Source organism: Exiguobacterium sp. RIT594 (genome assembly GCF_003339585.1).
Lineage (GTDB): Bacteria > Bacillota > Bacilli > Exiguobacteriales > Exiguobacteriaceae > Exiguobacterium_A.
The window spans coordinates 115,343-173,013 of record NZ_QPKF01000003.1; the positions used below are offsets into that span (position 1 = coordinate 115,343).

Genomic DNA, 57,671 nt, shown 5'->3' on the forward strand with positions numbered 1-57,671 from the left:
AGACGCCTTGCCTTCATTTACATGTTCCATTGCTAAGTGAACGAGCGACGATACATGATGATCGTCCAGCGAATAGTAGACGACTTTACCTTCTTTTCTGTATTTCACCAGTCCTTGTTTCAACAAGGTACGGAGATGGTGAGAAGCTGTTGCAATCGAACAATCCACAGAAGCCGAAACATCACAGACACAAAGTTCCTCTTCCACCGTCAAGGCGTAAGCAATCCGTAACCGTGTGGCATCTGACAAGACTTTGAACAACTTTCCAATGTCTGTCGTTGGAATCGTATCGACGACTTGTCCAATCTCTTCTGCACGTACTTGATCAATGGCAATCGTTTCACAACGTGGTGCATCCACCGTCATCACCTCTTTCCCTTTCATTCCACCATCGTTTCAAATGAATTGCAAGAAAATCACTTCAGGACTCAACTAGTGCCTACTGTTCCAAAAATCGGAAACTCAAAAAAGTCTGTTTCCCGTCGCTTAGAACGGAAAGCAGACTTTTTCATTGGACATTCCTGTTTGAATCATCTTTTCATTTCTCACGGTTTCGTCTTGAGATTGCGTAAAAGAACCAGCCACCTAAAAAGTTTCCGATATCCCAGACAATCCGGTTTGAATCGACGGCACGCACACCGATATCAATCACGCCTGTACTTTTCAAACGTTCTTTATAGCGGTTCCGTAAAAAGCGGGGTAACGGGAGAGGTAACATCATCCGGTAAAAAATATCCAGATGTGTGTGTCCCCAGATTTCCGTTGCGATCGAGCTCGTTTGGATGAGTAAGGAACGTTTATACTGTTGTCGGTATTTATTCTTTAATAACACAGCTAATTGATACGAATAACGATTCGGGAAAGGAAATAGAGCTGCACCTAAATGATATTTCCCGCGATTATCGATTCGAATGATTTGCGGTTCGATTTTATAGCGAATCCAGCGTCCTCGAAATCGAACAGACTGCCATTTCACGACTATCACCTCTACGTGAATTATACCCTGCTTGAGGCGCTCTGACGCACTTGTTTCACGGTCGTCTTAAATTTTTTCGTCGTTCGTTCAATGTCTTCATTTGCAAATAAAGCTGAAATAACGGCATATCCGTCCACTAGAGAACCAAGTTCCGGAACGTTTGTCTCAGTAATACCACCGATTCCCACCAACGGGATACGAACGGCTTTCCGAATCTGTTCCAACGTCGCCCGTGCCATGCATGTCGCATCTTGTTTCGTTGCTGTCGGAAAGAGTGAACCGACCCCTAAATAATCTGCACCTTCCCGTTCTGCCACCACAGCTTGTTCGACCGTTGAAACGGAAACCCCGATCGTCGCCGTCGGTAACAATCGACGTGCTTCCGTTAAAGGAATATCATCTTGACCGATATGCAAACCGGCACCGACCAGTAAAGCGATATCAATCCGATCATTGATAATGAACGGAATATCGTAACGTGCAGTCAGATCTTTTAAGGCAATAGCTGATTCCAGAAAAGTTTTACCGGAACTGTCTTTTTCCCGTAATTGAACAACCGTTACGCCGCCTTTAATCGATGCTTCGACAGCGTCCACCAGAGAAAGATGCGGGTGCAGACGTCGATCGGTCACGGCATAAATCAAGTATTCACTGTCCATTCATCTGCACCTCCGGCAAACTTTCTTCCGTCATCAGACTGACCGCGTCAAACAATCCGGTCCGAAAACTTCCGATACCAGGACAATCTCCGGCTGCTTCTCCTGCCTTCCCCATGACATGCGTACCAAATACAGCTGCATCGAAACGATCGTATCCTGCTCCTAAAAAGGTCGCAATCAAAGAAGCGGTCATACATCCAGTTCCCGTCACTTGGCCGAGTCGTTTCGTCCCGACATCCAGATGATGTTGACGGACTCCATCCGTCACAAAATCAACCGGTCCGGTGACGACGATGACTTGTTTCGTTTCACCTGCAAAGGTATGGACACTTTGAAGATCCAGTGATTCTCCTTCTGCAACGTCCACTCCTTTCGTACGAGCGGCCTGTCCGAGTAATGTCTTGATTTCCGATGCATTTCCTTTAATGACCGTAAAGCTGATTTCATCCATTAACTGCTTCATAAAAGCTGTTCTTAATGTCGTCGCTCCTGCGCCTACCGGATCCAAGATGACCGGTTTCCCCAAGCGGTTAGCCGTTTTCCCTGCTAAAAGTTGGGCTTGGCGCATGTCCGGATTAATCGTCCCTGTATTGATTACGACGGCATCTGCGTGCCCGACCATCTCCTCCACTTCCAGCAGGTCATCTGCCATCACAGGAGAGCCACCAAGTGCCAGTGTCATATTGGCGCAGTCATTAATGGTTACAGTATTCGTTAAATGATGAATCAACGGTTTTTTATCATGAATGCGTCGTAACATGTGTATCCCTCCAAAGTTCATGAAAATGATGTGTTGGTCCAATTCCGTGTCCAAGAGCAAAACCGTGACGAATGGCTTCCGTCACATAACGTTTTGCATAACGGATACTGTTTTCCAGTGAATGACCGAGTGCAAGATAGGAAGCGATCGCAGCAGATAATGTACAGCCTGTACCATGGGTATGACGGGACTCGATCCGCTCTTGTTCAAAGACGACATATCGCCCGGCTGTATATAAAAGGTCACTGGCATTCTGGCCCTCCAAATGTCCGCCCTTGAGCAAAATAGCACCTGTCCGTTTTTCAGCCAGTTTTTCCGTCGCTTGTTTCATATCGGCAAGCGAATGAACTGTTCCGCCAATCATCCGCTCAATTTCAGGAATATTCGGAGTCACAAGGGTCGCAAGCGGTAAAAGCTGTTCGAGCAATGCCTGTTCCGCATCCGGTTGTAGCAAACTATGGCCCCCTTTTGCGACCATGACCGGGTCAAGAACAATCGGCAGATGATACTTTTCCAGTTGTCGGGCAATCACTTGAATCGTGTCCTGATTGGAAACCATTCCAATCTTGACGGCATCGACACGGATATCGGAAAAGATTGACGTCAACTGTGCTTCCACAAGCTCGGGCGATACGTCTTCAACCGCTTGAACACCCAGTGTATTTTGTGCCGTAATCGCCGTGATGACACTCATTCCGTATACACCGAGTGCCGAAAACGTTTTTAAATCTGCTTGAATTCCAGCTCCGCCTCCGGAGTCGGATCCAGCAATCGTCAATACGTGTTTCATTCCAATTCCTCACTTTCCTGTGAGCAAATAAGGAGAAAACGGACAACAAAAAGCGCCGTCCGCTGTAAAAAAGCAGACGACGCCATGAACAACCAGTTCCACTGATTGAAGTCTTCATGTCTTCGATCTCAACTTTCCTACGCTGGTATTATCCAGTTCAGGTGACAGGGTCGAAAACAGAATGGTTTTCCTCTCAGCCGGACTCCTCCAGCTCCCCTAGTTGCTCGTAATTTAAATTCTTTTTCACTGTATCACAGCACCATAAAAAAAACGAGCCGAAGCTCGTTTTTAGAGGTATCCAAGTGGATTGACCGTGTTAGCCGGTCCTGTCGCACTGTATTGGTATCCACCGATGTGCAGTTCAAAGTGGAGATGCGGTCCTGTCGAATTCCCGGTACTGCCAAGAGTACCAAGCGTTTGACCTTGAGTGACCGTCTGACCTGCTGAAACCGATAACGAATTCATATGACCGTACACTGTTGTATACACCTGACCGTCAAGGAAATGTGAAATCATGACGTGATTCCCATAAGGTCCGCCGCTTCCAGCCGTAATGACTGTTCCGGAAGCCGCAGCTCGAATCGGTGAGCCGACGGGGCCACTGAAGTCAACACCATTATGGAACGTATAGCCGTTCGCTCCACTAGCCGGTCCAAAACCTTGTGAAACACCGCCTGAAGCCGGACGAACGAACTTCGCGGATCCCGTCGGCACACTGCTGACAGGAGTCGGAAGAACCGTCGCTTCGCTTGACTCGCGCGTTGATTTTGCTGCCTCTTTTGCAGCACGTTCAGCTGCTTTTTTTTCAGCAGCCGCTTTTTCTGCTGCTGCTTTCGCTGCTGCTTTTGCTGCCGCAATCGCTCTTTCTTGAGCCTCTAGAGTTGCTTGTAATTCTTTTGCGTTCAACAGTTTGGTCGTGAACTTTGTTTTCCCTTTACGTAATTTCTTTAGGGTTGCACTCCGTTCTTTCATCTGTTGTTTTAACTGTTTCTTTTGGACGAGCAGTGATTCTTTTTCTTGAACACGTTCTGTCTTTTTCGCAATAAGATTTTTTTTCATGTCTGCCAGCTTTTCTTGTGTTTCCAAATAAGCAGAAATCATTTTATCATCTTGCTCTGCAATTTTTTTCCCGGCCATGACACGGCTAAACAAATCACCCAAGTTTTTCGAACCAAAAATGACCTCTTCCCATTTGATGGAATTCCCATCATTTTCTTGAAGGACACGTAAGCGGTCACCAAGCAACTCTTCCTGTCGGGTGAGCATGATTTCATAACGGGCGATTTCTGCCTCAAGATCTTCAATTTGGAGATTCAATTGTTTTATCTGCTTGTTTTTTTCCGAAATCCGGAAAATATTTTCGTTGATGGCCGCATCAATTTTATTAATTTCGCGTTGCTCTACTGATATTTTAGCTTCTTGTTTTTTGATGGCTTTTTCCAAGCGACGTTGCTCTGTCGCATTTTGAGATTTCTTTTCTTTAATCGTTGCAGCTTGACCAGAGGTCGGCACAGTGGATACAAGTAACGCCCCTAACAATACCGTTGCGAACAATTTTTTTAGCATGTTTGGTTTCCTCGCTTATGTATGATTTCTTATTTGAAAAGTATTTAATTCAAAGTATTTCTGTCTGAGATTGATTATAGCACCGTAATAGTTTCAGTAAAATTTCATTTGTGTTTCAACTGAAAGCGTTTTATCGTAATATAACATTTTTAGTTTTTATAAAAACATAAAAAAAGACGACTGCCGTAGCAATCGTCTTTTTTCGTTATTATAACATCGACATTGGATTTACAGAATTCGCTGGTCCTGAAGCACTGTAGCTGTAACCACCTACATGAATTTCAAAGTGCAAGTGTGGGCCTGTTGAGTTCCCAGTGCTACCAAGGGCTCCGATTTGTTGTCCTTGACTGACACGCTGTCCGGCATGTGCCTTTAACGAACTCATATGCGCATAAACCGTTGTATATGTTTTTCCATTTAATTGGTGTGCAATCATGACATGATTACCGTACGGACCGCCACTTGATGCAGTGATGACCGTCCCTGTTGCTGCTGCAACAATCGGGGTACCGACTGGAGCGCCGAAATCAATTCCATTGTGGAAAGAGTAACCATTCGAACCGCTTGCTGAACCATATCCTTGTGTGATTGATCCACTTGTTGGATGAATAAACATAGAAGAAGATGATGGTGCAGGCGTTGGTGCCGCTGGTTCTGGTGTTGGTGCAGGTGCTGCAGGTGCTGCTTTTGGCACAGTCACAGATGGTGTAGATTGTTTTGTTGAAGTCGCAGGTGCCGAAGACTTTTGTTCTGCTTGTGCTGCTGCTTTAGCAGCGGCCGCTTCTGCCGCCTGTTGTTCAGCTGCTGCTTTTTGAGCTGCTGCTGCCTGTGCCGCTTGTGCTTCTGCACGCGCTTTTGCTTCACGTGCCGCCTGTGCTTGACGCTCTTTTTCGATTCTCGCTTCACGTTCGCGTGCTGCTTTTTCAGCGGCGATCGCTTGTTCTTGTGCAATCAAAATCTGTTGTACTTCTTTTGCATCCATCAACTGCGTTTCAAATTTCTTTTTTTGTTTCCGGAGTTCTTTTAAGCGTTTGTTTCGTTCTTTCAGTTGTTGTTCAAGTTCGGCTTGTTGACGTTTTAATTCTTGTTTCTCCGTCACAAGTTTGGCTTTTTTATCTTTTAATTCCTGTTGAGCAGCTGCTAATTTCTTTTGTGTGTTTTGATAGTCGGTAATCATTTTATCGTCTTGTTGCGAGATCGATTTCCCCGCTAATACACGGCTGACAAGATCTCCGACATCCTTTGAACCAAAGATGACTTCTTCCCATTTAATGGAGTTCCCATCATTTTCTTGCATGACACGAAGGCGGTCACCAAGCAGCTTTTCCTGACGCTTTAATTTCGCTTTATACTTTTTAATCTGTTTCCCAAGTTCAACGATTTCAGCTTCAGTTGCTTTGATTTGACGATCTTTTGTTTCAACTGCGAACATTTTTTCGTTTAATGCTTCGTCTAGACGATTCACTTCTTGCTGAGTCTTCGAGATTTTTTGTCCTTCTTGATTCACAGACGATTCTAAGTTTTTTTGAGTATTAGCATTTTCTTGTTGTTTTTGTTCATTTTTAGCTTTTTGTTCACTTAAGTCATCTGCTGCTACAAAGTGAGGAGTCGATGAAAGAATAAGTGCGGAAACGATGAGCGACGCGAACGTTTTTTTCATGTAGTATTCCCTCTTTTTCTGTTTGGTTTATATAAGTAATCGAATGATTTTATTTAAATTTAATAATACTTTTTAAAAATTATAAGAACGTTTTTGATTATAGCATTCATTTTCCCTCTATTATATTTCAGTGAGATGTCATTTTTGATAAGTTCTCTTTTCGCCTTTGTGTAGATGCCTTAATTAAACCTTCTACATTGCGTGTTGGGGAAGAGTTTGCCACACTATGACTATCGAAGTAAAGGAGGAACTGTTTTATGTATTTGGATCATACCGGCATCGCTGTTCGGGATATGCAGGAAGCGATCACATTTTATACAACTATTTTGGGTGGAACATTAATCCGTGAGTATAGCAATCCGACACCTGGAGTTGCTTCCAATATTGCTGTCATCGAATTTGAAGATGCGCATATTGAATTATTGACTCCTACCAGCCCGGAAAGTCCGATTGCCCGTTTTTTAAAACAACGTGGAAAAGGCGTTCATCATATTGCTTATCGTGTCGATGATTTGGATCAAGCCATTTTGGAAGCAAAAGAACGAGGCATTACATTTTTAGAAGATACGTACCGTCAAACGCCGCTCGGCCGGCGACTGATCTATATGGATCCCCGTCATTCGCATGGTGTCATTACCGAACTTTGCGATTATCCAGAGAACTAAAAATGAGCGTTCGCTGACTTAAGTCAACGAACGCTCATTTTCACTTGAAGCGGTTATCCTAATTTTGCTAGCATTTCGCGATTAAATGCCGGGATATCATCCGGTTGACGGCTTGACACGAAGTTGTCATCGACGACCACTTCATTGTCTTCATACGTCACACCCGCATTTTCTAAATCAACTCGAATTGATTTATATCCTGTCATTTTACGTCCCTTGACGATTTTCGCGTTAATCATCAATTGTGGACCATGACAGATGGAGAAAATCGGTTTTTTAGATGAATCAAACTCTTCCGTAAATGTGACGAAACGATCATCTTCGCGGAGTAAGTCCGGTGAAAAACCGCCTGGAATCAATAATGCATCAAAGTCCGAAGAAGACGTTTCATCGATTGTTACATCGACTTTCACTTTCGCTTCTTCCTGTTTCCCGACTAATTCTGCACCTTTTTCTGTTCCGATGACTGTTACTTCATGACCTGCTTCTTTCAATGCATCGACAGGTCCGGTAAATTCGACATCTTCGAAATGATCTGCAAGTACAACAGCTACTTTTTTACTCATTTCATTCATCCCCCAAATAAAAAATTATGTTACTTATCTAGTCCTCGATCTCTTGGCGACACCGGATCATCCGGCATCTGATCTTTACCTTTTAAAACTTCTTTTTGCTGTTCGGGTGAAAGTTCAAGTTCCTTGTCTGTCAAACGTTTTCGTTCATCTTCAAACTTTTCGTTTGGTCGATCCGTTTCTTTTGGAGACATCTTACTTCCCTCCCTCTTCAGAACAAATCAGTTTTCTAAGGATTCTACTACTTTGACCGATAAATCAACATCAATGTTACCGCGTGTTGCTTTTGAATACGGGCAGAATTGATGTGTTTTTTCGAGTAAGTCTTTTGCTTCTTCTTCTGTTACGCCAACTACTTCAACAACAAGCTTAGCAGCGATTTTGACGCCGCCTGCTTCTTCGTCTTCAAGTAAGCTGACTTCGGAATTCGTACGTGTCTCGACACGTTTTTTATCTTGGCGGGCCATCAAGTTGAATGCCCCGTCAAAGCATGCAGCGTATCCTGCTGCGAATAATTGTTCTGGATTTGAAGTAGGAATATTTTCTTTGCCTTTCGTACCCGGCATCACAAGGTCTAAATTGATTACGTTATCGTCAGAGGCGACCTTTCCATCGCGTCCCCCTACTGCAGTTGCACGTGAAGTAAGAATTGTTTTCGTCATGAATAAGAACCCCTTTATCCGCTAATTTTGGTAGCTTGTTTTGGCCACATAAACTGTATTACCACTGTATGGAGAAGAATAAACAATCAAAGGTATTTTTTCTAACAAAAAAAGACCACACCGAAGTGTAGTCCTGTTCCTTACATTCAAACGATTTCTTCTGTAACGGGTTCTTTTTCCGGTAACTGCAAGTAAATGGATTTCACTTGATGGTTGTCGACTTCCATGACTTTGACCGTATGGTTTTTGTAACGGAATTCCTGACCACTCGATACTTCCGTATCCTGCGCCATGACCCAGCCACCAATCGTATCAATATCTTCTTCTTCAATTCCAAGGTTAAAGCGTTCGTTTAAATCATCAATCAGGACACGACCTGAAATCCGGTACAGGCGCTCATGAATCTGTTCAATATCTGCTTTTTCGTCTTTATCAAACTCGTCCCGGATTTCACCAACAATCTCTTCCAGGATGTCTTCCATCGTGATGACACCGGCCGTTCCGCCATATTCATCGATGACAAGCGCCATCGGTGTGCGTTCGACCTGCATCTTCAACATCGCATCCTGTAAGGGCGAGTATTCCGAGACAATCGGAAGGTTGTGTACATAATAACTCAAGGCTTTCCCTTTGTTCGCCATATGATCCGTAAACAACTGCTTCGCGTTGATGAAACCTAAGATTTTATCTTTGTCGCCTTCTTCTGCAACCGGATATCGCGTGAATTGATACTCTTCGACAAGGGCGATGATATCTTCCATCGACGCATCGTTCGAAATCGTAATCAAGTCCGTTCGCGGAAGCATGATATCTTTCGCAATCCGCTCATCAAACGAAAAAATATTCTGCATATACGAAAGTTCCGTCTGATTGATTTCACCGCTCTTGTAGCTTTGCGTCATGATGATTTTGATTTCTTCTTCCGAGTGGGCATCTTCATGACCAACCGGTTCGACTCCAAACAAACGCAAGAACACACGGGCAGATCCGTTCAGCAACCAAATGACGGGTTTCATGACTTTCCCGAACCAGTAAAGCGGCGGGGCAAGCAACATCGTAATGGCTTCTGTTTTTTGAATCGCCAGCGATTTCGGGGCAAGTTCTCCGAGGACGACGTGTAAAAACGTCACGACGGAAAAAGCTAACGTAAAGGAAACAACCGTCGAGACCGATTCCGGAAGCGCAATCTCCTTGAATACCATTGCAAGAATCGCACCGACCGTTGACTCCCCTAACCATCCCAGTCCAAGGGCTGTCACGGTAATTCCAAGCTGACAGGCAGATAAATAATAATCCAGGTTGTCTAATAATTTCTTAGCCGTCTTCGCGGTTTTACTGCCTTCTGTGATCAATTGATCGATTCGGGACATTCTCATTTTGACAACTGAAAATTCTGCTGCGACAAAAAAAGCGGTCAACACAATTAATAGTGCAATAATCAAAAGCCGAATGATAATCGTTGTTGTATCGAATGTCTCCACTGCGTGTGTACTGTCCAATCGTTTCCCCAAACTAAGGGGATTCACCTCCATTTAAATTAAGCCGACAATCCTCTTATCGGTCTTCTCCATCAAAAAGAAGCTTGTTTTTAATGAACAAGCTTCTCTACTTTTTCATATTCATACTATAACGGAACTCTCGGAAAATGTGTACTTGCAGATAATCTTTCTTTTTCGTCACACGACGTACATGATGAATACGACAATCATTAATAACATCGCGATTCCTTTTAACAAGGCACTCGACAGGATTCCCAGTACGGTCCCGATTCCGATTGAAACAGAATCCCTCCATGTTTTCTTGCTGATGATTTTTTCCGTTAAAATCGCAAAGACGAACGGGAAAATCAACAATCCAATCCCCGGCAGAATAAAGGGACCGGCAATCAAGCCGACGGTCGTCGCGATTTTTGCAGCCTGTGAACCGCCACGACGGTCAACGGTATAAGAGCTGACCAAATAATCCAACGTAAATAACAGGACAACGAAGATAGCTTGAATGACCCAGAAACTGACGGTCAACTCGGTAAAACCGAATCCAAATCCATAAATCAAAAATCCAATGATGAGCAAAGGTGCACTTGGAATGACAGGATAGACAAGTCCTGCGAACGCAGCCAAAAAACAAGCTGCAATCAAACTCCATAATATGATGGTCATGCCAATCTCCTACTTTCTGCTGTTCTTTCTCTTCTTGATTACGTTAAAAAGCTTCGACTGGTTTCATGAAAGTGCCCTTTTTTGAGCCTGTTCCAAATGTTGACGGTCCCAGTCGTTTAATGCCGGCCAGTCGACCTGCGAGCAGACAAACGGAATGAACCGGTCAATGCTCGCTCTGTGTTCCGGTAAAGCATTCCGTTTCATGATTTCAAGTGCCTCAAGCATCGTCGAAAGGACTGAAATATCTTCTTCGCCGTAATGCCGCAGTTGATAAAACGTCAAGTACAACAGTTCAGAAAACGCGAGCCGCTTGACTGTCACCTTCCCTTCCCCGTTGACCAGGAGGTCGCCGTCCGGAAGCATGGTATATCGTCTGAATAAATCACCGATTTGCCGCATCGCATGGCGTGCTGTATTCGGATCATTGATACCGGGTGAAATCGCCCGAAGCGCCACCTCAGACAGCTTTTGAATCACAAACGCAAAATCTTGTTCGGCCGAACGCGTCGGCCCGATAAGAACTCCTTGCTCCACGTGTTCTTTTTCGGCACTACCGATTCGTTGTCCTTGCGTGACGTAACTTCCGATCGTCACCTCAATTGCGACGTGCTCACCTGACTTCATCAGCAATTCATAATCGACCGCCTGTAAATAACCGGTTTGCGGAGCGTTAAGTGCGAATGAATACGTTGACTGGTTTGCCGGTACCAATTGATACTGACCTCCGTCTATCGCTTCCACATGATCGTCAATCAGCGTACAGCCTTCTTCATGTAAACGATCGAGTAACGTCGTGACCCGAATCGATTGACTGACGATATGCACGAATGCGACAAAGGCAATGACCGCGATCAATACAACGATGACGGCGACGGCAGAAGCGACGACACTGTCTTTCAGCGACGGTCGCATGAAGAACAGCATAGTAATCGAATATGTGACGGTTCCGATAAAAATCCCGAAAATATGTTGAACTTGTCGATTTTCAATAAAGTTCGGTAAGGTGCGGGGAGAAAATTGTGAAGAATAGGTTGTCAGGACGACCAAAATCGTCGAGAACGTAAATGTCATCATCGTCAATAATCCGGTAAAGACTGCACTGTGAATGGTCTGAGCCAAACCGAGTGTTGTTTTCCAGTCATTCGGAAACAGTTCTTTTGCATACAAATCCACCATCAGAACAACCGCCGTCAATACGGCTCCCCCTACTCCATAAAGGAGCGGCCACCACCAATTCGTTTCCCGGTACACCAGTTTCAGCTTCTGCACATTTCATCCACTCCACTCTAATATATCGATATATTTTTTAATTCCTGTTTCCTCATCTAGTAAAACGTCTTCGCCTCATCTTTTTAAAAATCCGCCGAGTCGATTCACTTTGTGAAAGTGTCGGTTTGTGTTTTACTTCTTCACATAACGTGAATAACTTAAGTGTTATCAAAACGAATTGGAGATGAAAACTATGCAACAACATACAAAATCATCACTCAATACAGACTTCACTAAAATTTTCATTAACGGTCAGTGGCGCAAAGGCGCAAGTGACAGCAATATGACGAATACGAACCCTTTCACGGGCGAAACGCTGTTTGAGATTTCAGCAGCTAACAACGATGACTTGGATGATGCTTACCAATCTGCCAAAGTCGCACAAAAAGAGTGGGCAAAAGTGCCGGCACTTAAACGCCAAGCCTTAATCGAAGAATTCCTAAAAGTCATGTATGAAGAGAAAGAAACGATTGTTGATTGGCTGATCAAAGAATCAGGCAGTACACGGATTAAAGCAGAAGGTGAATTTCTTGCTTCGGTCTTAATCGTTAAAGAAGCGGCTACTTTCCCACTGCGGATGCATGGCGAAATCCGTCCGTCTGTCGTACCGGGTAAAGAAAACCGGATTTACCGGAAAGCACTCGGTGTCATCGGTGTCATCAGTCCTTGGAATTTCCCGTTCCACCTTGCCGTCCGTTCCATCGCCACAGCCATCGCTATCGGGAACGCTGTCGTCGTTAAACCGGCAACCGATACACCGGTTTCAGGCGGCTTGATTTTCGCCAGTCTCTTTGAAAAAGCCGGTTTACCGAAAGGTGTCTTAAACGTCATCGTCGGTCGCGGGTCAGAAATTGGCGATTCGATCGTCGAGCACCCGGTCCCACGCTTGATTTCGTTTACTGGTTCTACCGAAGTCGGTCGTCACATCGGCGAACTCGCAGGGAAACATTTGAAAAAGACAGCACTCGAACTCGGTGGAAACAACGTCTTCGTCGTACTTGATGACGCTGATCTTGATCGTGCCGTTGAATCAGCAGTTTACAGCAAGTTCTACCACCAAGGTCAAATTTGTATGTCAACCAACCGTATTTTGGTCGCTCAATCGATTCACGATGAATTCGTTGAAAAATACGTCGCCCGTGTCAAAGAACTTCAATTTGGTGATCCATCGAATGGCCGTACGCAAGTCGGTCCATTGATTAACCAATCGCAAGTCGACCGCATCATGGAAGAGATTGAAAAAACAAAAGCAGCGGGTGCAACAGTCCGCGTCGGCGGTGAAGCAGACGGAAACGTCATCGCACCTACGGTCGTCACAGGTGTTACAAATGATATGCCGCTTGCTAAAAACGAAATCTTCGGACCGGTCGCTGTCATCATTCCGTTTAAAGATGATGCAGAAGCACTTGAACTCGCCAACTCACTTCCTTACGGATTAAGTGGTGCTGTTCACGGTTCTTCAATCGAACGGGCAACAGAATTTGCACTTCAGGTTGAAACGGGCATGATCCACATCAATGACCAGTCCGTCAACGATGAGCCGCATATGCCGTTTGGCGGCGAAAAAGATTCAGGTCTCGGCCGCTTCAACGGCGAATGGGTACTTGAAGAATTCTCAACTGTGCAGTGGTTGTCTGTCATGCACGAACGCCGTCAGTACAAACCATTCTTTGAATAAGCTAAGCTTAAATATGAAGTACGGGGTTTCCCGTACTTCTACATATTAGAGAGGACGATGAATATGCCATTACTGCGTTTTGATGTCATTGAAGGACGCTCGGATGAAGAACTGAAACTTTTACTCGATACTGCCCATGAGGCGATGCTTGAAGCTTTTGACGTACCGGAACGGGATCGTTATCAAATCGTTCATACACATAAAGCGAACGAAATGATCATTGAGGATACCGGACTCGGGTTGACACGTTCCAATCAAGTCGTCGTTATCAGTGTGACAAGTAAAACACGGACAGAAGAGAAAAAGCAGGCACTCTATCGTTTACTGGCTGAACGGTTGCAAGCTGTATGCGGACTCTCGCCTGCTGATCTGATGGTCTCAATCGTCGAGAATGATGCAGCTGACTGGAGTTTCGGTTTAGGAAAAGCACAATTTTTAACCGGTGATTTGTAACATTCAAAAAAGAGTCTGAACTCGTTTAACGAGCTCAGACTCTTTTTGAATTACTTTTGATGTTCTGCCGGGTTTTCCCGTTGTAACGGCGCCTTCCAGTCAAATGTCTCCGGTACAAAGTCGAGTCCGCCCGGATGAAACGGTTGACAACGTAACAAACGACGGGTCGTTAAATAACCGCCTCTTAAGGCACCGTGCTTCTCGATTGCTTCTTTTCCGTAATGCGAGCAGGTCGGATAAAATCGGCAGGTCGCCGGTTTCATCGGCGAAATCACTTTTTGATAAAAATGAATCCCACCGAGTAGGACTTGTTTCAATGTGGTCTCACCTTCTTTTCCCTTACTCTAACGCATATGAAGAGGATTTTCTGCTTAAGTGAATTATACTACCTTTGACAACTACTAAAAAGGACGTGTATTTACCATGCGAGCTCTTACATTTCGTACCTTCGGAGATTCAAGTGTACTGCATTACGAAGAATATCCGACTCCTGAAATCAAGTCGAATGAAGTATTAATTGAAATGAAGGCCATCGGATTAAACTTTGCCGACATCTACCGCCGGAAAGGCAATTATCATTTGGAAGGCACGCCGCCTTACCTGCTCGGTTACGAGGGTTCAGGCATCATTACACAAATCGGTGCTGCTGTGACTGATCTTCAAGTCGGGCAACGTGTCGCCTTTGCCGATGTCCCAAACGCGAATGCCGAATTCGTTGCCGCACCCGTTGATAAAGTGATTCCCTTACCGGATTTTGTTTCATATGAAACAGCAGCTTCCCTTCTATTACAAGGTTTGACTGCGCACTACCTGACACGGGACAGTTATCCGATCCGGCCGAAAGATTTGGTGTTGGTCCATGCAGCAGCCGGTGGCGTCGGTCAATTGTTGACACAGATTGTCCGATTACACGGAGCCATCCCGATTGGTTTGACGTCATCGATGGAAAAGGCGGATATCGCTAAACAAGCCGGTTCCGAACATGTCTTTTTGTATTCGGATAACTGGGTCGAACAGATTTTAACACTGACGGATCAGCGTGGCGTCGATGTCGTCTACGAATCGGTCGGCTCGACATTGATGAACAGTTTTCAAGTGACGAAAATCCATGGAACAGTCGTCTTTTACGGCATGGCCGGCGGTGATCCGGTTTCTGTCGACCCACGCTTCCTGATGGATACTTCGAAAACACTGACCGGTGGTGACCTATGGAACGTTCTGACGACTCGTGAAGAACGTATCCGTCGGGCCGGAGAATTGTTCAGTTGGTTGGAATCCGGTCAACTGCAAATCGCTTCTCCGACTACCTTCTCCCTCTCGGACGGACAACGGGCTCATGATTACTTGGAAAGCCGTCAGAGCACCGGAAAAATCTTATTACTCCCTTAATCTGAAATGCACTCTTCCTTCATTAGGTTGGGTGTTTTTTCGTCTGGAATGATTACAAAAGAGAAACAATTCTTTTTCTCAGCAATTCATCGACTTAAGTAGTTGCTTTCCTTCATAAAAAGGCGTAAAGTAAATTTCATCAAAACCAGAAACTTAAATTAGTTTTTAGTTTCAAGAAGGAGATTTGATTTATGTTTCGTTCAGAATGGAAAAAATTAAAAAGCCCGATGATGATCATCGTGATTCTTGCACTTATCCTCGTCCCGTTTCTTTATAACTCGATCTTTTTATCTGCTTTTTGGGATCCGTATGGTAAGACAGAAAACATTAAGGTCGCAGTCGTCAATGAAGACAAGGCGACGAAGTTCGAAGGAGAAAAAATTGATATCGGAAATCAGTTCGTCAAAAAACTGAAAAAAAATGATGACTTTGACTGGCAGTATCTCTCACGTAAAGATGCGGCTAAAAAGCTTCGCGCCGGTGATATTTACATGACAGTCGTCATCCCAAAGAAGTTTTCTCATAATGCGACTACTTTACTCGATGATCATCCGAAAAAAATTGAGTTGGAATATTATCTGAATCCAGCCAAAAACTACTCCGGTACGCAGATTTCCAGCGCTGCTGCCAAACAATTAAACGAAAAGATCCGTAAATCCGTCACGAAACAATACAGCAGTGCGATTTTCGGATCCCTTAAAAAAATCGCCAAAGGACTCGAAGATGCATCCGAAGGTTCGGCGAAACTGGAGGACGGCGCGAAGAAAACGACAGATGGCGCCAAAACACTGACAACAAATCTCAGTAAATTAACGAGCGGGACAAATGAGTTGTCCACGAATTTAACAAAAGCCGCGGACGGTTCCGTCCAGCTTACAAGCGGTCTCAACACGTTAAGCGGTGGAACAAAAACACTGGCAGAGAAGTCCGGTGAATTATCGAGCGGCCTCAATCAACTCGATGACAACAGCGGAAAGTTAATGAAAGGTTCAGCCGATCTACAGGCCGGATCGACAAAACTCCGCCAAGGTCTCGAAAGTTCAGCTGCCGGATCGACGAAACTTCGTCAAGGTCTCGAAAGTTCAGCTGCCGGATCGACGGAACTCCGTCAAGGTCTCGAAACAGCCTCGGCCGGTGCGTCGAAGCTCGACAACGACCTGCCGGAGTTCACAGCCGGTCTCGATCAACTGAACGCCCGGGCTCAAGAAGCCAATGCCTCGCTGGTAGCAGTCAACGATGCGGCGGATACGTTAAAACAAGAGTTAAGTACTCGTCGTGAAGCACTTGAAGAAAATGTCGCGAGTATCAAGGCAGTCATTGCTTCATCTGAAACTTTAACGGAAGAAGAAAAAGGTGCTTTGCTTCAATCCATCGCAACGATGGAACAAAACGTTCAAAATTTAGCACAGCAAGAATCGACACTTGATGCAAGCCTTGCTAAAGCGAATGATGCAACAGAAAAAATCAATCAGCTTGCGGTTGGTGGTCAAAGTATTGCTTCTGCTGTCTCGCAACTCGATGGTGGGCTCGCACAACTGCTTGACGGTTCAAAACGATTGGAACAAGGACAAACCCAACTACTTGCTGGTTCAAAACAATTAGAGCAAGGACAAACTCAACTACTTGCCGGTGCAAAAAGTCTCGAACAAGGACAAGGCACGCTCACGCAAGGTTTGACGGCCTATACAGACGGCGTGCATAAAGCAGCTGTCGGAAGCACCCAATTAACGGCTGGTGCCCAGCAACTGGCAACCGGTGCGAACGATGCCAGTACAGCATCCGGTCAATTGACTTCTGGTCTCGGTCAGCTGTCAGACGGTGCCGTCGCCATTTCTTCCGGTGCCGGTCAACTGACGGATGGCGCTTCACGCTTGGCAGATGGAAACTCGAAACTTGCCGATGGTGCCAACACATTGAAAACCGAACTCGGTAAAGGCGCGAAAGATGCGACTGTCAAACCATCCAACGCCCGGGACAACATGCTCGCTGAACCGGTTGTCTTAAAAGAACATGATTATTCGACCGTCAACAACTACGGATCAGGTCTTGCGGCTTACATCCTCAGCATCGCCTTGTTTGCCGGTGCCTTGATGTTCTCTTCTGTTTACCAGATCCGTCCTGAACATGGTGAGACATTAACGTGGCGGTTCCTCGTCGGAAAACTGTCGATCATCTTACCGATTGGTGCGTTACAAGGGATTGCGGCTTCCGTCGCCATTATTTATGTACTTGATGCCGATGTTGCAAGCACCCCTGCACTGTATGGTTTCGCTGCTTTGACAGGGATGACGTTCATCACACTACTCTTTACGTTAACCATGCTCTTCGGTCGTGTCGGACAGTTCAGTGCCTTCTTACTTCTGCTGCTTCAAATCGGCGGCAGCGGCGGTACGTTCCCGGTCGAAATGACTCCAAGCTTCTTCCAAACGATTCACCGCTTCCTGCCGATGACTTACTCGGTCACAGGTTTCCGTGAGGCACTTGGAATCGGAGTTACCGATACACTCATCACAAACGGTCAGATTCTTGGTTTGATTCTGTTTTCTGCTCTCGCTATCAGCTTCGCTGGTGCATTAGGTGGAAAACGCATCTTACTCTCAACGAAAGCGAGAAAACGCCATGACACTGTCTGATAAAGAACATCTCATTTTAGATGCGGCGCTGGCCTGCTTTTCAGAACTCGGATATAAAGGAACGACTATCGAACGGGTTGCCAAACGGGCTCATGTCGGAAAACCAACCGTCTATCAATTGTTTGAAAGTAAACTTGATTTGTTTGAATCCCTCGTCACACGGGTGTTGCAGGAGATGAAGGCAGAAGCGGAAAATGCCTATACGACGACAGCTTCGGTCGAAGAAAATAAACAGGCGATGATTGATGCCATTGTCAATCATCAACAGCAGCATCTGTTTATCTTACAAATCACACAAGAAACCCAGACACTGAAACTTCAGGAGATGTCGGAGCTACGGATTCGAATCGAGCAGCATATCGTCGAATATATAAAGAATCTGCTGGAAACACGGTTGGAACTTGAAAAACGTTCTCCGGCCGTTCCGGTCGAAGTAACTGCGTTCTTACTGTTCAAGACGTATATTGCCTTGATTTCTGAATGGCCGCTGATCGGGAAACCGCTTGATTTAAAAACAATCAGTCAAGCAATGTTAAAATTGTTATAATGAAAACAGCCTCTCGATGAATGGAGAGGCTGTTTTTGTGTGATCGATCCTTACTCGTACTTGAATGGAGTGTTTTATTTGTCCCAGCTTTTACTGTCCAATTTTCTGTTCACGTTAGCTTTGCTGGTCTACGTCATTGTATCACTCGTTGATATGTGGAAATCGTACACCCGCACCAGCTCCAAAACAGATTTTCTGTTTTTCATTTTAACATTGATCACCTTATTTATCGGATTTCTTGTATCCCCTTTCCTTGCGCTTGCCTTTCAATGGAAACGAAGCCGGACGAAACGGATCATCGGGATTTTACTTATCGCCGTCCCTTTAATGCTCGTTCTTGTAAGCCGTTTTTTATAATCACATGTGTCATCCATCGAACGATCCGTGCTTATTCAAGCGGATCGTTTTTTCATGTTCTTCCGCCTAAAAACAGTTTACGCAACAGTTCTTTTTCCGGCATCGGTGCCGCATTAAACGCTTCAAGGTACGGTCGGTCATCGTACTTCACTTCAATGACATTCACGTTCCACTCTCCGCTGTTCAGTTCGACTACCGCAAATGGTGCTACAGCTTCCGGCTGACAGCCTAGCGCCCCCGGATTCAGGTAAGTTATCCCCATCGCCCGGACCAACTGTTTCGGATGATGATGCCCAAAGCAAATCAGACTCGCTTGCTCGCCTTTAAAGAGCTCGGGCAGGGATTGTTCTGTTCCGTCCACCGTATCTGCCAACGGTTCCTCTCCAATCGCTTTTGTTTCATCCAGATACGCATAATGTGTAAACAATGCTTCCTGTTCCGAAAATGTTTTTCGGACGGTTCTTGGGAGCTGCTCCAAAAAACGTTGATTGTCCGGTGTTAACTGATCGGCAATCCATTGATGATGGTTTTTCGCATGACGGTAACTATCCGGATATTTTTGACCATGGATCAACGCAAGGACATTTTCGTCATGATTTCCGCTGATGGTCGTCATGTGTGGTGTCGATCGCACAATTTCGATGACTTCATTCGTTTGTGGTCCGATGCCAATCAAATCTCCGAGACAGAAAATTTCTGAGACATCTGCTTCTTCCGTTATTCTTTTTAAAACTGCTTCTAATGCCGTTGCATTGCCGTGAATATCCGTAATGACTGCAAATTTCATGAAACCGCCTCCAATGTTCATCTTATGCCATTCTTATCTTTCCCCTGATTTTAAGTTCAAAAATCACGAAAAATAAATTGTCAGAAAATATTGATTATTCATCTTACCCGTGTTAGGCTTAGAAAAATTCACGGAGAGGGGAATACACTTTATGTATGTAAACCACATTGCTGGCCGACTGATTATTCTATGCTCGAGGGACTGAAACCTTTTCCGCTGATTTTCGGAATTGATTTTGGGCCCTCCTTTCGATGCATCGAATGAGGCGCCCGCAGGAATACTGGCGCCTATCCGATACCGGATAGGTTTTTTTCATGGCAAAGCGAAATAGAGAGAGGATGAGTGAGTTGAAAGAATATGCGATGGATCGAATGGTGAAAGTATCTGCCGGGATGGCAAATGCCGTGTTAGTGACGTTAGGGGTAGGATTATTGATTGAGACGTTCGGAAATCTCTTACATATTGAAATGTTACTGACAATCGGCGGCGTCGCCAAAGTCTTACTCGCCCCCGCACTCGGAGCCGGAATTGCTTATCAGCTTGGCGGAAACACCTTAGTCTTATTCAGTGCGATGATTGCCGCGACGATTGGCGGAGCCGCACTTCAACCGACGGATGCCGGTCTTGTCCTCGTACCGGGGCAACCAATCAGTGCGTTACTCGCAGCTGCTGTGGCCGTCTTCGTCGGAAAACGGATGACAGGGAAAACAAAATTCGACATGATGGTCATCCCGGTCAGTGCTGTTCTCGCCGGCGGTTTTACCGGCCTTGGTGCCGCTGCCGTCACAACACCTCTCCTCACACGATTCAGCGCAATGGTTACTGCGTCCGTCGAGTCTTCACCGATTGCAACATCACTTGTTATTGCTCTTATCTTTAGTGTCTTATTGATGTCACCCGCTTCATCGGCTGCACTCGCAATCGCCCTTCAACTCGACCCGGTCGCCAGTGCCGCTGCTTTAATCGGTTGTTCAGCTCAGTTTGTCGGATTTACATTGATGGCATATCGTCAAACAGATCCCGGCGGTTTGATCGCTTCGTTCTTCGTCACACCAAAGGTTCAGTTTCCGAACATCGTTAAGAATCCAAGACTTGTCGTCGCTCCGTTCCTGGCCGCGATGATCTCGGCACCCATCGCCACACTTGTTCTTTCACTTGAAGTCCCTTATGAACTTGCGGGTCTCGGATTAAATTCAATGATTGCCCCACTCAACATCTTCGTTAATCAGGGTTTTAATGCGTTCCTGATCTTTTTTGCAACCGGCGTCGTCCTTCCCGGTGTCTTGACACTCGTCTTTTACCGCATGACGACGATGGCCGGTTGGACAAAGATGGGCGACCTTCGATTAGAAATTCAATAGGTGCTCACGTTGCTGTTCCCTCATATAATGAAGGAACAGCTTTTTTACATGAAAAAACTCCCGTTCATCGTGTGATGAACGGGAGTTCGGTATGATTCTGACTGGGCTCGAACCAGCGACCTCTACCCTGTCAAGGTAGCGCTCTCCCAGCTGAGCTACAGAATCATGATCGTGTGTCCTGGGTATATGTTTATTATAGCAACATATTGAAAACTGTAAAGACTTTTCTCTGATTTTTTTTATTATATTTTTTCTTTCTGCTCTACAGTTCAAAGTTGCAGGGTTTCGTTTCGTCCTCTACTATGTAAATAAGCACATATAAAATAAAGGAGGGGTAACTGTTGAATTTTTTAACAAGGTTTAGTTTAAAGAACTCTGTCGCTGTATTTATTATTGCTATTTTATTAGTTTTAGGCGGCGTATATTCGTTTTCTCAGCTTAAAGTGGATCAGTTTCCTGAAATTGAATTTCCTCAAATTTCAGTAGAAGCTGTGTATCCAGGCGCATCTCCGGATGATGTCGATAAACAGGTCGTCTCAAAACTCGAGACAGCACTGAAAGGGATCGAGGGCTCGACAAAAATCACGAGCTCTGCTTATGAAAGTATCGGGATCATCAATATCGAATTCCCATTTGATACCGATATGGACAAGGTCGAACAACAAATCGATGCTGCGATCCAGGATGCTAACCTTCCGGAAGAAGCGACAACGAAGTTAAACCGGTTCTCATTCGGATCGTTCCCAATCTACAACATTTCCTTCTTTAGTAAAGACGGAAAAGAGATTGAGTCCCTTTTAAAGGATGAGATTGAACCGGAACTGAATAAAATTCCGGGCATCAACAGTGTTTCTGTTGGTGGTTACAAAGATGATTTAGTCCAGATTACGGTCGACAATAAAAAAGCGACAGCTGCCGGCTTATCGTTATCAAGCATCAAAGAACAAATCAATGCCAAGTATGTTTCCTTCCCGTCTGGTCAGCTCGCAGAAGGTGATTCGAAGATTCCGATCCGGGTCGAAGAAAAACTGGAAAACTTGGATAAATTAAAAAATCTCCAATTGACGTCAAGCGTTGCTTCCGGTGCTCCTTCCGGCAGCCAGGGCCAACCTGCTCAAGCAGGACCTCCCGCTGGCGAAACGGGTGCTCCGGCAGAACAAGCGGAACCGGCTGAACCGGTTCGTCTTTCAGACATCGCTACCATCGAAGCAGTCTCGAAGCAAAGTGAAAAAACACGTTATGATTTAAAAGATTCTCTCTCGATGGCGATTACCAAAAAACAAGACGCTAATACGGTTGAAATTGCTGACGGCGTCACAAAAATCTTAAACAAATATGATGACCAAATCGATTATACGATTGGTATTGATTCTGCGAAAGACATCGAAGAATCCGTCGCTACGCTTGTCAAAGAAGGATTACTCGGGGCCTTGTTCGCTTCACTGGCTGTCCTTTTGTTCCTACGGAATATTCGGGCGACGATCATTGCAATCGTCTCAATTCCGCTGTCGCTCTTGATTGCGGCCATCTTCTTGAACTGGCAGGATATTTCATTAAATATCATGACACTCGGTGGTATGGCAGTTGCTGTCGGCCGGGTCGTCGATGACAGTATCGTCGTCATTGAAAACATTTTCCGACGGGTCCGAAAATCAGATGGCGGTATGACAGATGAAGTCATCGAACAATCAACAAAAGAGATTTTAAAAGCCATCACGTCTTCGACGCTTACGACCGTCGTCGTCTTCTTGCCGATCGGCTTTGTCGGCGGTATCACAGGTAAATTCTTCTTACCGTTCGCCTTAACCATCATCTTCTCGTTACTCGCTTCCCTGCTTGTCGCGATTACAATTGTACCGATCTTAGCGAAGTTCGCCTTTAAAAAGGTACCGGCGGAAGAAAAAGAAGGCGTCTTACAACGGTGGTACGGCACACTGATTGAAAAATCATTGTCGCATAAAGCGATCATCTTAGTTGTTTCCTTCTTGTTACTCGGTGGTTCGCTTGCCATCGTACCGCAACTCGGCTTTACGTTCATTCCGAATGAAGCTTCAAAAACATTGACTGCTTCACTGGAGCTTCCTGCTGCAACGTCGCTTGAGAAAACAAGTGATGTTTCGCTGAACATGGAAAAAATGTTTGATCAGGAAAACGCCATTGCTGATGTCACGACATCCGTCGGAGCACGTGACTTCACGACCGGATTGCGACTTGACAACAAAGCCAGCTACTTCTTGAATTTAAAAGACGGGGCTGATGTCGAAAAAACGATCAAATCCCTCGAAACCAAAATGGATGATATCGCAAAAGAAGATGGTGTCGACGTCAAAATCAGCGTTGCTGAACTGTCGACAGGTGGTCCCCCATCCAATAATAATGTAGATGTTGATTTGTTCTCGACTGATTTAGAAGCGCTCCAAAAAGCAGCTAAACTGGTGGAAGACAATATGAACAAAAACAATGATTTGAAATATGTTACGAATAACTTTAGCGAGAAACAAAAACAATTCCTTGTCGAAATTGATTCTGAAAAAGCCAGTGATCGTGGTTTATCCGGCTTCCAGATTCTTGGTACGGTCAACGACCAGACTAAACCTGTCACGGTCGGTACACTGAACCTTGATGACAAAGATCAGGACGTCCAATTGTCTTACAAGGAAGACTTGACGTCGAAAGAAGATCTTGAAAATGTCCAGCTCTTCTCGGCTGCCGGTCCTGTCGCCTTAAAAGATGTCGCAACCGTCAATGAAGTCGATACCTTCACATCGATTCAAAAACTGGACGGTAAAGTCTATGCCCGCGTTTCGGGTCAAGTCAAAGGCGATAACGTCCAAACGGTCTCCAGTGACGTCAAAGCTGCTGTCGAAAAAATTGACTTGCCGGACGGCGTTTCCTTAACAAGTGGCGGCGGAAATGATGATACGGTTGAAATCTTCCAGTCTCTCGGAATTGCCATCGTCGTTGCCATCGGTCTCGTTTACTTGACGATGTTAATCACGTTCGGAAAAGCACGGATTCCGTTCATCATCTTGTCATCGCTCATTTTCGTTCCGATCGGTTCGCTCGTTACACTGTTCCTAGCTAACGAACCATTGTCTGTCAGTGTCATGATCGGATTCCTCATGCTGATCGGAATCGTCACGACCAACGCGATTGTGCTTGTTGACCGGATTGGTCAGAACATCACACGTGGACTTCCGGTTCGGGAATCCTTGATTGAGGCCGGTAAGACACGACTTCGTCCCATCCTGATGACGGCATTCGCTACTATCATGGCGCTTGTCCCGCTCGCGCTGACAACGTCATCCGGTACCCTGATTTCAAAAGGTCTCGCCTTGACTGTCATCGGCGGATTGACGACGTCAACACTCTTGACGCTCATCATCGTCCCGGTCGTCTACGAGCTCTTCTTCTTCAAAAAAGTAAAAAAAGAACGTCAATCTTAATCTAAAAAAATCCTCCCCTCTTGATGAGGGAAGGATTTTTTTGATTATTTTTCGAGCAATTCATCTGTCCGATCAATCGTTCCATTATGTTTCGCGACCAGTCCATCCAGTACGGATGGTTCGAATTCTTCCCCGATTGCAATGATTCCTGTCTTACCGGGTGGAATCACACCAAGTGTCCGTTTGAATGTTTCTTGAACAGCTTGATTCTCTTTTAAGTCTTTTGATCCGCCAATCAGCATCCCGGTCATCGAACCTAATAAAATACCGAACGGTCCCCCGAGAATCCCGACTGCCATACCGATTAAAGAACCTTTAAAAGCTTTGTTGGAGCCGCTCAAGTCGACAGCATCTTCAAAGGAAAAAGCTCCGCTTTCACTTCGTTTAATGACAGCGATTTGTTCAAAATCGACTTGGCTATTCGCATGATATTTCTTTAATTCACTGAATACCTGATACGAGGTCGCTTCTTCTTCAAATGTAAAGGTCATGATATGGTGCTTTTCTTCTTTTTTCGCCACAACTTTCCACCTCTTTCGAAAAAAGACAGACCGCTGCTGCTGACGATGAGGAATACACCATCTCTTTACCATTTAAAGCTTGAAGTGAAACCTGTTACGGTGTACTTGGTTTACCCGGTGCCAATTGATAGTATTCTTCCATTGTCAATCCGGTCATTTTCAGCTGCGCCGCAAGCGTTGCTCCGACATAACGGTAATGCCAACTTTCATATGTGTAGCCTGTCCATGATTCTTTTCCGAGCGGGTAACGGAGATGGAATCCAAAACGGTGGGCATTGGCAGCCAGCCATTTTGCTTCTTTTGTACTTGAGAAGCTGAACTTGGCATATTTTGATGAATCGGCGCCTCCGATATCAAAACCCAGTCCTGTTTGATGTTCACTTTTTCCCGGCTGGGCACTGTACGTGCTGGCTTTCTCAAAACCATCCCGTGCCACATATTTTTCAAATAAGGCTTTTTGATACGCATATGAACGGTATGTACTGAATGCGACCAGCGTAATCTTTTCCGCTTTGGCAGCCCGTTTCATTTTTTCAAATGCGGCCCGTGCAACTGTACTTTCTCCCGGCGCATACGTCGAACGTAACGGAAGATTTGGATTAACGATTAATGTCTTGCCGATGCGTAACCCACCGATTTGTTGATCGGTCAGTAAATATTTTGTACTGGCATACCCTGTCTGTGTTCCATAACGAACTTTTGACCATGTCCCGAGTCGGCTGATTTCATTGACATAGACAGTAGTCGGAATCACTGCGACGACTGCTTTTGTTGTCGAAGCCCCGCTTCGAAGATTGAGCGGTGTTTTCGCCTGGCGGTAACTGGATGCTTCTGCGGCCAGTGAAAAACTGACGAGTGAGAGGAGAATCGCCAGTAACCCGATCACCGTTTGCTTTAATTTTTTCATATCTCTTAAAACTCCTTTTTTCCAAAACAGGGTAATTAGTCTTTAATTTTAGAATAACATTCATTTCAAAACGCCACCATTTTTTGTACAGGTGTAATCAAAATGAATTAATTCTCAGTTTGCCAAAAGAAGCTGAATTGTCCGACACAAGGATTGAATCTTCAGCCTTTCGGGTAAAGATTTCTTGTATGCGTTTTCTTTAAATAATGATTAGTATCAGTCAGGGGCGAATCTTATGACCATTTTAGATAAAGTGTTCATTGCCGTCTCTCTTCTTTGGTTATTCGAATTGTTTCTGTTCCGAAACCGTAAGAAGGAACCTTCTCCACTGGAAGAACGGCAAAGTTTTTATTGGATTTTAGCTACGTTAATCACCACGATCCTTTTTTCCGTTCTGTTCAGTGATTCAATTCGACTTCCCTTGTCACGTGAAATCGGATTGCTCCTTTTGACTTCCGGTGTCGTTCTGCGCTATTGGGGGATTTATCATCTCAAGCATCAGTTTACCCGCCATGTTGCTGTCAATCCGGGCGACCGGCTTGTCAGCACGGGTCCTTATCGGGCATTACGCCACCCCCTCTATTCCGGTCTGTTTTTTATCACGTTAGGTTTCCCGTTATACTTCGGGAATTTGTTTGTCGCGTTATGTGCCGGAATCCTGATGTTCATCGCTTTGCTTCACCGCATTCGAATCGAGGAACAGATGTTAACCAAAGGATTTGGTCCTGCTTACACGGACTGGGCCCGCAAAAGAAAACGTTTGATTCCGTTTATTTACTAAAACATAAGGAGATGTGATTTTTTTGAAGAAACAGGCAGTCGTTATTGGAGCAGGTTTAGCAGGTATGTCAGCAGCAATCCGCCTTGCGGGAGACGGTTATGAAGTCACGATGCTAGAACAAAATGGAAATGTTGGCGGGAAATTAAACCAACGCAGCGGCCAAGGATTTACGTTCGATACCGGTCCTTCAATCTTGACGATGCCTTGGGTACTCGAACAATTGTTTACGAGCGTCCACCGTCGACTCGACGACTATTTGGAAATCGAACGCATCGAACCGCAATGGCGGACTTTCTTTGAAGATGGTACACAACTTGACGTCAAAGGCGATCTCCCGGGAATGCTTGAGGAATTTAAAAAAGTTTCCGATCAAGCGGATTTCGTCGAATTGTTCAGTTATTCTAAAAAGATGTATGACCTGTGTTTAGACAGTTTCTACAAATACAGTCTCGAAGATTTAAAAGACTTAAAAAAATACCATACGATGTCTGAATTACTTAAGATGGATCCACTCAATACAGTAGCAAGCGGTACAAAAAAACATTTGAACAACAAATACCTGGAGCAGCTGTTTAATTATATGGTCATGTACGTCGGATCCAACCCTTATGAAGCTCCTGCTGTCTTCAATCAAATGATTTATGTTCAGATGGGTCTCGGTATCTATTATGTCAAAGGTGGTATGTACAATATCGCCCGTGCCATGAAGACAGTTCTTGACGAACTTCGGGTGACCATTCACGTCAACACACCCGTCGCACGTGTCGTCACAGAAGGCAAACGTGCCGTCGGCGTGGAATCGACAGACGGTACATTTTATCCAGCTGATGTCGTCGTCTCGAACCTCGAGGTCATTCCGACCTATCAACATCTCATTTCAGAGAAAAAAGGACCAAAACAGGCTAAAAAGTTAAATCAGTCATTCCTGCCGTCCGTTTCCGGTCTTGTCCTGTTGCTTGGGGTTAACCGTGAATATAAAGACTTGAAACACCATAACTTCTTCTTCTCTGATGATCCGGAACGGGAATTTGCCCAAATGTTTAAGGATGGGGTTCCACCGGAAGATCCAACGATTTATGTCGGTGTTTCTTCTAAATCCGATGCGTCACAGGCTCCTGAAGGAAAAGATAATTTGTTCGTCTTGACACACGTGCCACCACTGACGAAACAAGATGGAAAAACCGATTGGGATGCGTACCGTGAAGTCGTCCTCGATAAATTGGAACGGATGGGACTGACTGATTTACGCGAATCGATTGAATTTGAATACCGCTTTACACCAGAAGACTTGAAATCCCTATATGGTCCGAACGGCGGCTCGATTTATGGTGTGGCAGCCGATCGGAAAAAGAACGGTGGATTTAAGATTCCATCGAAGAGTGATCTCTACGAAGGGCTTTACTTCGTCGGTGGTTCCACTCATCCGGGTGGCGGAGTCCCGATGGTCACCTTATCGGGTCAGCTGACAGCTGATTTAATCCAAAAACATGAAAATGTAAAAGCATAACTAAAAAAAACAGGAGAAGGTCCCCTTACCGAAGGGACAATCTCCTGTTTTTTTAGTTATGCTGACAAACTTCTTCAATCTGAAGGAAGGTTTCGCCTTTAAATGTCATTCGATACACAGCCGGCATTTTTAGCGTTTTCCAGAACGCATATCCATATGCCGAATCAAAATGTTGCATTAATAACACCATAATATTCCCGTGTGTTCCAATGACGATGGTTTGATCTTTATGTTTTTCTAGTAATTGTTTGATTTCAGGCACGATACGCCGTTGTGCCGTAACGTTTGATTCACCTCCATACGGATTTTCATCCGGATGTTCCCAGACGTACCGGACAGCCTGTTGGAAGTCGGGCAGTTCTCCCGGCGCCAATAAACGTTCTTGAACAGCTGCGGTTTCTTGGATGATTAATCCTGATTGTTCCGCTAAAGGCTGGACCGTCTCAATCGCTCGTCGATAGGGACTCGCATAGATATAGTCCAATTTAATACCGTCAAAAAGTGTCATCAGTTGCTCCGCATCGTATCTCCCTTGTTCCGATAAAGGACGCGCTTGTTCGTCTGTAGAATAGGTCGAATGTGCATGGCGGACTAAATAAATTGTCGTTGTCATTTCAATTCTCCTTTTAGTTGTCTTTTTTCTGCTCCAGCAAACGATAACCCACACCTCGGACAGTTTCCAAATACTCATCGATTGGAAAACCGGAACGGCGCAATTTCTCACGAAGATGACGCATATGAGAATCAATCGTTCGTGGTTCAATCGATTGATCATCGCCCCACAGCGACAAAACCAATTGTTCTCTTGATAAGACGCCATTCACGGACGTCAGGAGTTTTCCTAAAAGTTGAAATTCTGTTTTCGTCAGTAAGATTTTTTGTCCGTCGAATGTACAATGATATCCTGCGACGTCATACTGTAGTCCATGAAATGCATACTGCTCCCGCTTTTCTCGACCAATCAACAGTTCGATTCGTCCTAATAATTCTCCTTCATGAATCGGCTTTGCCACATAGTCATCTGCACCGACTTTGCGCCCCCGTAGCACATCTTCCATTTGATTCCGCGCTGTCACCATAATGATTGGAAAATCAGCCATCCGTCTTATATTTTCACACAACGTCCATCCATCCATATCGGGCATCATGACATCGAGTAAAGCCAAATCGACGGGAACGGTCTTGACGATGTCGAGCGCTTTTTCGCCCGAGTCGGCTAAATGACATGTATGACCATAGGGTACCAGATATAACTTCATTAATTGAAGCATCCGTTGTTCATCATCAACGATTAAAATTCGAGCCATTTCTTCACACCTTCCATTGAATCATCACACTCGTCCCGGCATTCTTTTCACTCTTGATATCTAATGTCGCATCGTGTGCTTGAACGATTGCCAAGGCAATCGTCAAACCAAGCCCCGATCCGCCCCGGCTTCGTGATCGTGACGGTTCACTGCGGTACAGACGTTTTGTAACATGGGTTAAACTTTCTTGGCTGATGCCGCTTCCTGTATCACGTACTTGAAAATACGGTCCTGTTTCATTCCTGCCGTATCGGACGACGATTTCACCGATTGCTGTATATTTTTTAGCGTTATCCAATACATTTACCAGCACTTGCTTGAGCCGAATTTCATCTCCTGCTATCTCTACCGGTTCCCCCGATACATGCAACTGTAGACCTTTTTCTTCAATTGCAGGTCGCATTTTCTCTGTCGTCGAGATAATCAATTGATCGAGCGCAAGCGGCACCCGTTCGACTGAAAATGCATTCGTATCGGAACGTGCCAGTAACATCAGCTGTTCAATCAATGTGCTCAAATGATCGCTTTCTTCTTTGATAATCGACAGATAAGCTGTTTTTTCAGATTCCGGCAAGTTTGGACGATGTAATATATCCGCATAACCCTTCATGTAGGTCAGCGGAGTTCGAAGTTCGTGCGAGATATTTGCTAAAAATTCTGTCCGTTCACGATTCAAAAAATCGAGATCTTTTGCCAACTGTGTGATGGAGCGTGCCAGTGCCCCAAGCTCATCCGAGCGGTTTACCGGTAAATCCACGTCAAGGTTTCCTTCTTTCAACTTGGCCGTCGCACGCTCCATCTCAATGAGCGGTCTTGAAATCAATCGTGTACACAGCACGACAGTCGTAAGCGACAGAAGGACGGCAATGATACCAACTTGAATGAATTGTTGTCTTAACGGGTTGACGACTTGTTGAATTAACGTTTCCGGAGCAAACATGAAGACATGCCCACGATGAACACCTGAAATCGTGATTGGACTATCTGTCATTAAAAAACCCTTCGTTTCCGCTTGAGCTCTTAAAATCCGATCTTTTCGTTGTGTTTGAAATTCCGTATGGATAAGCTCTACTTTCATTTTAGGAGTAAGTGGATGCGAAGCCTTTAAAATTTTTCCTTTTTGATTCGTGATAACGACGGTAAATTCGGATGCTGATTCCATCAAACTGACATGTTCCAATGTTTCCGCATGAAATGATTCCTCGAGGACATCGCGGTGCGTGTTCCCTCGGTTCAGCAAACCGAGGACCACTTCATTCGTCCTTTGATTCACAAGGTTTAAATAGAGGGTACTGAACAGAATGCCGCCGATAACAAGAATGGCAGTCAAAAAAAGTAGACCAATGTAGTATGAAATATGCCGCATGCCCTGCTCCTCCTTTTTCTTCACTATTACGATACACTTTTCCAATGACTCATTCAGTCAGGTAATTGAATTGTCACTCTTTCTGCACGGTTTCTGCACGAAACACGGGTATAGTAGTCACATAACCAAATTACTACAGGAGGTCAATTTTTATGAAAAAACAACTACTCGTTACATCACTCGCTCTTTCTGCTGTCCTAAGTTTAGGTGCCTGCGGATCTGATTCCGATTCCTCTAATTCACACGATATGCATAATAATAAGAACGATTCCCATGCAGGGATGATGCATTCAAGTGACGGGAAAATTCCCGCTGGACTGAAACAAGCTGAAAATCCGAAGTTTAAAGACGGATCAGACGTCCTTCTGTCCTCTGATCATATGAAAGGGATGGATGGCGCAAAAGCAACAATCGTCGATTCATTTGATACAACAGTATATGAAGTCAGCTATACACCAACGAACGGTGGTAAAAAAGTCAGTAATCATAAATGGGTGATTCAGGAAGAACTCAACCCGGTTCCGGCTTCACCGTTGCAAGCAGGTGATGAGGTGACTTTAGCGGCTGATCACATGAAAGGGATGGATGGTGCAAAAGCGACCATTGATCAAGCCGATCAGACAACCGTGTATATGGTCGATTTTAAACCGACAACCGGTGGAAAAACGATTAAAAATCATAAATGGGTGACAGAAGATGAACTTCAAGCCAATGATTAAAACAAAAAAAACCCGCTCATCCAAGGATGAACGGGTTTTTGGTATGATTCTGACTGGGCTCGAACCAGCGACCTCTACCCTGTCAAGGTAGCGCTCTCCCAGCTGAGCTACAGAATCATGATGCAGTACGTTATGTACTTGCTAGGACATGTATTAATATAGCAAGAAACTAACCATCTGACAAGTACTTTTCTAAAAAAATATGAAAAATAAAAATGAACGGGGCTGAACTTAATGTTGATTCAGCCCCTCTCTTTTACTTATAGAATAGTCGTCACTTGATCGACCGGTAAACGGAGCGCCGGACGTTTTTTCGCGTCTTCGACTGCTTTCCCGACAGCAATCAACATGACCGGGACATAACGTTCATCTGTAATAAACGTTTCTGTAAAGAGTTGGTGATTGAATCCGCCCATCGCGAGTGTCGAGAGTCCTTTTGCTTCAGCAACCAGCATCAGTTGCATCGCAGCTAAACTTGCGTTTGACATGGCTGCATCTCTCGCGTAAGCCTCGCTTTGATAAGCCCCTTCTACTTGTCCTTTGATCGAGTCAAACAAGTCTTCCGTCATGCCTCCTGCTTCTACAGCTGGTCCATAAACCGGATTATAGTTTCGGTTTGCCTGTAAATCCCCTAGTACGGCAATGACGACGGAAGAAGAACTGATGGCCGGCTGATTGTAAGCGATTGGAGCTAATCGTTGTTTCGCTTCTTCCGAATGGAAGGCAACGAAATGCCAATGTTGCAGGTTCCAGGCACTTGGCGCAGCTGTCGTCAATTCAACCAATTCTTGTACTTCTTTTTGTGAAAGCGTGAATGTCTCATCGTAATGACGAACTGACCGGCGTTCTGTCAAAATCGATAGTGTGTCAGATAATGTTTGATTCATAATGATCCCCCTCTAAGTACATCTGTTTACTATGTTATCGTATCATCCTCTACGCTTACCTGTCATATGACAAGACTTGCTAAAAATTCTTCTGTTATAAAACAAAGATTGACATACCGCTTCTGTACTAGTACAATAAAATAAATTCAGTGTTATTTGCTGGTACATCCATATACTAAGAGGAGGAACACAATCATGGAACAACCCCTTTACCAAGAGACCTCTCCCGAGTTTTACCGTCAGCTTCCGGTCAAAACCTGCTCCCATTGCGGAAAAGAAATGGATGAACAATGCGAATCGTATAAAACAGAATGTGATGAGTGTGCTGTTACAGAACACTAATCGCAAATTTGCTTGAAGAAGGAAGTCTACCGTAGCGGATGGACTTCTTTTTTTGTTTGAAAATATAACATTATTTCTATCTTAATCAACTTTTTTTGAATTACAGGTTCTCCAGTCATCTTTTTGTAATATTTTTGTTACAAATGAAACAGACAAAATGTTACATTTAACTCATAAGATTTTCCGTAAAGGAGCTCAGACATCAATGGATTCATACAACTCAGGCAATCCCATCGGACTTGGTCCAAGATACCGAAAACCCAAACGAAAGTATTTCGCTAAGCTTTTGATCGTGCTGGCGCTGATTCTTCTTCCGATTGGCGGTTACATCGTTTATCAGTACCTGACTTCGACACAACAACAAGCGAGCGTAAAAACCGTCCTATCTTTACAGGAAGTTCCGACTCCGAACCTGGACAAGGCACGCGTCGAGAAATGGAACGGGATTACTAAAAAAGTGGCGTATCTGACATTTGAAGACGGACCGACCGCTTTGACTCCGGACATCTTGAAATCATTAAAAGAACAAGAAGTTAAAGCGACTTTCTTTTTGATCGGAAGTAACATCGATGAGCAACCGGATGTCGTCCGCTCGATGGCAAAGGCTGGACATTACATCGGACCACACAGTGAAACTCATGATTACGACACGTTGTATAAGAAAAAGCAGTATGTTCCCGAGATGCTGCGGGTACAGAAACAAATCAACCAACTGACGAATCACAGCCCGTTGTTGACACGTCCTCCTTACGGATCAACACCTGGTATTACCAAGTCGATGGCAAAAGAGATCGAACAGGCGAAACTTCGGGTGTGGGACTGGTCAATCGATTCGATGGACTGGTACTACAAAGATAGTGCCAAGGAAGTTGCCAAAACTGTCATCAGCCGTGCGGAAGGCCCGGTCGAAATCATCCTGTTGCATGAACAACCACAAACATTGCGGGCATTGCCTGCGATTGTCGCCGGATTAAAGAAAAAAGGCTATCAATTTTCCATCTATGATGAAGATTTTCATGTCCCGTATAATTTCGCAAAATTCTCTAATTTATAAGGAGTTCCTTTCATGATTAATAAACGGATGATCCTCACCAGTTGTTTGACCTGTCTCGGTCTCTTGGTTCTCAGTGCCTGCTCGAGTGATCCGGCTGCTTCGGTATACGAGCAGTTGGAAGAACAAGCGAAGTCCGAACAAAAAGCAGCAGTCGTCGCCGAGCAACGGACACGCCAAGATGAAATTTCCGTCAATACCTACCAAGCCGTCCTCGAAGCCGGGGCCGATGATATTAAACGGGCACAAAATGAACGGGATGAATTGACCGCTCTGAATCAAAACCGTGTCAAATTGTTAAAACAAGAACAAACAATCCGTACCCGTGCTTTTGATGAGTTAGACCTTGCGGAATTAACAAGTACCCTATCTTCGTTGCCTGCCGCTAAAAAAGACGGGACAGCCCTTATCAATATCTTTAAAGAGCGGGAGAAGGCTTTTGATACGTTTTTGAAACGTTATGCGGCGACGATTGATTCAGAAAAGAAAGTGCTTTCCTACTTGACCGAAAAACCGAACTTCGTTAAGATTGATGAAGCAACAGCTGATTTAAACCGGACTTCCCGTCAAGCGACAGAAGCACTCAAAACCTTTAATCAATTGACCGTCCGCTACAATGAATTAAAGCCAACCTTTTACAAAAAGGCTGGACTCAACATTAAATAACTCACACAGGTTGCAACCAAACCCTGTCCAAAAAACCTGGACAAGGCCCCGTTGCAACCTTTTTTGTGCGTTCTAAAACATGGAGGAATCTGTATGAACCGTTCAAAAGCAACACTTTTCGTCTTAATCGGCGCCATCAGTTACGGCGTTCTGTCGACGATCGTCAAACTGGCTTATGAGGCAGGATTTAATTCGGCTGCTGTTTCCGGAAGCCAATTCTTCTTCGGGTGGCTGATGATTTTCATCTTAGCTCTGCTGTCGAAAAATCTTCGTCTTCATCCTAAAACCGCTTTTACTTTGATGGCAATCGGGATTTCAAGCGGAACGACCGGCTATCTGTATTACCAAAGCCTGCAAACTGTTTCTGCTTCTGTCGCCATCATTCTCCTCTTCCAATTCACATGGATTGGTGTCGTGATTGATTCGATTTTGGCAAGACGTCTGCCGTCACGCTCCCACTTCTTATCTGCCGTTCTGTTGATCGGAGGTGCCATTTTAGCCAGCGCGGCTTACACCAGCGCTCTTGACGTACGCGGTACGTTGTTTGGACTTGGAGCAGCCGTCAGTTTCTCCATCTTCCTGCTTGCGAGCGGCCGGGTCGCAAACCATGTCCCGGTCATTAAAAAGAGTTTTTATATGATGACGGGCGGACTTCTGTTCGTCATGATTATGTATCCACCGACGACATTCTTGACTGCAGCCAATTTCGAACAAGGACTGATCTGGTACGCACTTCCACTTGGTCTGTTCGCCTTGATCCTACCACCGCTGTTATTCGCAGCAGGTGCTCCGCACTTAAGCCCGGCCAGCGTCTCACTGCTTGGTGCAGCAGAACTGCCGACTGCGGTCATCTGTTCGGTCCTCATACTCGGTGAGCATCTTTCCGGTTCTCAGTGGATCGGAATCATCATCATCCTGATCGGGATTTTTTATCCGATTTATGTCAGCAGTCTGAAACAGTCGACCACTTCTGTTCCACGTCAAAACGACCTCTCCTGAGCAATCAGGAAAGGTCGTTTTTTTTAATATTATTTTTGACGTTTCATCGCATCCGCGACGAATTCGACATCCGTACCAATGATGATTTGGACGTTTTTTGCCCCCATCTTCATGACACCTTTTGCGCCGGCCGCTTTAATCGCAGCTTCGTCAATGATTGTCGAATCCTTTACTTGGAGACGGAGCCGTGTCGCACAGTTATCAATCGCTGTGACGTTGTCCGTTCCTTGTAAGCCCGCAAAAATCCGGGCTGCTTGTTGCTCGTACTTATCATCCGATACGCCTGTAACAGGTCCTGCATCCGTCACAAGTGTTTCATCTTCACGACCCGGTGTCTTCAGATCAAATTTCGTGATCATGAAGTAGAACAGGAAGTAATAGATGACGGCGAACACGAGACCGACAACCAGTAAAAGCAACGGTTTTGTCGCGATTCCGAAGTTCAGGACATAATCAATGAAACCGGCCGAGAAGGAGAAACCGTGCAAGATACCGAGTAAATTGACGACTGCCATCGAAACACCCGTCAACACGGCGTGCATGACATATAAGACCGGTGACAAGAACATAAATGAAAACTCAATCGGTTCCGTAATTCCTGTCAGGAACGACGTTAATCCTAAACCGATCATTGCTCCTGCGACTGCTTTCCGGTTTTCTTTACGTGCTGCCATGACCATCGCTGCGGCAGCGGCCGGTAATGCGAACATCATGATTGGGAAAAATCCTGCTTGATAAATACCGGCTGTCGGATCTCCTGCGAAGAACCGTGCGATATCTCCATTTGCAATCGTTCCATCCGCTTTTTCGTATGAACCGAAGACGAACCAGAAAATATTGTTCAAGACATGGTGAAGACCGACAGGAATCAACAGACGGTTGAAGAATCCAAACAGTGCGGCTCCTCCCGCCCCAAGGCTGACCATCCATTCTCCCGCATTATTGATCCCATCTTCAATGAACGGCCATAAGTAGCCAAAGACGAATGCCAGGACCAGCATGACCGCTGAAGTGATGATTGGAACGAAACGGCGTCCCCCGAAGAATGCTAACCAATCCGGTAACTTAATGTCGTAAAATCGGTTGTATAACAAACCGGCGACAATACCGGCAATGATTCCGCCGAATACAGCCATATTGACCATGGAACCTAAGGCTGCCTGATTGGCAATGGAACTCAAGGTCGCTCCATCCACCTTCGTCGAGGAATCATTGACGATGGCGGCAATCGCATCGTATTTGGCCTGAATTTGAGCGCTTGAATAATCCTTGTTCATGGAGTCGACACCCGTTTTTAAGACCAAATATCCGACTGCACCTGCCAAACCGGCAGCTCCACTTGCATCAATGGATAATCCAATCGCGACACCAATCGCAAAAATTAGTGGAAGATTATCAAAAATCGCACCACCTGCGGCCACCATTAATGGAACGTCCAACATGTCGGCTGAACCAAGTCGAAGGACAATTCCTGCGGCTGGTAAAACGGCGATCGGTAGCATTAAGGCCTTACCGATTCGTTGAAGAAACTGCAACATATACTTCACCCTTTCTTAAATAAAAACAAATAATGACATGGCGATGAAAACGCTTTAACATTTATTATTATTCCACATACACATCCAAATGACTAGACCTTTATACATATTTTTTTCATAAAAAAAGATCCCTTTACACAAGGGACCTTAATGGGTACAGATTAACGACGATTTGTATCTTCGAGATTCTGTTGAACATTCCCAACCGTTTTTTTAGCATCGCCTTTAAGCTGATCTTTTTTGCCTTCACGTTCTGTTGATTTATCTCCTGTTGCTTTTCCGAGCGCTTCTTTCGCTTTTCCAGCAACTTTATCAACTAAACCATCCGTTTTTTTGCTTAATCCGCTATCGTTTGACATGTTCATTACCCCCTATTTTTTTAACGCATAGTAGTATGTTCCCACCTGAAACAGATTCAAACATTTCTCTGCTCTCATTTGCTCCAAGTCTTAAGGGTCCATCAATCGAAAAACTCCCTATCGCTTTCCGATAGGGAGTGGACTGTCACTGTGCAACCGAGACGCCGAGGACTTGTTCAATCCGTTCGAATGCCCAGTCTAATTCTTCTTTTGTAATGACGAGTGGTGGTGCAAAACGAATGACCGTCTCATGTGTTTCCTTGCAGAGCAATCCTTTTTCTTTTAATGCTTCGCAATACGGACGAGCCGCTTCTGTCAATTCGACACCGATGAACAGTCCGCGCCCGCGAACTTCTTTAATCATCGGATTGTCGATTTCTTTTAGACGGTTCATAAAGTATGTTCCGAGCTCAAGTGAACGTTCCGGTAACTTCTCTTCTTCCAAAACTTCGAGTGAAGCGACAGATACCGCACAGGCCAATGGATTCCCGCCGAATGTCGAACCATGCGATCCCGGATTAAAGACACTCAGGATATCGTGGTTCGCAGCCACACAAGAAATCGGGAACACGCCGCCACCAAGTGCTTTTCCTAAGATGTACATATCTGGTGTTACATTGTCCCAGTCCGAAGCAAACCATTTACCCGAACGGCCCAGTCCTGATTGGATTTCATCCGAGACGAGTAATACGTTTTGTTCCTTACAGACGTCCTGGGCATCTTTCAAGAATCCTTCGTACGGAATCAGGATACCCGCTTCACCTTGGATCGGCTCAACGATGAAGGCAGCTGTATTTTCCGTGATGGCGCCTTTCAGTGCTTCCAAATCCCCGTATGGAATCGTTTTGATGCCCGGTAAGAGTGGTCCGAATCCACGTTGATACTCGGCTTCTGTTGACATCGAAACAGCCGTCATCGTCCGACCATGGAAGTTCCCTTCGCAGACGATGATTTCGGCATCTCCAGGAATTTGTTTGACTTCGTACGCCCAGCGACGTGCTGCCTTAACTGCCGTCTCGACCGCTTCCGCTCCCGTATTCATCGGCAGGACCATATCTTTTCCTGTCAATTGCGCGACCTTCTCATAAAAGAACCCCAACTGGTCATTGTGAAACGCGCGCGATGTCAGCGTAATTTTATCCGCTTGCCGTTTTAAGGCTTCGATGATTTTCGGATGACGGTGTCCTTGGTTCACAGCTGAATAGGCACTAAGCATATCCATATATTCGCGGCCTTCCGGATCTTTGACGAACACCCCTTCTGCCTCCGAGATGACGATTGGAAGCGGATGATAGTTGTGTGCCCCGAATTTCTCTGTCTGTGTAATGATTTTCTCTGTTTGATTCATGATAAATCCCCCTTTTTCACTTAGAAAACGCTTTCATTCTGATTATAACAGATTCACACGGATAATCTTCAATCGAAATACAGGATTTATTCGCATGAAAATTGAATATACTGGGAATAGACAAGACAAGTGAACCGTCATCTCTGATCATTTAAAAGGAGTGTGCGTCCGTAATGGATCGTTCGACCATTAATTCCTACGAAACTGTCATGCAAGGATTTCCTTTACCTGCATTTATCCTACACGTCGATTTAACCGTCCATTCTTGGAATGAGGCTGCCGAATCCTGCTGGGGCTGGTCGGCACAAGAAGTTACCGGACAACTGGTCCCGCTCCTTGACCCGGAAGATGCTGCGTTCAGCCGGCAAATCTGGTATTCATTTTTAGAAAAGCGGCAATCGATGCAATTACCGAATACAACATTTCTTCATAAATCAGGTGACCGTTCGACATCGACGTTGCTCGTCTCACCGCTCTTTGATGAAAAAAACGAACCTTCTGGTGCTTTTTTCTGTCAGCTGCCTTCTTCCACTCAACAGAATGCAACCAAACCGTTATTTCAAGGATTGATGGACTTACGCTATGCGTTTGATCAAATCGCTTGTGTCGCAATATTCGACGCACGGGGAACGATTCAATACGCCAATACCAATTTGACGGATGTTACGGGTTTTTGCCCACACCTGTTGCTCGGTCAACCTTGGACGATATTACTAGATTCGTCTGAAGACGTCCTTCCCATGATTCGCTCTCAAATCAAGAAGAAAAAAGCCTGGTCCGGGAAGCTGTCCATATCGACACAGGATGAGTCTAAAAAAGTGTTTCATGCCACTTTGATTCCGGTTTATGACGTAAACGGTGTCCGTTTCCAACATCTTTTCATTGGTACCGATATTACGGAAACCGAACATCTCGAACAGGAACTTGATTTTTTAGTCCATCATAATGAATTGACCCATCTGCTGAATAGACGTGGCTTCCTTCGGGAAGGTCAGGTCTTATTCTCCAAAGCATCTGATGATCTCCCGATCTCACTCATCTTATTTGATATTGATCGTTTTAAAGTCATCAACGATTCCTTCGGGACACATGTCGGCGACCAACTTTTACAAGCGTTAGCCAAACGTTTGTCCGAACATGCAAAACAGCTGTTAACGTTCCATCCGACGAGTGACTTGTTTGGTGTGGTGCTCGAAGTCACAGACCGGAATGCCTTGTTCCAATATGCCCGGAAACTGCAACAAGTATTGCAACGTCCCTATTATATTAATGGGCATTCCTTAATCATCTCCTGTACGTTCGGAATTACCGTCTATCCTTCGGAAGCCAAATCACTTGAAGATTTGTACCGTCGTTCGGAGATGGCCCTGTATGCCGGAAAATCAATCGGCACAGGAACAATCCAGTATTTGACCCATGAAATGGATGAGCAGTTCACCCGGAAATTACAGCTCGAACGCTCATTATTTACGGCTTTAGAGGATCAAGCCCTTCATTTGGTCTATCAACCGATCATCAACTTGAAAACCAAGCATGTCGATGGTTTTGAAGCGCTGTTGCGTTGGAATCATACGGCACTCGGGAGCATTCCTCCGGATGAGTTCATTCCCCTTGCCGAAGAAGCGGCTTTGATTACTCCGATCAACAACTGGGTTGTCATCGAAGCCTGCGAACGACTCGCACTTTGGCAGAAACAGATTGCACCTGATTTGACGATGGCCATCAACATTTCACCGCATCAGTTCCAAAGCGATTCGTTTGTCCGGACCTTACAGCATGTCGTGTCTCAAAAAAAGATCGATCCCCGATTCGTGACACTCGAACTGACGGAAAATATTGCAATTTTACAGACACAGCGGACAATTGAACGGATGCAACTGATCAAAGCGCTTGGTTTCCGATTATCGATTGATGATTTTGGAACAGGTTATTCTTCCTTACAATATTTGCGTGCTTTTCCGATTGATGAACTCAAGATCGATAAAGTCTTCATTGACGGCATCGATTTAGGAGAAAACGGGTTGCTCGACTCAATCATTCAACTTGGTCAAAACTTAAAGTTGAATCTGGTCGCAGAAGGCGTCGAAACGACGACTGCCCTGAGTTATCTGGAAGCGACCGCCTGCCAGCAGATGCAAGGATTCATTTTTTCCGAACCGTTGTCTGTTGAGGAAGTAGAACTGCGTTTTGGTTCATCCAATCCTGAAGAACCGGACAATAAGGACAACTAAAAAACAGGAGCCGGACTAGACTCCGGCTCCTGTTTTTCGTATAAAGACGGTTTTTGAAGTCCACCGATGAGATCCGTCCATTGTCTTACAATTGAATTTGTCCACCGATCATCCCGTAAACTGCAACGGCAGCTAAGATAATTAAAATTCCACTCGCAATCATTTCGTAACGCGACATACCGCCCCGTTTCTGTTCCCGTTCTGCCATCAGGTAGGCGATGATACCCGGTGCATAGACGAGGGCTGCGATGACGATATACCAAATCCCTGAAGCGTAGACGAGCCACAGTGAATAGGCAGCGGCAATCGTCGAGAAGATCAGCATCTTCGTATTACGTTCTGCCCGTGAAAAACGGACACTGTACACGGCAGATAACAGATACGGCAACAATGCGCAAATTCCGGCAATACTGGATAAGACTAAATACGTCTGTGCAGAAAATAAGGCGATACCTGCAACGAACTGGGTCGCAATTTGAGTAATCAGCAACGCACCGACCGGCGCCCCTTTCCGGTTCGTTTTTGCAAAGAACTTTGGAAACGCACCGTCTTTCGCAACGAGGTAGGAAATTTCAGACGCCAGAATCGTCCATCCGAGCAGTGCTCCGGATAACGAAATGATCAGTCCGACCATAATCAATGTTGCTCCAAACGGACCAATGGCAGCTTCGAGCACATAAGCCATTGTTGGTTCTTGTAATCCTGCTAACTGTTCCTGGTTCAAAACACCGAGCGATAAGACGGAAATCAGGATGTAGATGACAAGTACTCCGACAAGCCCTACGACTGTCGCCTTCCCGACATCACTCCGTTTGTTGGCGCGTGTCGACAGGACGACAGCCCCTTCAATCCCGACGAAGGCCCAAAGCGTCACAAGCATCGTTCCTTTGACTTGCGTAAAGATACTGCCTAATTCCGTTCCTTCTCCCCAAAAATTCAGGTTAAACGTCTTCACATTAAAAGCAATTGCTACCAGTAAAATAAAAATCAAAATGGGAACGAGCTTTGCGATCGTCGTAATCAGGTTGACAAGTGTCGCTTCTTTAATCCCGCTTGAGACGATGAAAAACAGTCCCCATACGACAACGATACTCATCACTAACAAAAATACACGATTTTCTGATGAGAAAATCGGGAAAAAGTAACTGAGTGCATTAAAGACCAACGTTATGTTGGCAACTGTACCGATCCAGGCCGAGACCCAATATCCCCAGGCGCTGTTAAAACCGACAAATCGTCCGAATCCTTCACGGGCATATGCGTAAATGCCGCCTTCAAGTTCCGGTTTACTGTTTGCCAAGTGTTGAAAGACCAGCGCCAGCATAATCATGCCAAGACCAGTAATTCCCCATCCGATTAGAATCGGACCTGCACTCGCTTTTTGAGCCATTGCTCCCGGCAGATTGAAGGCACCTCCACCGACCATCGATCCAATGACCATTGCGGCTAAAGCAAAAAAGCCGATTTTTTGTTGATTCATCCTCTAACACGTCCTTTATTTCTTGTATATCTATTCATATCAAACGTATATTCATTCGAAAGACACAAAATTCATTATAACAAAATCAAAGCCATTGTAAAGAAAGGATTTGATCAATATGAATTGGATCCATTCGTTCCAACTAGAGGACTTTTTTAAATTGATGATAGCCGCACTGTTCGGTATCATCATCGGATTCGAACGCGAAATCAAAAATAAGCCTGTTGGTATACGTACTAGCCTCGTAATTACCCTGATCAGTTGTCTGTTAACCATCGTATCCATTAAGTCTGTCGTGCTGTACAGTACGATTGCCCCCAATGTCCAAATGGATCCGATGCGTCTTGTCGCTCAAGTCGTCGCCGGAATCGGCTTCATCGGCGCCGGCGTGATTTTAAGACGTCCGCACGATATCGTCAGTGGTTTGACGACTGCTGCCATCATTTGGGCAGCCAGTGGAATTGGCATTGCACTCGGAGCTGGCTTTATCCTAGAAGCAACGTTTTTAGTCCTCTTTTTATTTTTTTCATTGGAAGGACTGACTTGGGTCATGAAGCGGGTCAACAATAGCCGGTTCGAAGCTAACGTCATCGTTGCCCACCTGACTCTCGCAGCGGATACGGATGCTCAAACGGTCAAAACAGCATTAGAAAAAAAAGGAGTCCGCATTACTAATATCCGGTTACGCGGTCATGCGCGGCAGTTGACTTTACGGATGTATTCTCCTCATAAACTGACGATATTCATACTTTATGACTACTTGAAAACACTCGGAATTGAGCATATAGACCTTGATCAATAGAAATTGTCAGAAAATTTGTGTTGCATTTTTACTCGCTTTCACTTAAATTTACATTATGTTCACACTTTTCTGAAATCATTTCAATCTAATCGGGGGGTCATCTTTCACATGAAGAAACAAACTAAAATTGCCTTTGCTGGACTATCCAGCATGGCGCTGCTCGCAGTAGCAGCTTGCGGCCAAAGCAATGAATCAGATGGAAACTCTTCTTCCTCAAAAGAAAAAAAGCAAGAGGTGACACTCATCTCGACTACGGACGTGCCACAACTTGATCCAACAAAAACAACGGACTCAACATCCATCATCGTTACGAACAACGTCTTTGAAGGTCTCTACCGTCTTGACGGCGACAACAAACCGACTGCCGGAATCGCAGAAAGTGTCGAAGTATCAGATGATAAGAAAACATATACATTTAAACTCCGTAAAGATGCCAAGTGGTCGGATGGTTCCGCTGTCACGGCAGACGACTTCATCTACTCTTGGAAACGTGCACTCGATCCAAAAACAGGAGCAGAGTACGCATACATCCTTCAGGATTTAAAAAATGCTAACAAAATCTTAGCCGGTGAAGCCGAACTCGATTCGCTCGGTGTCAAGAAAGTAGACGATCAAACTCTTGAAGTGCAATTGGAAGCTCCGGCTCCATACTTCCTCGGATTGACAAGTTTCCCTACTTACTTACCACTCAAGCAATCGTTTGTCGAAGAAAAAGGCGACAAGTTTGCGACAAACGTTGACTCGATGCTCTTCAACGGACCATTCATCTTGGATAAGTGGCAATCTAATGCCGGTTGGACATATAAGAAAAATCCGGATTACTGGGATAAAGCAAACGTCAAAATGGAAAAAATCGATGTAAAAGTCGTTAAAGAAATTTCGACTGGTGTCAACCTGTTCGAGTCGAAAGACGTCGACTTCGCACCTATCACATCGGAGTTCGTCTCACAATACGAAAAATCGGACAACTACAAGACACGTCCAGATGCACGGATCAACTTCCTCCGATTCAACCAAAAAAATAAAGCACTTAAAAACGAAAACATCCGTAAAGCGCTTGCACTTGGTTTTGAAAAACAAGGAATTACAGACGTCATCTTAAATGACGGTTCAAAACCGGCTAACTTCATCGTCGCAAAAGACTTTACATTCACACCGGATGGCGAAGATTTCCGTGCCAAGTACCCGGATCTCCAAAGCTTTGATGCAACAGAAGCGAAAAAAGCCTGGGATGCCGGCCTAAAAGAACTCGGTGTCAAAACAGTAGAACTCGATATGTTGTCACGTGATGAAGATGCCTTCAAGAAAGTTTCTGAATTCTTAAAAGGGGATCTCGAGAAAAACTTACCGGGTCTTACTGTCAACATCAAGCAGCAACCGTTCAAAAACTTCCTGGACCTCGAGTCTAAAGGTGATTACGACATCTCTGCTGCCGGTTGGGGCCCTGACTACCAGGATCCAATGACGTTCCTCGATATGTGGTTAACAGGCGGAAGCTTTAACCGCATGGAATACTCGAACAAAGAGTTCGATAAGATGATTAAAGAAGCAAAAGCAGAGCCGGATGAAGCAAAACGCTGGTCGACGCTTCAAGAAGCTGAAAAAATGCTCTTGGCAGAAGACTATGCGATTGCTCCAATCTACCAAAAAGGTGAAGCATACTTGCAACGTGCGAACATCGACAAACTATATCGTCACCCATTCGGAGCAGACATGAGCTTCAAATGGATGGAAGTAAAATAAGTATCTTCCTACCGGTTACCAGGATTCCCTTGGTGACCGGTTTTTGTATACAACAAAGACCCCTTCTGCCGGAGCCGATCGGGGTCTTTACTGTGCGATTTGTTTATAAAATTCGATTTCTTCCCGCTGTCCTTCTTCGACCGCCCGGAAAAATTCAGCAAAAAATGCGTATAAGACGGTTCGTTCCTGATAGGTCGGACCAGCCTGTCGAATCACTGAAAACGCAAGATTTCGTAACTGACGTTTTGTACGCCGGTTGTTTGGTAACTCATGAAACTGGTCGATAAATGAACGGTATACATCAGCAATCAACTTTTCATGACCTTCAAAATATGACTTATCCATTGAATCTGTCCTTTCTGATTGTTCTCTTCTTTTCTACGGAGTATCCTCCTGAAAAGTTTCATCAAGCTACACTTTTCACAAAGATATAAGACCTACTATAACAAGGATCAAATAATGATTCAACCGGAAAACTATTAAGAAAAGGTAAAGTCCACATCATCACCTTTCGTGAACTTTACCTTTTCATTTAAGCTTGTACTGCAATATGTTGGAACGTTTTAACGTCAAACAATCCGCTGTCCGTCAACTTCAGATTCGGGATGACAGGCAAACAGAGGAACGACATCGTCAAGTACGGATTAAAGGAGCGGTCGGCTTCGAGTACATCAAGTGCATCATTGAGCGCTTCGAGGGTATCTCCGACTTCCTGGAAAGGACGACTCGTCATCAATCCAGCGATTTCAAGCGGCAACTCCGCCAGAACTTCTGTCCCGTTGACCGCAATGACACCTCCACCCGCCTTGATCAGACGCTCTGCCGCAAGTTTCATCTCGGCATCCGATGTTCCGACGATGACAAGGTTATGCGAATCATGGGCGACCGTCGCCGCAATGGCACCTCGCTTCATGCCAAACCCTTTAACGATGCCGACTGCTGAGAAGTTGGTCGCATTATGACGCTCGATGACGGCGATTTTCAATAAGTCTTGTTCCGGGACGGGGACAAATTTCCCGTCCTGTAAAGGCACATCCAAAATCAAATGTTCCGTGACAATACTTTTCGGGATGATTCCGATGACATGCGCTTTCGGTTTTTCTAATACGAGTTCAAAAACTTGATCCGTGATCGGCTTCGTTTTCAGTTCGCCGCGCAATGTCGACGGTACCGCTATCTTTTGGGATGAGATGATTGTTTTACCGGCTCGGGCGACCGCCTCTCCACTGACAAACACTTCATCAATGATCACTTGATCGGCATCCTGCAAGATGACAAAGTCCGCACGGCGTCCCGGTACGATTGCTCCACGGTCATTTAGTTGATACGCATTGGCTGCATGAAGAGAAGCCATCGCATAGGCTGTTTCACGCTTAATCCCGTGCTGTATGGCGTAGCGGATATTATAGTCGATCGTTCCTTCACGTAACGTGTCGTCCAGGTGCTTATCGTCCGTGCAGAAGAGGAATCGACCGGCATTGCTTTCCGTGACTGCGTCGAGCACTTCCTTGAGATTCCGGGCAGCCGATCCTTCCCGGACTTCGACGTATAATCCGCGACGTGCCCGCTCAATCGCCTCTTGTTTACTGACTGCTTCGTGATCCGTCCGAATACCTGCTACACCGTAGATATTCAATTCACGTGCGCCAAGTCCTGCGGCATGGCCATCGACCAGTTTGCCGGCACTCTCGATTTGTTCAATTTTTTTCAGCATATCACGATCAGCCCGTTCGACAGCAGGATAGTCCATGACTTCCCCTAAGCCATGCACTCCCGGATGCTTAACAAAAGGTTCGAGTGCCGCTGCATCGAGCGACGCTCCGGCATGTTCAAATGATGTCGCCGGAACACAGCTCGGTAACATCATTCGCACGTCAAGCGACAGTCCTTCTGCATCGTCCAGCATGAACTGGAGCCCTTCCGCTCCCTTTACGTTTGCAATCTCATGTGGGTCGGCGATGACGGTCGTTACACCGAGCGGTAAAATCGCCTGTTCGTATTCACTTGGTGTCACCATCGATGACTCGATGTGGACGTGTCCGTCGATGAAGCTCGGCGCAATGAATTTACCTGTTCCGTCAATCGTTTCGATTCCTTCATATCCGTCCCCTACGGCGGCAATATAGCCGGAATCCACTGCGACATCCGCTTGATACGTCTCGCGGGTCATCACATCGATGACTTGAATGCCTTGATAGACGACCGCCGCTTTTTCTTTTTTGGCGGCGATTGTAATAAGTCGTGCCCGAACTGTCTGATTCATCCTGTTTCCTCCTGTTGTGAACGGTATTTTTACCATCTTACAATTAGTTTGGAAGCAGTTGCAATTTATTTTTCAAGCCGTCAAGATGAAAACGTACAGTTCAAAATGAAATGGAGGAACAGATATGAAATATCGTGTAGGTCAATTGGTTCCAAACGTCGACCCAAGTGTCTATATCGCGGACGGAGCTAAGGTCATCGGGGAAGTTGAAATCGGTAAGGATTCGACCGTTTGGTTCAACACGGTCATCCGTGGAGATGAGGGACCGATTAAAATCGGCGAACGTGTCAATATTCAGGACGGATCGATGATTCATCAGTATGAAGGCTATCCGACGATCATTGAAGATGATGTCACGATCGGACATATGGCGATGATCCACGGGGGAATCATTCGTCAAGGTGCCTTGATCGGCATGTCAGCGACGGTTTTGGATGAAGCTGAAATTGGACAAGGTGCATTCGTTGCAGCAGGGAGTCTCGTTCCACCTAAAATGGTCGTTCCTCCGAACTCGATGGTCATGGGTGTTCCGGCAAAAATCGTTCGTGAGATCAACGACCATGACCGGTTCATCATGGAACGGACCATTCGGAAATACGTCAAACGTGGTCAACAGTATGCTGCTGACTGTGAGCCGATTCAAGAAGATTTGACGACAATGTGAAAACGTTTACAAAGTTCACCTGTTTTTAACAATTCTCTTCTATCCTGTTTACATCTTTCCCGTACACTGTAGATGTAAGGCAGGAATCACGACGGAGGAGGATTTAAAATGACACCATTGTTCGAAGAACGGTTGATGGCTGACTTGTTTTCATCCACAAATAATCCGAGTTACGGTTTACCGACTTTACCCGTATATGAAACAGATGGGTTGACGAAAGAGTTACAAGCACGTATTGTTAACGATGCCGAGCAAAAGTCCTTGAGTTTAGGAATAATTCAATCAAGAGAGGAAGAACATGTATGATTCAGCAAAATACAGTTCGCGCTTGGCTCGCTAGTCGAATCAAAAAATAATGATCTATCAGGATTACCTATTTTCCAAAACGATATAGCGCGTCAGCGCGCATAACAAAGAGCCGAAGCGGATTCCCGCCTCGGCTCTCTTTTGTTTTACTTTTTGATTAATCCTTCTTCAATTAAGAAATCACGTGCCACATCTTCCGGACGCTCTTTTTCGACATCCGCTTTAAAGTTCAGTTCTTGCATCTTTTTATCCGTGATCTTGTCTTTTAACAGGTTCAGGACTTCCTTCAGTTCCGGGTGTTCTTCGAGCGTTTCTTGACGGACAAGTGGTACGGCGTAATACGGTGGGAAAAATTCTTTGTCATCTTCAAGGACCGTCAGATCAAACTTTTTCAATAAGCCGTCTGTCGAGAAGCTGTCGATGACATTGGTTTTTCCGTTCGTCAAGGCCGTATAACGTAATCCACCATCGACCGGCTGAACATCTTTAAACTTCATATCCGGATACTTTTTCTTTAATCCCAAGTAGCCGTCTTCACGGTTCGCAAACTCAATCGTCGATCCTAAAATGAGGCGATTACTGACGCCTGCCATATCAGAGACCGTTTTCAAATCATATTTTTTGATGTCTTCTTTTGTCATCGCAAGAGCGTACGTATTGTTAAAACCAATTGGGTCCAGAACATCAACCTGGCTCTTTTCCGGGATCATTTTTCCGACCTTCTTATAGACGGCTTCCGGATCTGTTTCCAGCTTTTGTTTCAGGACATCAATCAATAACGTCCCTGTATATTCGACATAGGCATCGATTTCACCCGTTTCAAGCGCTCCATAGGCAACTTTTGTGCCTCCGAGATTGAGTTGGCGTTCGACTTCTAAATCGGTTTTATCTTCAATTAAATCGGCTAACATATTTCCTAAAATCAATTGTTCGGTAAAGTTTTTTGAACCGATGACGATTTTATCCGTTTTTAAGAACGAATAGGCGACGGTTCCGCCAATCAATAGGAAAACAATCGCTGCAATGGCAATTTTCTTTCCGGCCGACATCGCTTTCCGGCGTTTGCGGGCTTTATTCTTGATTCGACCGTCTGCCAGCTGAATGCCGTTTGGCGCGACAGAATATTCGATCCGACTGACGATGAAGTCAATCGCAAGGGCTAAGATACCTGCAGGAATTGCTCCGGCAAGGATTTGATTATTATCGACTGTCTGGATACCCGAGAAGACCAGATAACCGAGTCCACCGGCACCGATAAAGGCAGAAATCGTCATTAGACCAACAGCCGTCACGGCCGAGATCCGAATTCCAGCCATCATGATGGGTAAAGCAAGCGGAATTTGAACCTTTCCTAAAACTTGTCGTTCGGTCAGTCCAATTCCTTTTGCAGCTTCCAACATATCTCCCGGAATGCTTGATAATCCGGTATACGTATTTTTGACGATTGGGAGTAATGAATACAAGACAACCATGATAATGGCTGGTGTTGAACCGATTCCGATAAATGGAATCAGGAATCCGAGTAAGGCAAGACTCGGTACGGCTTGGACGACACTTGTTAACGCAAGGACCGGTTTGGCGAACTTTTGGTACCTGGTGATTAATATCCCGATTGGAATTCCGAGGACAACAGCAATGACAACGGCAAACACGGTTAACTGTAAGTGTTCGAGCAATAAGTCAAAAATTTGACCGGTATTATTTTGAACATAATCTAAAAATCCATTCATTGAACTTCCTCCTCCTGAATGAACTGCTCACTCAAGACGGAAAGCAAGCTACTTCTTGTAATTAATCCACGTAATTGTCCTGATTTATTTGTTACCGGCAGATAGCCTGTCTCTTCATGGTTCATGACTTCAAGTACATCGAGCAAGGAGTCCTGCTCATCAACAGCAACCAACTCCCCTTCCATGACGTCTTCAATCCGGACCCCTTTATCAGGAGCCGTTTGAATGTTCTTCAGTTTGACGATTCCCTGGAGGATACGATCGCGGTCTGTGATTAACAGGCTGTCGACTTTACGTCCCCGCATGATTTCAATCCCTTGCAACAGGGTCCGTTTCCCACTGATCGAAACAGGATCTTCAATCATGATGTCCTCTGCTTTAATGAACGCCGGACTGCTCCAAATCTTATTTTTCCCGATGAAGGATTCGACGTATTCGTCTTTCGGATGACGCAGGATTTCTTCCGGTGTATCAAACTGAACGATTTCCCCATCGCGCATGATACAAATCCGATCGGCCAGCTTGATCGCCTCATCCATATCATGTGTGACGAAAACAATCGTCTTCTTGACTTCTTCCTGGAGGTTGAATAACTCTTCTTGGAGGTCATTTCGTGTGACGGGGTCAAGCGCACTGAACGGTTCATCCATCAGGATGACGTCCGGGTCATTCATCAAGGCTCGGGCAAACCCGACACGTTGCTGTTGTCCACCACTGAGTTCACTCGGGTAACGATCAATAAATTGCTTTGGATCAAGACCGACCATTTGCAGCAACTCTTCCGTTCGAATATCCATCTGATCGTGGTCTTTCCCTTCAAGTCCGGCAATCAATTGAATGTTTTCCCGTACAGTCATATGTGGAAAGAGACCGGTCTGTTGGATGACGTATCCCATATGACGACGTAATTCAATCGTATCAGTCTTCATGATGTCCTTCCCGTTGACTAAAATCGTTCCTGACGATGGTTCAATCAAACGATTAATCATTTTTAAGGATGTCGTTTTTCCGCATCCACTCGGTCCGATGAATACAACCAGCTCGCCTTCTTTGATTTCAAGAGTCAGACCTTTTAAGACAACGTTGTCTTTAAATTGCTTCCCGACGTTTTTAAATTCAATCATTCATTTCCACTCCTTTTTACTATTCCCATATACCATATGTTCCCTATTCATTTCAGGACTAAACAATTATTTGAGTTTATTCCGTTTAAACTCATAATAATTCGGGAATTATTCCCCTCTTTTTTAGTTTTTTTACTCAAAAAGGGTAATAGATAAGTAGAGACAAGTGAGACGCAGTCATCCTGGAAAAAGGAGGCGAAGTACACATGCACGGGAAATGGATTCGGATCATCATGATAGTGTTAATATCGCTTTTTCCTTTCTTTAGTTACGGTTTAACAGCGGATGCAGCCAGTTCAACGTTTGTTACAAAAGGATCGACGACGAGTAAAGTCGTCGCATTGACGTTTGATGACGGAGCAGATGGCGGAAACATCACTAAGATTTTGAGCATCTTAAAAGCCAACAATGTCAAAGCAACTTTTTTCCTGACAGGTACCGGTGCTAAAAACCACCCGCAATTGATCAAGAACATCGCTACTGCAACTCCGACACATCAGCTTGGAAATCACTCTTACACGCACCCTGACTTTACGAAATTGACCGCCACCCAAATGACGAGCGAATTATCAAAAACTGAAACGCTAATCAAGTCATTGACCGGACGGACGACTAAACCGATTTTCCGCGCACCGTTTGGCGCGAGCAACAGTGCTGTCCTTGCCGCTGTCGGTAATGCCGGATACACGAAAACAATTCAATGGAACATCGATACTACTGACTGGAAAGGCATCAGTTCAACAGCCATTTTGGCGCGTGTCGTTCCAAACATCGTCCCGGGATCCATCGTACTGATGCATACAGGGGCTGGTGCACCCGGCACACCGGTTGCACTTCCATCGATGATTTCGCAACTCAAAGCCAAAGGATATAAATTCGTCACGATCTCCGAATTACTGAAACTGCCTCCAAGCGGCAGTAAAACGTATACGGTTAAATCGGGCGATACGCTTTATAAAATCGCAAACCTTTACAATGTCACAGTTGCCGCTCTCGCTAAAGCCAACAACATCACAAACTACAATCTGATCACTGTCGGGCAAGTCCTTGTCATCCCAGGGACAACCCCGCCTCCAACCACTACCGTCACCTATACTGTCAAAGCCGGTGACACGTTATATTCCATTGCAACGAAGTATGGCGTGACGGTCACCGCTCTTGCCAGTGCCAATAAAATCACTAACGTCAATTTGATTTCCGTCGGGCAAGTCCTTGTCATTCCGAAGTAACACAAAAGCGTCCTGGTCTTTACGACGAGGACGCTTTTTGAATGGTTTCAGTTCTTAAGACGACGGAATATTTTCCAGACCCAAATCACATTGGATCAAATCGTCGTACGTCTGGCGACGGACGACTTCACGCGATTCACCTTGATTAACGAAAACGATAGCCGGTCGTAAAAATTGGTTGTAATTGCTTGCCATCGAATAGTTGTAGGCTCCTGTCCCGAAGACCGCTAATGTATCTCCACTGACGGGTTCGGCCAGATCAGCCGATTCGGCGACTAAATCTCCTGATTCGCACGCTGCACCGACAACGGTCACATGACGTGTTTCTCCTTCAATCCGATTCGCGATGACAGTTTCGTACACCGCCCCGTATAAAGCAGGACGGATATTGTCCGCCATTCCGCCGTCAACGGATAAATACGTTCGCACACCTTGCACTTCCTTGATGGCACCGACCGTATAAAGCGTCGTTCCGGCATTTGCGACGACCCACCGCCCCGGTTCAATCCCGATTCGTGGACTATCGATCGCAAGACGTGCCGTCTCTTCATCGATGATCGACATGACCCGCTCCATCGTTTGTTCAAAATCAAGCGGTTGATCGTCTTGCGTATAGGCAATCCCGAATCCGCCGCCAAGATTGACTTCACTTGCGATAAAGGATGTCCGTTCACGAATTGTTTCGACGAATCCCATCATCGTCCGGGCTGTCCGTTCAAACAGTTCAATTTCCTGAATTTGTGAACCAACATGGCAATGAATACCGAGCAATACTAGATGTTCCGCTGCTAAAACAGCTTCGACGGCTTCCAGATATGAATCATCATGCGTCGAGAACCCAAACTTCGTATCAACACCACCGGTCTGGATTTTCGTATGTGCCCCGCCAATGACTTGCGGCACAATCCGAATCAATACCTGAACGGTTTGACACGCTTCTGCGGCAATTTGATTCAGCTGGGCAATCTCTTCATAATGGTCGATGACAATCTTACCGACACCTTCTTCGACGGCATACCGTAAATCCTGTGTCGACTTGTTCGAACCGTGGAAATAAATCCGTTCCGCCGGCACACCGGCTTTGCGGGCAATGAACAGTTCACCGCCCGTTACGACATCGATTCCAAGACCGTGTTTGACGACTTGCTGATATACGGCACCAATCGTCAAGGCTTTAGAAGCAAACGAGGCATACGTATTCGGATATTTTTCTAAAAAGGCATCGCGTACAGTCGCCAGACGGTCCGTCAATTCACGTTCTGCCATGATATAGAGTGGCGTCCCGTATTGTTCGGCGAGTTTTGTTGCTTCCACCCCGTCAATCTGTAGTGCATTGTTTTGTTCCGTCAAATATCGGCTTCCGTACATCTGAATTCCCCCTTATAAATAACGATGTGTCAAACGCCACGAACGGGCACACATCTGCTCCGAATTATTGGCTGTCCCGGTCCGGGTGATATCATCGATTTCAATACCATCACCGTATAACACCACTTTATCTCCGATTTCAACCGTCGAATCCACGGCAATGAACGTATGACTCATGAATAACTTACTGATAATCGGATAACGTTTCCCGTTGATGATGACGGGCAGTGAGGAACGCCCGCGAACGACCCCGTCCCCGTAGCCGACCGGCAGAACGGCGACACGAATCGCTGTCGGTGCCGTATACGACGTACCGTAGCCGACATGTTCCCCTGCTTCCACTTGACGAATCTCAACGACTTCCGTCGTCATCCGGAGCGATGGCACGAGCCAATCCATTTTTTCAATCGGTGAGTAACCGAACAGGAAGATGCCGGGCCGGACATAATTACAGCAAGCCAGCCGCGGATCATGTTTGACAATCGTCGCGCTGTTTTCCGCATGAATGTACATGAATGTGTGTTTCTCCTGTAACGGATTCCCGATTTCGAGGAATCGTTCGACTTGACCGTCATGATCGGCTCCCGGCTCATCGGCAAGCGGAAAATGCGTATAGAGACCCGTCAATATCAGTTCCTGCTCCTGTACGATTTCAAGCACTGCTAACGCTTCTTCGAGCGAACTGACACCAAAACGGTTCATCCCGACATTTATTTTTAGATGAAGTTCAATTCCCGATAAATCCGCCTGATGGCGTTGCAGCCAATCGAGCGAAGGAATTCCGAGCGCTATTCCATGCATTCGGACTTCTTTGAAGTGCGATGCCGGATTCATCGCCAGGACATAACTGTCTGGAAAATTCGTTTTGATTTCAATTGCTTCGTAGACTTCTGCCACTGCGAAATGCCGGACACCGGCTTCCATCAATGTAGCGACCATTTCAATCATTCCTAAGTTGTAAGCATTGTTTTTGACGACGGCAAAAATCTGCTTATTGGACCGGGCGAAAACCGATGCGACATTATGCCGCACCGCTTCCCGATCGATGGTAACGATAGTTCGTGAACTCATTATTCTGCGATGGCTGGTGTCACGTAAGTCAACCACGATGCATATTGTGGCAATTGACCCGAGACTGCTTGACGGTAAAGATCAAGTAACTCATCTGCGACAGCCCGTGTTCCGCCGTTGATGATGATATGATCAATTTCACCGACACTTGTGATTTCTGCAGCCGTACCTGTTAAGAAGATTTCGTCTGCAACGTATAACTCATCACGGCCGATATGACGCTCGACGACCGGATAGCCTTGATCCTGTGCCAAACGCATGATGACTTGGCGTGTGATGCCGTCTAATACTGAACAATCGAGTGAAGGCGTGTAGATTGTCCCGTTTTTCAACATGAACAAGTTGGCAACACTCGCTTCACTGACATTCCCGTTCATATCAAGAGCAATCGCCTCGTCAAATCCGTCGCGAAGCGCTTCTCCTTTTAAGAGTTGCGAGTTCATGTAGTTGGCGGCAGCTTTTGCCTGCATCGGCATCATTGTCGACGAAACGCGGCGATACGAAGCGACTTTTGCCCGGATACCGGCACCTTTGTCGAAGTATTCACCAAGTTCCCAACAAGAAATCCCGACGTGCACCGTCGTATCTTTTGCCATTAATGCCTGCCACGGTGTACCGAGGAAAACAAACGGGCGGATGTAACAAGACTCAAAGCCGTTTTTGGCGACAAGATCAATCGTCGCTTGAACAAGTTCTTCCACTGTATAAGGAATCGTCACGTGATAGAACGCGCAACTGCGGAACAGACGTTCAATGTGTTCCGTCAATTGGAAAATCGCTGGACCATCCGGTGTCGCATACGCACGGATACCTTCAAAAAATCCGCTTCCGTAATGAATCGCATGGGACATGACGCTCGTATTTGCCTCTTTTGGATCATGAAAAACCCCGTCTAACCAAATTGCTTCTCCATACTGTGTATCCACTGCCATGTGTTTTCCTCCTCTTCGACGTCAATCAGAGTGAACGTAAATCATCCACCAGTTGCGTCTTCTCTGCTGTTTTTGCATCTTTCTGTTTGATGACACGTGCTGGCGTACCAGCCACTACGCTGCCTGCAGGAACGTCTTCTGTGACGACACTGCCTGCTGCGACGACGGCATCTTTTCCGACACGAACACCTTCTAGGATGACGGCATTCGCTCCGATTAAGACACCATCTTCAATGATGACCGGTGTTTTTGAAGGCGGTTCAAGAACCCCTGCGACCACGGCGCCGGCGCCGACATGAACGTTTTTACCGATTGTGCCACGTGCTCCGACAACGGCGTTCATATCAATCATTGTACCATCTCCGATTGATGCACCGATATTAATGATTGCACCCATCATGATGACCGCATTGTCGCCGATGACGACATGATCACGAATCCATGAACCCGGTTCGATCCGGGCATTTAAATGACGTGTATCAAGCATCGGTACGGCACTGTTCCGGCGGTCATATTCGACGTGCACTTCAGTAATCCGGTCTGCATTCTCTTCTAAGAAAGTCGACGCAAGTCCTGCATCGGCGAAGAAAATTTTGGATTGATCCGTTCCGAATGCCGTCGCTCCTTCAATCGTCAGTCCTGCCAAATCACCATTGACGTACAATTTAACCGGTGTTTGTTTTTGAGCATCTTTAATGAATTTTGCAATTTCATAAGCATCAGTTAATAACATGTGAATCCTCCTGTGTGTAAAGCGTCTCCAGTGTATAGAGTCCCGCTGATTTTTGAATGAGCGCTTCCGCTGCCTTGATCGCACCTGAAGCAAAAACCTTCTTTGACAATGCCGTATGTTTGATTTCAATCAATTCATCGACGCCGGCGAATAAGACTTCATGTTCCCCGAAGATCGTTCCGCCCCGCATCGAGTGCATCCCGATTTCGTTTGCTTCCCGCTTCTCACGTGTCGATTCCCGTTCGTAGACGGGTGTGACATCCCGCAGATCTTGTATCGTCCGCAGTAACAGTTCCGCCGTCCCGCTTGGTGCATCGACTTTTTGATTATGGTGTTTCTCAAGCAGTTCGATGTCGAATGCTCCGGCGAGCGGAACAAGTGTTTTTAACAACTGTTGCATCATCGCGATTCCAAACGACATGTTATACGATTGGAAAATCGGAATCTGTGTCGAAGCATCGCGAATCGTCTGTAATTCCGCTTCCGAGAAACCCGTCGTCGCAATGACGAGCGGTGTCTTCGTTTTGATCCCGTAGTCAAGCAAGTCCGGCAAGAGACTCGGATGCGAAAAATCAATGATTGCATCGACCGACTCCGTCATTTCGGCAAGCGTACCGTAAGACGGGACCTGATCCGCCGTTTTCGTTTTGTCGATGACGGCGACGACAGCATCCGGTGCCAGTTCGTGAACGTAATGTCCGGTTGCGCCGTATCCGTGAATGGCGAGTTTCATCCAACCACTCCTTTATAACTCCGCATCGTCTCAAGCAGATGGGCATGTCCCGCTTCCGACTGACGGACGAGCGGCAGACGCGGTGCTCCGACTGCCAGTCCGATTTCTTCGAGGGCTGCTTTGACGGGAATCGGATTGACATCGCTGAACAAGGCGGAGATGACAGGCATCAAATCACTTTGAATCTGTCGTGCCGTGTCGTAGTCGTTTGCCAGTAATGCTTCTGCCAAGGCTTGCGTCTCAGCTGGATACGGATTCGACAAGACGGAAATCACACCTTGTGCCCCCCATGCCATATAAGGAAGAATTTGATCATCGTTGCCGCAGAAAACGGCAAAGTCGTTTGGTAAAGCGGTCATCAATTCACCCATGAAACTGACGTCACCGCTTGCTTCTTTAAACGCTTGGATATTTGGATGTTTCGCAAGTGTGACGGCTGTTTCGACGGAAATCGCAACCCCTGTCCGTGACGGAACATTGTAGAGCATGATTGGCAAATCGACTGCATCCGCAACCGCCGTAAAATGAGCAACGAGTCCTGCTTGTGATGTCTTGTTGTAGTAAGGTGTGACAAG

General features: G+C 45.6%; 57 protein-coding genes, 2 tRNA genes and 1 riboswitch (2 of these 60 running past the window's edge). Of the genes, 22 read left to right on the top strand and 37 right to left on the bottom strand.

Annotated features, from left to right (window positions below; genetic code table 11):
• From DVG79_RS11730 to DVG79_RS11760, 7 genes are all read right to left on the bottom strand, one after another.
• Positions 1 to 360 carry the 5' portion of an ArsR/SmtB family transcription factor gene (locus DVG79_RS11730; protein WP_114596966.1) on the bottom strand. Its footprint begins 6 nt before the window's first position, so only the first 360 of its 366 coding nucleotides appear in the window; the start codon lies at positions 358 to 360; its stop codon lies off the left edge, out of view.
• A 178-nt stretch (positions 361 to 538) separates the two neighbouring features.
• Positions 539 to 976: a hypothetical protein gene (locus tag DVG79_RS11735; protein WP_114596885.1), complete on the bottom strand. Its 438-nt coding sequence runs from the start codon at positions 974 to 976 to the stop codon at positions 539 to 541.
• Positions 977 to 996: 20 nt separating this feature from the next.
• A complete protein-coding gene (thiE, locus tag DVG79_RS11740; RefSeq protein WP_114596886.1) occupies positions 997 to 1,635 on the bottom strand; it encodes a thiamine phosphate synthase in 639 nt (212 codons plus the stop codon).
• The gene (thiM, locus tag DVG79_RS11745; RefSeq protein ID WP_114596887.1) at positions 1,625 to 2,395 is read right to left on the bottom strand and encodes a hydroxyethylthiazole kinase; all 771 of its coding nucleotides are present in this window, start codon (positions 2,393 to 2,395) and stop codon (positions 1,625 to 1,627) included. The genes thiE and thiM overlap by 11 nt, the downstream gene beginning before the upstream one ends.
• Positions 2,376 to 3,185 carry a bifunctional hydroxymethylpyrimidine kinase/phosphomethylpyrimidine kinase gene (gene thiD / locus DVG79_RS11750; protein ID WP_114596888.1) on the bottom strand — a complete coding sequence of 270 codons (810 nt, stop codon included), beginning with the start codon at positions 3,183 to 3,185 and terminating at the stop codon, positions 2,376 to 2,378. The genes thiM and thiD overlap by 20 nt, the downstream gene beginning before the upstream one ends.
• 117 nt (positions 3,186 to 3,302) lie before the next feature.
• Positions 3,303 to 3,413, bottom strand: a riboswitch (TPP riboswitch).
• Positions 3,414 to 3,473: 60 nt separating this feature from the next.
• Positions 3,474 to 4,751 carry a murein hydrolase activator EnvC family protein gene (locus DVG79_RS11755; protein WP_114596889.1) on the bottom strand — a complete coding sequence of 426 codons (1,278 nt, stop codon included), beginning with the start codon at positions 4,749 to 4,751 and terminating at the stop codon, positions 3,474 to 3,476.
• A gap of 208 nt (positions 4,752 to 4,959) precedes the next feature.
• On the bottom strand, positions 4,960 to 6,411 hold the full coding sequence (locus DVG79_RS11760) for a murein hydrolase activator EnvC family protein (RefSeq protein ID WP_114596890.1): 1,452 nt from the start codon (positions 6,409 to 6,411) through the stop codon (positions 4,960 to 4,962).
• Positions 6,412 to 6,668: 257 nt separating this feature from the next.
• Here DVG79_RS11760 and DVG79_RS11765 point away from each other — a divergent pair, with 257 nt between their 5' ends.
• The gene (locus DVG79_RS11765) at positions 6,669 to 7,076 is read left to right on the top strand and encodes a VOC family protein (protein ID WP_114596891.1); all 408 of its coding nucleotides are present in this window, start codon (positions 6,669 to 6,671) and stop codon (positions 7,074 to 7,076) included.
• 53 nt (positions 7,077 to 7,129) lie between these two features.
• Here DVG79_RS11765 and DVG79_RS11770 read toward each other — a convergent pair whose 3' ends face one another.
• The 6 genes from DVG79_RS11770 to DVG79_RS11790 form a co-directional block, all read right to left on the bottom strand.
• On the bottom strand, positions 7,130 to 7,642 hold the full coding sequence (locus DVG79_RS11770) for a type 1 glutamine amidotransferase domain-containing protein (protein WP_114596892.1): 513 nt from the start codon (positions 7,640 to 7,642) through the stop codon (positions 7,130 to 7,132).
• 29 nt (positions 7,643 to 7,671) lie between these two features.
• The gene (locus tag DVG79_RS16200; RefSeq protein WP_165871683.1) at positions 7,672 to 7,842 is read right to left on the bottom strand and encodes a hypothetical protein; all 171 of its coding nucleotides are present in this window, start codon (positions 7,840 to 7,842) and stop codon (positions 7,672 to 7,674) included.
• Between the two features lie 27 nt (positions 7,843 to 7,869).
• Positions 7,870 to 8,310 (bottom strand): Ohr family peroxiredoxin, encoded by a 441-nt coding sequence (locus DVG79_RS11775; protein ID WP_114596893.1) that lies wholly within the window; start codon positions 8,308 to 8,310, stop codon positions 7,870 to 7,872.
• A gap of 146 nt (positions 8,311 to 8,456) precedes the next feature.
• Positions 8,457 to 9,821 (bottom strand): hemolysin family protein, encoded by a 1,365-nt coding sequence (locus DVG79_RS11780; protein ID WP_114596894.1) that lies wholly within the window; start codon positions 9,819 to 9,821, stop codon positions 8,457 to 8,459.
• A gap of 165 nt (positions 9,822 to 9,986) precedes the next feature.
• A complete protein-coding gene (locus DVG79_RS11785) occupies positions 9,987 to 10,469 on the bottom strand; it encodes a DUF456 domain-containing protein (RefSeq protein ID WP_114596895.1) in 483 nt (160 codons plus the stop codon).
• Positions 10,470 to 10,532: 63 nt separating this feature from the next.
• Positions 10,533 to 11,738 (bottom strand): DUF2254 domain-containing protein, encoded by a 1,206-nt coding sequence (locus DVG79_RS11790; RefSeq protein WP_114596896.1) that lies wholly within the window; start codon positions 11,736 to 11,738, stop codon positions 10,533 to 10,535.
• Between the two features lie 193 nt (positions 11,739 to 11,931).
• Between DVG79_RS11790 and DVG79_RS11795 the strand changes: the two genes are divergently transcribed.
• Positions 11,932 to 13,416, top strand: a complete 1,485-nt coding sequence (locus DVG79_RS11795; protein ID WP_114596897.1) for an aldehyde dehydrogenase family protein — start codon at positions 11,932 to 11,934, stop codon at positions 13,414 to 13,416.
• Positions 13,417 to 13,479: 63 nt separating this feature from the next.
• Entirely contained in the window at positions 13,480 to 13,869 is a 390-nt protein-coding gene (locus DVG79_RS11800; RefSeq protein ID WP_114596898.1) for a tautomerase family protein, read from the top strand.
• Positions 13,870 to 13,919: 50 nt separating this feature from the next.
• Here the strand turns inward: DVG79_RS11800 and yidD are convergent, their stop codons facing one another.
• A complete protein-coding gene (gene yidD / locus DVG79_RS11805) occupies positions 13,920 to 14,186 on the bottom strand; it encodes a membrane protein insertion efficiency factor YidD (RefSeq protein ID WP_012369433.1) in 267 nt (88 codons plus the stop codon).
• Positions 14,187 to 14,292: 106 nt separating this feature from the next.
• On the opposite strand from yidD, the gene DVG79_RS11810 reads away from it, so the two are divergent.
• From DVG79_RS11810 to DVG79_RS11825, 4 genes are all read left to right on the top strand, one after another.
• Complete coding sequence (locus DVG79_RS11810) at positions 14,293 to 15,258, top strand: quinone oxidoreductase family protein (RefSeq protein WP_114596899.1); 966 nt, start codon at positions 14,293 to 14,295, stop codon at positions 15,256 to 15,258.
• Positions 15,259 to 15,449: 191 nt separating this feature from the next.
• Entirely contained in the window at positions 15,450 to 17,891 is a 2,442-nt protein-coding gene (locus DVG79_RS11815) for a YhgE/Pip domain-containing protein (protein WP_114596900.1), read from the top strand.
• A complete protein-coding gene (locus DVG79_RS11820; RefSeq protein WP_114596901.1) occupies positions 17,878 to 18,438 on the top strand; it encodes a TetR/AcrR family transcriptional regulator in 561 nt (186 codons plus the stop codon). The genes DVG79_RS11815 and DVG79_RS11820 overlap by 14 nt, the downstream gene beginning before the upstream one ends.
• Before the next feature lie 78 nt (positions 18,439 to 18,516).
• Positions 18,517 to 18,795, top strand: a complete 279-nt coding sequence (locus tag DVG79_RS11825; RefSeq protein WP_147269821.1) for a hypothetical protein — start codon at positions 18,517 to 18,519, stop codon at positions 18,793 to 18,795.
• Between the two features lie 52 nt (positions 18,796 to 18,847).
• On the opposite strand, the gene DVG79_RS11830 is transcribed toward DVG79_RS11825, so the two are convergent.
• Complete coding sequence (locus DVG79_RS11830) at positions 18,848 to 19,582, bottom strand: metallophosphoesterase family protein (protein WP_114596902.1); 735 nt, start codon at positions 19,580 to 19,582, stop codon at positions 18,848 to 18,850.
• Positions 19,583 to 19,920: 338 nt separating this feature from the next.
• Here DVG79_RS11830 and DVG79_RS11835 point away from each other — a divergent pair, with 338 nt between their 5' ends.
• A complete protein-coding gene (locus DVG79_RS11835) occupies positions 19,921 to 20,943 on the top strand; it encodes a PTS sugar transporter subunit IIC (protein ID WP_041261459.1) in 1,023 nt (340 codons plus the stop codon).
• A 92-nt stretch (positions 20,944 to 21,035) separates the two neighbouring features.
• Here DVG79_RS11835 and DVG79_RS11840 read toward each other — a convergent pair.
• Positions 21,036 to 21,108: transfer RNA gene (locus tag DVG79_RS11840), tRNA-Val, on the bottom strand.
• A 176-nt stretch (positions 21,109 to 21,284) separates the two neighbouring features.
• On the opposite strand from DVG79_RS11840, the gene DVG79_RS11845 reads away from it, so the two are divergent.
• On the top strand, positions 21,285 to 24,389 hold the full coding sequence (locus tag DVG79_RS11845) for an efflux RND transporter permease subunit (RefSeq protein ID WP_114596903.1): 3,105 nt from the start codon (positions 21,285 to 21,287) through the stop codon (positions 24,387 to 24,389).
• A gap of 44 nt (positions 24,390 to 24,433) precedes the next feature.
• Here DVG79_RS11845 and DVG79_RS11850 read toward each other — a convergent pair whose 3' ends face one another.
• Positions 24,434 to 24,910: a DUF456 domain-containing protein gene (locus tag DVG79_RS11850; protein WP_114596904.1), complete on the bottom strand. Its 477-nt coding sequence runs from the start codon at positions 24,908 to 24,910 to the stop codon at positions 24,434 to 24,436.
• A gap of 94 nt (positions 24,911 to 25,004) precedes the next feature.
• Complete coding sequence (locus DVG79_RS11855; RefSeq protein ID WP_012369425.1) at positions 25,005 to 25,817, bottom strand: D-alanyl-D-alanine carboxypeptidase family protein; 813 nt, start codon at positions 25,815 to 25,817, stop codon at positions 25,005 to 25,007.
• 235 nt (positions 25,818 to 26,052) lie between these two features.
• Here DVG79_RS11855 and DVG79_RS11860 point away from each other — a divergent pair, with 235 nt between their 5' ends.
• Complete coding sequence (locus DVG79_RS11860) at positions 26,053 to 26,598, top strand: methyltransferase family protein (protein ID WP_114596905.1); 546 nt, start codon at positions 26,053 to 26,055, stop codon at positions 26,596 to 26,598.
• A gap of 22 nt (positions 26,599 to 26,620) precedes the next feature.
• On the top strand, positions 26,621 to 28,105 hold the full coding sequence (locus DVG79_RS11865; protein WP_114596906.1) for a phytoene desaturase family protein: 1,485 nt from the start codon (positions 26,621 to 26,623) through the stop codon (positions 28,103 to 28,105).
• Between the two features lie 52 nt (positions 28,106 to 28,157).
• On the opposite strand, the gene DVG79_RS11870 is transcribed toward DVG79_RS11865, so the two are convergent.
• From DVG79_RS11870 to DVG79_RS11880, 3 genes are read right to left on the bottom strand one after another with little or no spacing between them, the layout of a single operon-like run.
• On the bottom strand, positions 28,158 to 28,718 hold the full coding sequence (locus DVG79_RS11870; protein ID WP_114596907.1) for a histidine phosphatase family protein: 561 nt from the start codon (positions 28,716 to 28,718) through the stop codon (positions 28,158 to 28,160).
• Positions 28,719 to 28,731: 13 nt separating this feature from the next.
• Positions 28,732 to 29,412 (bottom strand): response regulator transcription factor, encoded by a 681-nt coding sequence (locus tag DVG79_RS11875; protein WP_114596908.1) that lies wholly within the window; start codon positions 29,410 to 29,412, stop codon positions 28,732 to 28,734.
• 4 nt (positions 29,413 to 29,416) lie between these two features.
• Entirely contained in the window at positions 29,417 to 30,778 is a 1,362-nt protein-coding gene (locus DVG79_RS11880) for a sensor histidine kinase (RefSeq protein ID WP_114596909.1), read from the bottom strand.
• Between the two features lie 152 nt (positions 30,779 to 30,930).
• Between DVG79_RS11880 and DVG79_RS11885 the strand changes: the two genes are divergently transcribed.
• Positions 30,931 to 31,497: a YdhK family protein gene (locus DVG79_RS11885; RefSeq protein WP_114596910.1), complete on the top strand. Its 567-nt coding sequence runs from the start codon at positions 30,931 to 30,933 to the stop codon at positions 31,495 to 31,497.
• A 44-nt stretch (positions 31,498 to 31,541) separates the two neighbouring features.
• Here the strand turns inward: DVG79_RS11885 and DVG79_RS11890 are convergent.
• Positions 31,542 to 31,614: transfer RNA gene (locus tag DVG79_RS11890), tRNA-Val, on the bottom strand.
• Positions 31,615 to 31,757: 143 nt separating this feature from the next.
• Positions 31,758 to 32,384, bottom strand: coding sequence for a nitroreductase family protein (locus DVG79_RS11895; protein ID WP_114596911.1), 627 nt, complete (start codon positions 32,382 to 32,384; stop codon positions 31,758 to 31,760).
• Positions 32,385 to 32,579: 195 nt separating this feature from the next.
• Here DVG79_RS11895 and yhfH point away from each other — a divergent pair, with 195 nt between their 5' ends.
• The 4 genes from yhfH (at position 32,580) to DVG79_RS11915 (ending at position 35,442) form a co-directional block, all read left to right on the top strand.
• Positions 32,580 to 32,726 carry a protein YhfH gene (gene yhfH / locus DVG79_RS11900; RefSeq protein WP_251135546.1) on the top strand — a complete coding sequence of 49 codons (147 nt, stop codon included), beginning with the start codon at positions 32,580 to 32,582 and terminating at the stop codon, positions 32,724 to 32,726.
• 205 nt (positions 32,727 to 32,931) lie between these two features.
• Complete coding sequence (locus DVG79_RS11905; RefSeq protein ID WP_114596912.1) at positions 32,932 to 33,780, top strand: polysaccharide deacetylase family protein; 849 nt, start codon at positions 32,932 to 32,934, stop codon at positions 33,778 to 33,780.
• A gap of 12 nt (positions 33,781 to 33,792) precedes the next feature.
• Complete coding sequence (locus tag DVG79_RS11910; RefSeq protein WP_114596913.1) at positions 33,793 to 34,443, top strand: YkyA family protein; 651 nt, start codon at positions 33,793 to 33,795, stop codon at positions 34,441 to 34,443.
• Between the two features lie 93 nt (positions 34,444 to 34,536).
• Positions 34,537 to 35,442, top strand: coding sequence for an EamA family transporter (locus DVG79_RS11915; RefSeq protein WP_114596914.1), 906 nt, complete (start codon positions 34,537 to 34,539; stop codon positions 35,440 to 35,442).
• A 29-nt stretch (positions 35,443 to 35,471) separates the two neighbouring features.
• Here DVG79_RS11915 and nagE read toward each other — a convergent pair whose 3' ends face one another.
• The 3 genes from nagE to DVG79_RS11930 all read right to left on the bottom strand — a co-directional run bounded on the left by nagE (position 35,472) and on the right by DVG79_RS11930 (position 38,687).
• Complete coding sequence (nagE, locus tag DVG79_RS11920) at positions 35,472 to 36,980, bottom strand: N-acetylglucosamine-specific PTS transporter subunit IIBC (RefSeq protein WP_114596915.1); 1,509 nt, start codon at positions 36,978 to 36,980, stop codon at positions 35,472 to 35,474.
• 161 nt (positions 36,981 to 37,141) lie between these two features.
• On the bottom strand, positions 37,142 to 37,339 hold the full coding sequence (locus DVG79_RS11925) for a CsbD family protein (protein WP_114596916.1): 198 nt from the start codon (positions 37,337 to 37,339) through the stop codon (positions 37,142 to 37,144).
• 145 nt (positions 37,340 to 37,484) lie between these two features.
• On the bottom strand, positions 37,485 to 38,687 hold the full coding sequence (locus tag DVG79_RS11930; protein WP_012369410.1) for an ornithine--oxo-acid transaminase: 1,203 nt from the start codon (positions 38,685 to 38,687) through the stop codon (positions 37,485 to 37,487).
• Between the two features lie 173 nt (positions 38,688 to 38,860).
• Between DVG79_RS11930 and DVG79_RS11935 the strand changes: the two genes are divergently transcribed.
• Positions 38,861 to 40,918 carry a sensor domain-containing protein gene (locus DVG79_RS11935; RefSeq protein WP_114596917.1) on the top strand — a complete coding sequence of 686 codons (2,058 nt, stop codon included), beginning with the start codon at positions 38,861 to 38,863 and terminating at the stop codon, positions 40,916 to 40,918.
• Between the two features lie 85 nt (positions 40,919 to 41,003).
• Here DVG79_RS11935 and DVG79_RS11940 read toward each other — a convergent pair whose 3' ends face one another.
• Positions 41,004 to 42,398: a basic amino acid/polyamine antiporter gene (locus DVG79_RS11940; protein ID WP_012369408.1), complete on the bottom strand. Its 1,395-nt coding sequence runs from the start codon at positions 42,396 to 42,398 to the stop codon at positions 41,004 to 41,006.
• Positions 42,399 to 42,516: 118 nt separating this feature from the next.
• Between DVG79_RS11940 and DVG79_RS11945 the strand changes: the two genes are divergently transcribed.
• Positions 42,517 to 43,200 carry an MgtC/SapB family protein gene (locus DVG79_RS11945; RefSeq protein WP_114596918.1) on the top strand — a complete coding sequence of 228 codons (684 nt, stop codon included), beginning with the start codon at positions 42,517 to 42,519 and terminating at the stop codon, positions 43,198 to 43,200.
• Between the two features lie 108 nt (positions 43,201 to 43,308).
• Entirely contained in the window at positions 43,309 to 44,943 is a 1,635-nt protein-coding gene (locus DVG79_RS11950; protein ID WP_114596919.1) for a peptide ABC transporter substrate-binding protein, read from the top strand.
• Positions 44,944 to 45,030: 87 nt separating this feature from the next.
• Here the strand turns inward: DVG79_RS11950 and DVG79_RS11955 are convergent, their stop codons facing one another.
• Together DVG79_RS11955 and ade are read right to left on the bottom strand one after the other, a co-directional pair.
• Positions 45,031 to 45,288, bottom strand: coding sequence for a hypothetical protein (locus DVG79_RS11955; protein ID WP_012369405.1), 258 nt, complete (start codon positions 45,286 to 45,288; stop codon positions 45,031 to 45,033).
• A gap of 187 nt (positions 45,289 to 45,475) precedes the next feature.
• Positions 45,476 to 47,206, bottom strand: coding sequence for an adenine deaminase (ade, locus tag DVG79_RS11960; protein WP_114596920.1), 1,731 nt, complete (start codon positions 47,204 to 47,206; stop codon positions 45,476 to 45,478).
• A 124-nt stretch (positions 47,207 to 47,330) separates the two neighbouring features.
• On the opposite strand from ade, the gene DVG79_RS11965 reads away from it, so the two are divergent.
• Together DVG79_RS11965 and DVG79_RS11970 are read left to right on the top strand one after the other, a co-directional pair.
• Positions 47,331 to 47,870, top strand: a complete 540-nt coding sequence (locus DVG79_RS11965) for a gamma carbonic anhydrase family protein (RefSeq protein ID WP_114596921.1) — start codon at positions 47,331 to 47,333, stop codon at positions 47,868 to 47,870.
• A 108-nt stretch (positions 47,871 to 47,978) separates the two neighbouring features.
• Entirely contained in the window at positions 47,979 to 48,176 is a 198-nt protein-coding gene (locus tag DVG79_RS11970) for a hypothetical protein (protein WP_012369402.1), read from the top strand.
• A 146-nt stretch (positions 48,177 to 48,322) separates the two neighbouring features.
• On the opposite strand, the gene DVG79_RS11975 is transcribed toward DVG79_RS11970, so the two are convergent.
• Both DVG79_RS11975 and DVG79_RS11980 read right to left on the bottom strand, forming a co-directional pair.
• Entirely contained in the window at positions 48,323 to 49,906 is a 1,584-nt protein-coding gene (locus DVG79_RS11975) for an ABC transporter permease/substrate-binding protein (RefSeq protein ID WP_114596922.1), read from the bottom strand.
• Positions 49,903 to 51,030, bottom strand: coding sequence for an ABC transporter ATP-binding protein (locus tag DVG79_RS11980; protein WP_114596923.1), 1,128 nt, complete (start codon positions 51,028 to 51,030; stop codon positions 49,903 to 49,905). Before DVG79_RS11980 ends, DVG79_RS11975 begins: the two co-directional genes overlap by 4 nt.
• Positions 51,031 to 51,236: 206 nt before the next feature.
• On the opposite strand from DVG79_RS11980, the gene DVG79_RS11985 reads away from it, so the two are divergent.
• Positions 51,237 to 52,259 carry a LysM peptidoglycan-binding domain-containing protein gene (locus DVG79_RS11985; protein WP_114596924.1) on the top strand — a complete coding sequence of 341 codons (1,023 nt, stop codon included), beginning with the start codon at positions 51,237 to 51,239 and terminating at the stop codon, positions 52,257 to 52,259.
• Positions 52,260 to 52,313: 54 nt separating this feature from the next.
• On the opposite strand, the gene lysA is transcribed toward DVG79_RS11985, so the two are convergent.
• The 6 genes in view from lysA to dapA are tightly spaced (at most 25 nt apart) and all read right to left on the bottom strand, a layout consistent with a single transcriptional unit that may run on beyond the window.
• Entirely contained in the window at positions 52,314 to 53,627 is a 1,314-nt protein-coding gene (gene lysA, locus DVG79_RS11990) for a diaminopimelate decarboxylase (protein WP_114596925.1), read from the bottom strand.
• 12 nt (positions 53,628 to 53,639) lie between these two features.
• On the bottom strand, positions 53,640 to 54,698 hold the full coding sequence (gene alr / locus DVG79_RS11995; RefSeq protein ID WP_114596926.1) for an alanine racemase: 1,059 nt from the start codon (positions 54,696 to 54,698) through the stop codon (positions 53,640 to 53,642).
• Positions 54,698 to 55,630, bottom strand: a complete 933-nt coding sequence (locus tag DVG79_RS12000; protein WP_114596927.1) for a branched-chain amino acid transaminase — start codon at positions 55,628 to 55,630, stop codon at positions 54,698 to 54,700. Before DVG79_RS12000 ends, alr begins: the two co-directional genes overlap by 1 nt.
• A 25-nt stretch (positions 55,631 to 55,655) precedes the next feature.
• Positions 55,656 to 56,363 (bottom strand): 2,3,4,5-tetrahydropyridine-2,6-dicarboxylate N-acetyltransferase, encoded by a 708-nt coding sequence (gene dapD / locus DVG79_RS12005; RefSeq protein ID WP_114596928.1) that lies wholly within the window; start codon positions 56,361 to 56,363, stop codon positions 55,656 to 55,658.
• Positions 56,350 to 57,096, bottom strand: coding sequence for a 4-hydroxy-tetrahydrodipicolinate reductase (dapB, locus tag DVG79_RS12010; RefSeq protein ID WP_114596929.1), 747 nt, complete (start codon positions 57,094 to 57,096; stop codon positions 56,350 to 56,352). Before dapB ends, dapD begins: the two co-directional genes overlap by 14 nt.
• Positions 57,093 to 57,671, bottom strand: partial view of a 4-hydroxy-tetrahydrodipicolinate synthase gene (dapA, locus tag DVG79_RS12015; RefSeq protein ID WP_114596930.1) — the 3' portion only. It continues 303 nt past the right edge of the window; only the last 579 of its 882 coding nucleotides appear in the window; the start codon falls outside the window, past its right edge; the stop codon is at positions 57,093 to 57,095. The genes dapB and dapA overlap by 4 nt, the downstream gene beginning before the upstream one ends.

Coding starts and splice junctions, on each gene's coding strand:
- DVG79_RS11785 (WP_114596895.1), bottom strand. CDS start 10,469: ATGACCATCATATTATGGAGTTTGATTGCAGCTTGTTTTTTGGCTGCG.
- DVG79_RS11935 (WP_114596917.1), top strand. CDS start 38,861: ATGGATCGTTCGACCATTAATTCCTACGAAACTGTCATGCAAGGATTT.
- DVG79_RS11755 (WP_114596889.1), bottom strand. CDS start 4,751: ATGCTAAAAAAATTGTTCGCAACGGTATTGTTAGGGGCGTTACTTGTA.
- ade (WP_114596920.1), bottom strand. CDS start 47,206: ATGAATCAGACAGTTCGGGCACGACTTATTACAATCGCCGCCAAAAAA.
- DVG79_RS11975 (WP_114596922.1), bottom strand. CDS start 49,906: ATGAATGGATTTTTAGATTATGTTCAAAATAATACCGGTCAAATTTTT.
- DVG79_RS11855 (WP_012369425.1), bottom strand. CDS start 25,817: ATGAAAAAATTAAAGCAAACGGTGATCGGGTTACTGGCGATTCTCCTC.
- DVG79_RS11980 (WP_114596923.1), bottom strand. CDS start 51,030: ATGATTGAATTTAAAAACGTCGGGAAGCAATTTAAAGACAACGTTGTC.
- DVG79_RS11915 (WP_114596914.1), top strand. CDS start 34,537: ATGAACCGTTCAAAAGCAACACTTTTCGTCTTAATCGGCGCCATCAGT.
- DVG79_RS11940 (WP_012369408.1), bottom strand. CDS start 42,398: ATGAATCAACAAAAAATCGGCTTTTTTGCTTTAGCCGCAATGGTCATT.
- DVG79_RS11985 (WP_114596924.1), top strand. CDS start 51,237: ATGCACGGGAAATGGATTCGGATCATCATGATAGTGTTAATATCGCTT.
- DVG79_RS11970 (WP_012369402.1), top strand. CDS start 47,979: ATGACACCATTGTTCGAAGAACGGTTGATGGCTGACTTGTTTTCATCC.
- DVG79_RS11885 (WP_114596910.1), top strand. CDS start 30,931: ATGAAAAAACAACTACTCGTTACATCACTCGCTCTTTCTGCTGTCCTA.
- DVG79_RS16200 (WP_165871683.1), bottom strand. CDS start 7,842: ATGTCTCCAAAAGAAACGGATCGACCAAACGAAAAGTTTGAAGATGAA.
- DVG79_RS11820 (WP_114596901.1), top strand. CDS start 17,878: ATGACACTGTCTGATAAAGAACATCTCATTTTAGATGCGGCGCTGGCC.
- DVG79_RS11930 (WP_012369410.1), bottom strand. CDS start 38,687: ATGAATCAAACAGAGAAAATCATTACACAGACAGAGAAATTCGGGGCA.
- DVG79_RS11830 (WP_114596902.1), bottom strand. CDS start 19,582: ATGAAATTTGCAGTCATTACGGATATTCACGGCAATGCAACGGCATTA.
- DVG79_RS11950 (WP_114596919.1), top strand. CDS start 43,309: ATGAAGAAACAAACTAAAATTGCCTTTGCTGGACTATCCAGCATGGCG.
- DVG79_RS11815 (WP_114596900.1), top strand. CDS start 15,450: ATGTTTCGTTCAGAATGGAAAAAATTAAAAAGCCCGATGATGATCATC.
- alr (WP_114596926.1), bottom strand. CDS start 54,698: ATGAGTTCACGAACTATCGTTACCATCGATCGGGAAGCGGTGCGGCAT.
- DVG79_RS12000 (WP_114596927.1), bottom strand. CDS start 55,630: ATGGCAGTGGATACACAGTATGGAGAAGCAATTTGGTTAGACGGGGTT.
- DVG79_RS11810 (WP_114596899.1), top strand. CDS start 14,293: ATGCGAGCTCTTACATTTCGTACCTTCGGAGATTCAAGTGTACTGCAT.
- DVG79_RS11775 (WP_114596893.1), bottom strand. CDS start 8,310: ATGACGAAAACAATTCTTACTTCACGTGCAACTGCAGTAGGGGGACGC.
- DVG79_RS11895 (WP_114596911.1), bottom strand. CDS start 32,384: ATGAATCAAACATTATCTGACACACTATCGATTTTGACAGAACGCCGG.
- thiM (WP_114596887.1), bottom strand. CDS start 2,395: ATGTTACGACGCATTCATGATAAAAAACCGTTGATTCATCATTTAACG.
- DVG79_RS11905 (WP_114596912.1), top strand. CDS start 32,932: ATGGATTCATACAACTCAGGCAATCCCATCGGACTTGGTCCAAGATAC.
- nagE (WP_114596915.1), bottom strand. CDS start 36,980: ATGTTGCAGTTTCTTCAACGAATCGGTAAGGCCTTAATGCTACCGATC.
- thiD (WP_114596888.1), bottom strand. CDS start 3,185: ATGAAACACGTATTGACGATTGCTGGATCCGACTCCGGAGGCGGAGCT.
- DVG79_RS11945 (WP_114596918.1), top strand. CDS start 42,517: ATGAATTGGATCCATTCGTTCCAACTAGAGGACTTTTTTAAATTGATG.
- DVG79_RS11835 (WP_041261459.1), top strand. CDS start 19,921: ATGAGTGAGTTGAAAGAATATGCGATGGATCGAATGGTGAAAGTATCT.
- DVG79_RS11965 (WP_114596921.1), top strand. CDS start 47,331: ATGAAATATCGTGTAGGTCAATTGGTTCCAAACGTCGACCCAAGTGTC.
- DVG79_RS11795 (WP_114596897.1), top strand. CDS start 11,932: ATGCAACAACATACAAAATCATCACTCAATACAGACTTCACTAAAATT.
- thiE (WP_114596886.1), bottom strand. CDS start 1,635: ATGGACAGTGAATACTTGATTTATGCCGTGACCGATCGACGTCTGCAC.
- DVG79_RS11800 (WP_114596898.1), top strand. CDS start 13,480: ATGCCATTACTGCGTTTTGATGTCATTGAAGGACGCTCGGATGAAGAA.
- DVG79_RS11925 (WP_114596916.1), bottom strand. CDS start 37,339: ATGTCAAACGATAGCGGATTAAGCAAAAAAACGGATGGTTTAGTTGAT.
- dapD (WP_114596928.1), bottom strand. CDS start 56,363: ATGTTATTAACTGATGCTTATGAAATTGCAAAATTCATTAAAGATGCT.
- DVG79_RS11765 (WP_114596891.1), top strand. CDS start 6,669: ATGTATTTGGATCATACCGGCATCGCTGTTCGGGATATGCAGGAAGCG.
- DVG79_RS11880 (WP_114596909.1), bottom strand. CDS start 30,778: ATGCGGCATATTTCATACTACATTGGTCTACTTTTTTTGACTGCCATT.
- DVG79_RS11860 (WP_114596905.1), top strand. CDS start 26,053: ATGACCATTTTAGATAAAGTGTTCATTGCCGTCTCTCTTCTTTGGTTA.
- DVG79_RS11910 (WP_114596913.1), top strand. CDS start 33,793: ATGATTAATAAACGGATGATCCTCACCAGTTGTTTGACCTGTCTCGGT.
- lysA (WP_114596925.1), bottom strand. CDS start 53,627: ATGTACGGAAGCCGATATTTGACGGAACAAAACAATGCACTACAGATT.
- dapB (WP_114596929.1), bottom strand. CDS start 57,096: ATGAAACTCGCCATTCACGGATACGGCGCAACCGGACATTACGTTCAC.
- yhfH (WP_251135546.1), top strand. CDS start 32,580: ATGGAACAACCCCTTTACCAAGAGACCTCTCCCGAGTTTTACCGTCAG.
- DVG79_RS11870 (WP_114596907.1), bottom strand. CDS start 28,718: ATGACAACGACAATTTATTTAGTCCGCCATGCACATTCGACCTATTCT.
- DVG79_RS11875 (WP_114596908.1), bottom strand. CDS start 29,412: ATGGCTCGAATTTTAATCGTTGATGATGAACAACGGATGCTTCAATTA.
- DVG79_RS11955 (WP_012369405.1), bottom strand. CDS start 45,288: ATGGATAAGTCATATTTTGAAGGTCATGAAAAGTTGATTGCTGATGTA.
- DVG79_RS11760 (WP_114596890.1), bottom strand. CDS start 6,411: ATGAAAAAAACGTTCGCGTCGCTCATCGTTTCCGCACTTATTCTTTCA.
- DVG79_RS11770 (WP_114596892.1), bottom strand. CDS start 7,642: ATGAGTAAAAAAGTAGCTGTTGTACTTGCAGATCATTTCGAAGATGTC.